Source organism: Sphingobium vermicomposti, assembly GCF_011762025.1.
Lineage (GTDB): Bacteria > Pseudomonadota > Alphaproteobacteria > Sphingomonadales > Sphingomonadaceae > Sphingobium > Sphingobium vermicomposti.
This window is the reverse complement of sequence record NZ_JAASQR010000002.1, coordinates 57,672-113,574: the sequence shown is the minus strand read 5'-3', so window position 1 is coordinate 113,574 and position 55,903 is coordinate 57,672. Positions and strand designations below refer to the sequence as shown.

Sequence of the window (55,903 nt, the reverse complement as noted above, 5' to 3'; positions counted from 1 at the left end):
GACGGTATATTTCTTGTCGAGCTGCATGCGGGGCAGCAGCACGATGAAGAACTGGCTGTTGGCGCTATTTTCTTCCTGCGCGCGGGCCATGGAAACGGTGCCGCGCAGATGGGGCATCGGATTAAATTCCGCCGCGATGTCGGGCAGCGTCGATCCGCCGGTGCCGTCGCCCTTGGGATCGCCGCCCTGCGCCATGAAGCCGGGAATGACGCGGTGGAACTTCAGGCCGTTATAAAAGCCCTGGCGCGTGAGCTGCTTGATTCGCTCCACATGGTTGGGCGCGATGTCGGGACGCAGTTGGATGCGCACGCGCCCGCCGCTGGACAGGTCCAGATCCCAGATATTCTCAGGATCGGCGGGAACGGTTGCTGGCGGCAGTTTGACGGCGACGTCCTGACCCATGGTCTTGGCGTTCTGCTCAGCGCGCGCGGCGGCCTCGGCCTTCTTGGTCGCGTCGGCACCCTGTCCCGCCTGCGCCAAAGCTGCGCCGCTGGAAGCATAGAAAGCGAAACCGATCGCCACGGTCTTGATCGCCGACGTGAACCGCATGGATAAGCATTCCCTGATATGTGCCCGATAAGGCGATGTGGCCCTGATAACGCGCTCTTCGCGATTGGCAACTGAACGAAGCCTGAGCGGCGTCCTTACTTGCCGTCCTTGCGCCCGATATGGGCGACCCGCGCGACGACTTCCTCACCAACACGCGGACTGACGAATTTGTGGATCGGCCCGCCGTAGAGCGCGATTTCCTTGACCAGACGCGACGCGATCGGTTGCAGCGATACGTCCGCCATCAGGAACACGGTTTCGACGCGGGAATTGATCTGCTGATTCATGCCCGCCATCTGATATTCATATTCGAAATCCGCCACGGCGCGCAGGCCACGGATGATGACGTTGGCACCCTGCGATTCGGCAAAGTCCATCAGCAGCGAGTTAAAGCCGGTAACGACGATCTGCGCATCGACGTCGGCACATTCGCGCCGCACCATTTCCAACCGTTCCTCGTCGGAGAACATGGGCGATTTGGCGATGTTCGTGGTGACGCCGATCACCAGCTTATCGACCAGTTTCGCCCCGCGCCGGATGATGTCCATATGGCCCAGCGTGATCGGATCGAACGTGCCGGGGTAGACCCCCACCCTTTGCCTGCTCATCCTAGCGATCCCTTTCCACGATATAGTCGGCGATGGCGCGCAGCAGGTCGGCTTGCGTCCCATGCGCGTGGAGATGCGCCTTTGCCTGCTGGACCAGTATCCGTGCCTGTTCGCGCGCCCGTTCGACGCCCAGCAGGGATACAAAGGTTTCCTTGCCTGCCGCCTGATCCTTGCCCAATGCCTTGCCCGCGACCGCTACGTCGCCTTCGACATCGAGCAGGTCGTCCGCGATCTGGAACGCCAACCCGATATCGCGGGCATAGCCGTGCAGGCTGGTGCGCCCTTCGGACGGGATCCGGGCCATGATCGCGGCGGCATCGACGCAAAAGGCGATGAGCGCGCCGGTTTTGAGCTGTTGCAGCCGGGTGACGGTGGCCAGGTCGAAGCTCGCCCCCTCCGCTTCCAGGTCCATCATCTGCCCGCCCGCCATGCCCGCAGGCCCGCTGGCGGCGGCAAGCGCTTTCACCAGTTCGATGCGGACGAACGGGTCGGGATGGGTTTCCTCGTCAGCGAGCAGCTGAAACGCCAGGTCGTGCAGGCAGTCCCCGGCCAGGATCGCAGTCGCTTCGTCGAATGCCTTGTGGATGGTCGGCTTGCCCCGGCGCAGGTCGTCATCGTCCATCGCCGGCAAATCGTCATGGATCAGCGAATAGACATGGATGCATTCGACCGCCAGGCCGACCCGCAGCGCCGATTCGCGCGATATGTTGAACAGGTCGCTGGCGGCCCGCACCAGCAGGGGGCGCAGCCTTTTGCCGCCGCCGATAGCCGCATGCCGCATGGCTTCATACAGGCGCGCGCGCGGATCGTCGGGGACTGTCAGCAGAGCGTCGAATGCCCGATCCACCTCCGCTGCGACGGCGGCGGAGCGGCTGGCGACCAACGCCGTACCCGAAATGACGCCCTCCATGCCCAGCGCGCTCAGTCCGCGCCGAACGGCTGGGCGCCCGTCACGACCCCGTTGGGATCGACGGTCAGCTTCTGGATTCGCGCCTCAGCCGCCTGCAGCCTTTCCAGGCACCGTTTCCGCAATTCTTCACCCTGCGCATAGAGCGAGATGGATTCGTCCAGCGGGACGTCGCCGCTTTCCAACCGGCGGACAATCGATTCAAGGGCGCGCAGAGCATCCTCGAAAGACAATTGAGACGTGTCGCCCGCCTGGGTCATGCTCTCTTCGGCCATAGGTCCTGCATTGGCGACCGTCGCCCGCGCGGTCAAGCCCGCTGCGCCCGCACCCGCCCATTAGTTCGCCTGCGTCACGAAAATGTCATGACTCCTGGCCACGGCGCTGGCGGAATTTTGCCAGTTTTGCGTTGACGCCCGCTGTGGCAGATGCACATAGAAGGACCGCTATGAAATATTATCTCCCCCTGATCACCGTCGCCGCGCTCAGCCTGCTGTCCGCCTGCAACCAGAATGATGAACCCGAAGTCGTGGGCGGCCCCGCCGATCCCATGGCGCAGCAGCTTGCCAATGCCGCACCGGTTGAGCTGCCCCCTTCGGTGAAGGAAAGCCACCAATATCGCTGCAAGGACAACAGCCTGATTTTCGTCGACTTCATGAGCGACGACAAGACCGCGAACCTGCGCCTGAAAAGGGATAGCGCGCCCACGAAGCTGGTCGCTGCCAACCCCGGCGAACCCTTCACCGCAGAAGGCTATTCGGTCGAAGGCGCCGGCAAGCAGATCACCGTCACCGTTCCGGGCAAGGACGCGCTTAGCTGCAAGGCGTAAGTCCGGCCAATCCGGTTTTTCCAGGCCGGGTCTCCCCAGTGGAGGCCCGGCCTTTTTCAATTCAGCTTTTCACTAATTCGGGTTCGCCCACCTCGACCGGGTCCGGCCCGAAGCGATTGGGGCCGCGCGTCCCGCTCATGATGAAGAAAACGAGCAGGACCAGGCTGCCGATAATCGGGAAAAAGAGGATCAGCAGCCAGAAACCGCTCCTGTCGGTGTCGTGCAAGCGCCGCACCGCCACGGCGATCCAGGGAATCAGGACCGCCAGGCCGAACAACCCGGTCAACGGCCCGCCTTTGGTGCGATAGCCGGTATCGAACCACCAATCGCCGCGGCGCGCCCAATGTTCAGTGGTGCCAAGGCCCAGCATCCCTTCGACGATGCCAACCGCGATGAAACACAGAATCAGGAACAGGATGAACATCCAATATTCCTTTGGCCGGGACCGCCCGGAAAATTTCGCGTAGCGGCGTAGTGGCAACAGCATCCATTCCATCCTGCACTCTCCCCGGCCTAATTGAACCTGCATTTCCTACCATGTTTTGTCCGGCACGCGCGCGCAAGGATTGTCTATCTGCCGCGCCCCGGCTAAAGGCGCGCTCATGTCGACAGCAGCCACCCAGATCACCCCGGAAATCGTCGCCGAGCATGGCCTTTCGCCGGAAGAATATGACCGCGTTCTGAACGCCCTCGGTCGCGAGCCGAACCTGACGGAACTGGGCATTTTTTCGGTCATGTGGTCGGAACATTGTTCCTACAAGTCGAGCCGCATTCATTTGAAGAAGCTGCCGACCGAAGGACCGCAGGTCATTTGCGGCCCCGGCGAAAATGCGGGCGTCGTCGATATCGGCGATGGCCAGGCGGCGATTTTCAAGATGGAGAGCCACAACCACCCGTCCTATATCGAACCCTATCAGGGTGCGGCGACGGGCGTGGGCGGCATCCTGCGCGACGTGTTCACCATGGGCGCGCGCCCGGTGGCGAACATGAACGCGCTGCGCTTTGGCCGGCCCGACCATCCCAAGATGAAGCATCTGATCAGCGGCGTGGTGCACGGCATCGGCGGCTACGGCAATTGCGTCGGCGTGCCGACCGTGGGTGGGGAAGTGAACTTCCACCCGGCCTATGACGGCAATATCCTGGTCAATGCGATGACCGTCGGCGTCGCGGACACGGACAAGATTTTCTATTCGGCGGCGTCCGGCATCGGCAATCCGATCGTCTATGTCGGTTCCAAGACCGGCCGCGACGGCATCCATGGCGCGACCATGGCGTCGGCGGACTTTGGCGACGACGCCGACGCCAAGCGCCCGACCGTGCAGGTCGGCGACCCCTTCACCGAAAAGCTGCTGATCGAAGCCTGCCTTGAACTCATGGCATCGGACGCGATCGTCGCGATCCAGGACATGGGCGCGGCTGGCCTCACCTCCTCCTCGGTCGAAATGGCGTCCAAGGGCGGCGTCGGCATCCAGCTCAACATGGACATGGTGCCGCAGCGCGAAACCGGCATGACAGCTTATGAAATGATGCTGTCGGAAAGCCAGGAGCGCATGCTCATGGTCCTCCAGCCAGGCAAGGAAGCCTTTGCCGAAGCCATTTTCCGCAAATGGGAACTGGACTTTGCGGTGATCGGCGAAGTGACCGACACGGGCCGCATGGTGCTGGTGCATAAGGGTGAGGTCGTGTGCGACATCCCGCTCGCGCCGCTGGCCGACGACGCCCCGCTCTATGACCGTCCGTCGATGCCGAAGGACGAATATAAGGTCTGGTCCGGCGTCGAACCGCTGGGCGACATCACCGAAAGCAGCGACATCGGCGCGGATCTGGTGAAGCTGATGGGGTCGCCGGACATCGCCAGCCGCCGCTGGATCTGGGAACAATATGACCATATGGTCGGCGCCGACACGGTGCAGCGACCGGGTGGCGACGCAGCGGTGGTGCGGGTCCATGGTTCGCAAAAGGGTATCGCAATCAGCACCGATTGCACCCCGCGCTATTGCTATGCCGACCCCTATGAAGGCGGGAAGCAGGCCATCGCCGAATGCTATCGCAACATCAGTGCCGTTGGCGCGACGCCGCTGGCCGTTACCAACTGCCTCAACTTCGCCAATCCGCAGCGGCCAGAGATCATGGCGCAGTTCACCGGCTGCCTTGATGGCATGGGCGACGCCTGCCGTGCGCTCGACTTCCCGATCGTGTCGGGCAATGTCAGCCTGTACAATGAATCCAAGGCGACCGGTGGCGGCTCCGCGATCCTGCCGACGCCCGCGATTGGCGGCATCGGCCTGTTGAAGGACGTCGATGTCATGGCGACCGTGGCCTTCAAGAATGAAGGCGACGCCATCTGGCTGATCGGCAGCACCGAGGGATCTTTGGGTTCGCATCTGGGCCAGTCGATCTGGCTGCGGGAAATTGCGGGCCGGGAAGCGGGCGACGCGCCAAAGGTCGACCTGGCCGCCGAGCGCGCCAATGCGGACGTCGTTCGCGGCCTGATCGCGGACGGCAAGGTGAACGCCGTGCATGATATTGCCGACGGCGGCCTGCTGGTCACGATTGCGGAAATGGCGCTGGCGGGCGGGATCGGCGCGGAACTGACCGTTGCACTCACCACCGCCGCCGCTTTTGGCGAGGATCAGGGCCGTTACGTCGTCACCGCTCCACAGGGTGTGGACATAGTAGGCGGGCTTCGGATCGGCACGACCGGCGGCAACACCGTGGATGGCGTGGCGCTCAGCGACCTGCGCAACGCGCATGAAGGCTTTTTCCCGAACCTGATGGACGCTGAACTTTAAGCGTCCATCAGCGAACGAGCCCCAATGCGAGCCCGTCAGTTTTTCGGACGAGTGACCCGACCGAACAGCAGTTGATAGGCGTCATCGCCGCCGTGTTGGTCGAACGCTGCCATCACCCGGCGCAACTGTCCGGGCGGCAGCGGCTTTCTGCCATCGCCCGGCACCACCGCGCCTATGCCTTTCAAATGCGCGATCAGTCCCCGCGCACCGCCACAGGACAGCGCATAATCCTCGTCAAAGGCGAACGCATCGTCATAGGCGCTCAACATCGCGCGCAGGTCATCCAGGCCGGGATAGGCGGGGACGCCGGGGACCAGATCGCACGCCGCATGCGCGGCTCGCCATTGCGCGAAGCTGCCCGCGCCCATCGTCGAAAAGATCAGGCTCCCCCCCGGTCGCAGCAGACCCGTCAGGCGGGCGATGGCGTCTTCCAGCTGCTCGAACCACTGAAAGGCCAGGCTGGACAGGATGAGGTCGAACCATTCCCCCTCAAACGCCGGCGCTTCTCCATCCATGGTCAGGAACGTGCCGGCGACCAGCCCGCCCTTCGCCGCTCTGGCCAGCATATCGGGGGACAGGTCCGTAACCACCAGTTCGGCAGAGGGCCAGCGCCGCTGAATGTCACGGGTCAGCAGGCCGGTCCCGCAACCGATTTCCAGGATGCGTTCCACCGGCCCCGGCATCTGCCGCTGGGCCAGATCGGCGACCAGCGCTGCCGCAGCGCGTTGCGGCCCCGCATGATCGTCATAGCGGGCGGCGGCAGCGCCGAATGCTTCGCTTATCCGTTGCTTGCGACGGCTGTTCATGGCTAGTGGTCCGATCCTGACATTTGGCATATCTATCGGCTAGGTGGTGAGCAAATGTCAGAATCTCTCAGGACCACTAGCAACTATATGAATCTAGTGGATTTTGCGATTTTGACATTTGCGACCTTCCTATCCGGCCAGCGGGATGCAAATGTCAAAATCAATCCACTAGTCGCATGGCAGAGCAAAGCCCGCTTTGCCAGTGTCTTCAAGGAACGCCCGTCGCATGAGCGCCCCATCCTTTCGCATTCCCGCCATGGACGTGCTGCGCGGCTGCGCGGTCATGGGCATATTGTGGATGAATATCACCGCCTTCGCCCTGCCGCAGGCGGTCTATTTCAATCCCCGCGCGGGGGGGGCGCTGTCCGCCGGGGATGCGCTGTTCTGGCTGATCAGCTTTCTATTGTTCGACGGCAAGATGCGGGCGCTTTTCTCCATCCTTTTCGGGGCATCGATGCTGCTGCTGATCGACCGGGAGGAACTGGCCGGGCGCGACGGGCGCAAGGTGCAGGTGATCCGCGCCGCCTGGCTGTTCCTGATCGGCCTCGCCCATTATCTGCTGCTCTGGTGGGGCGACATATTGATGATCTATGCGCTGGTGGGGATTGCCGCCCTCCCCTTCGTCGGGAAAGAGCCGCTTTCGCTCATGAAATGGGCCTTCCTCTTCTTTCTCGCGCATTTCCTTATCTGCACGCTTTCCATCGTCAGCCTTTATGGATGGGCCGACGCGGCGGCGAGTCCGGGCGCGGCCCAATCGGTGCGCGAAGGCTATGCCAGCTTCGCCGCATCATTCACCGACCTGCGCCACCCCGCGATCCAGTCGGACATACAGACCTATCGCAGCGGTTTCGGTGTCATCCTGCGCCATCACCTGGCTCTTTTTGCGGACGAATGGCCCCGTGGCCTGTTGTTCAACGGGCTCGACACATTGGGCTTCATGCTGATGGGCATGGCCATGATGAAAGGCGGATTTTTGACCGGCCGTTGGGATCCTGATCACTATAAGCGGACCGCCATCCACTGTTTCCTCATCGGACTTGTGCCGATGGCTGGCCTTGCCGCATGGCTGATCCTGAGCGGTTTCCCCGTCCTGTCCTCCTACGGCGCGGCCTTGGCATGGTCCTTCCCGTTCCGCATACCGCTGGCCGTTGGCTGGGCGGCGATGATCCTTTGGCTGTTTGCCCGGCACCGGGATCGCCCCCTTGTCCTGAGGATCGCTGCGGTGGGGAGGATGGCGCTCAGCAACTATATTGGCACCAGCCTTGTCATGTGCGCCATATTCTATGGCTGGGGCCTGGGGTTCTTCGCGCATCTGCGCCCCGTGCAGTTTCCATTGCTGCTGCTTTGCGCATGGCTGGTCATGCTATTGTGGTCAGCGCCTTGGCTGTCGCGATTCGCCATGGGGCCAGCGGAATGGCTGTGGCGCAGCCTGGCACGAGGGAAGCCGCAAAAGATTCGCAAGAGCAGTTAAAAGTCTATTGCGAGCTATTATCATCTACGCTATCTCCGAATCAGGAGAAGTCGATGGTTGTCTGTATCTGCAATGCCATTCGGGAAAAGGATTTGAAGGAAGCCGTGCGCGGCGGTGCCGACACGCCGTGCAGCGCCTATGCCCGCCTCGGTCGCCGTCCCAAATGCGGCCAGTGCGTCCCCTTCGCCCGCACGATCATCGCCACGGAACGCGCTTCTGTCTGACAATTGATAATCATCAGCATCAAATTGCTGATGGCAGGCGCGAACATCTCGCAATATCGACCTGTAAATATGGCGGATTTACAAGGCTTTCCAGTTAACAATCAGGCGTAACCAGCCTATAGTCCCGGCCTGTCCAAAACAGCCGGAGCATGAAGCCATGAAGGGCGATCCCAAGGTCATCGACTATTTGAACGAGGTGCTCAAAAATGAGCTGACCGCGATCAACCAATATTTCCTGCACTATCGGATGCTCAATCATTGGGGCATCGAAAAGCTCGCAAAGTTCGAATATGAGGAATCGATCGACGAGATGAAGCACGCCGACAAGGTGGCGGAGCGCATCCTGTTCCTCGACGGCCTCCCCAATTTCCAGCTGCTGGGGCGATTGAAGATCGGCGAGACGGTCGAAGAAATCCTGAAGTCCGACCTTGAGCTGGAATATGAAGCCCTTCCCGTGCTGAAAGACGCCATTGCCTATAGCGAAACGGTGCGCGATTTCGTCAGCCGCGACCTGTTCCAGTCGATCCTCGAAAGCGAGGAAGAACATGTCGATACGCTGGAAACCCAGTTCGAAATGATCGAACGCATGGGCATCCAGAACTATATCCAGCTGCAGAGCAAGGCAGCGGAGGAATGACGCCGCGGGCGGGGTAGCATATCCGGCACGCTTACCCCGCCCTTGCTTTAGAGCAGCGCGTCGAGCAATCCGATCAGCGGCAGGTCCGCTGGCGGCATTTCCAGCGCATACATCTGGTTGGGCCTAACCCATTGCAGCGCCGTCGCATGATGCGGATGGGCAATGCCCTGCCATTTACGGCAGACATAGAGCAGCAGTAACAGGTGCCGATCGCCCAGAGCCTCGCTCGCGAAGGTGGCGGGGGCCAGGCAACTGGCGTGGGTCTGGATTCCCAGCTCCTCGTCCAGCTCGCGGATCAACGCGGCCTCGGGCGTTTCGCCGTCTTCCACCTTCCCCCCTGGAAATTCCCATAGTCCGGCCATCGCCCTGCCCGGCGGACGCTGCTGCAACAGCACGCGTCCATCGGCATCGACCAGCGCGGCGGCCACCACCAGAAGGGGTTTGATTGTCGTCATGTCGGTCCAGCGAAAGGGGTTATTAACTCGCCCCTATTACAAAGCCGTCCGGTGCTGTCTGCAATAATCGGGAAGTGGCATGGGCGGACTGATCGAAATCATATCGAAAATGTCCCTGCTGCGTTGCGAACGCGGCGCGACGGCAATCGAATATGGCCTGATCCTGGCACTCATCACACTGGCGATTATCTCCGCAGTAACGAACGTCGCCGACAAGACCATCAACATGTGGGGCAATGTGGCGACAGAAGTTATCAATAATTAACCATTGCACCGAAACAAACGGTCGATGTCGTTAAATCTTTATCAACCTACAGAAAGTAAACCATCCATAGCTGACCTAATTCATCGGGGCGGCGGGGACAGTTGAACCGGAATTTTGTCAAGGAGATTTGCAATGCAGTTCATCCGTAAAATGCTGAAGAATGAAAAGGGCGCGACCGCCATCGAGTATGGCCTGATCGCCGCTTTGATCGCCGTTGCTGCTATCACTGCCATGTCCAACATCGGCACGAAGCTGACCAACACCTTCAACAAGGTTTCGAACAACCTCAACTAAGTTTGGGCAAGTTCGAAAAGAAAGGGCGACGGAAGAAATTCCGCCGCCCTTTTCTGTTGAGCGCTCAATGAGATGATTGGCGCTATTCGTCGCCGGACCATATCGACAATTGCACTCAGAACTCTGGCATCCAGCCGCCAGCTCCAAAGGCAAAAGATCAGGCCCCGATCGCCAGAAACTTGTCCGCGCGGTCCGTCCGAAGGTCCGGCCCGCTCATGCTGGCCAGTGAATCCAGCTCCTCACCGATCGCCGCGCCCAGCCGAGCGATGGCCTGCATCGGCTCGCGATGCGCGCCCCCAGCCGGTTCCGGCACGATCCGATCGATGACGCCGAGCGCTTTCAGATGCTGCGCGGTAACCTGCATCGCGGTCGCCGCATCGCTCGCTCGGTTCGCCGTGCGCCAAAGGATGGACGCGCACCCTTCGGGCGAGATCACCGAATAGACCGCATGTTCGAACATCAACACGCGGTTGGCAGCCGCCAGAGCGACAGCGCCGCCCGAACCGCCTTCCCCCACCACGGCAGCCACCATCGGGACGCCCAGGGCCAGGCATTGCTCGGTCGAACGGGCAATTGCTTCCGCCTGACCGCGTTCTTCCGCCTGCACGCCCGGAAAAGCGCCCGACGTATCCACCAGCGTCACCACGGGCAATCCGAAGCGGTCAGCCAGTTGCATCAGGCGGATCGCCTTGCGATAGCCTTCCGGTTTGGCCATGCCGAAATTGTGGCGCACACGGCTGGCGGTGTCGTCGCCCTTTTCATGGCCGATGACCATGACGCGCCGGTCGCCCAGCGTTGCAAAGCCGCCCAGGATCGCCTGATCGTCGGAAAAGGCCCGATCCCCGGCCAGCGGCATATAATTGTCGAACATCCCCGCCACATAATCCTTGAAGTGGGGACGGTCCGGGTGGCGGGCGACCTGCGTCTTCTGCCACGGCGTGAGCTTGGCATAGGTGTCGACCAGCAGCCTGGCCGCGCGATGTTCGAGCTTCTCGATCTCGCCGCCAATGTCGATATCACCGGCGCTGGCGGTCGCACGCAATTCAATCACGCGCGCCTCAAGTTCGGCGATAGGCTTTTCAAATTCCAGAAAGCTAACCATGGCCGACGGCGTTAGGGCGCAGAAGTGCCGTCGTCAACGAGGCGATGGCCCATCGTTGCAAGTGGATGGCGGCTATTGACCAATTCGACCAGTCTACGGCTGTCGACATGGGTGTAAATCTGGGTCGTGCCGATGTCCGCATGACCCAGCATCGACTGGAGCGCACGCAGGTCGGCACCGCCTTCCAGCAGATGCGTTGCGAAGGCGTGACGCAGCACATGCGGGCTGACCCGGTCGGGCGCGATGCCAGCGGCAGCGGCCAAGGCCTTGACCATCTGGTAAAGGCGGATGCGGCTGACATGGCTCTTGCCCGATGGGAAAAGCCATGGGCTGTCCTGCGGCACATGGGCGATCCAGGCCGACACCGCTGCTCTTGCGCGGTCGGAAATGGGCACCAGCCTTTCGCGGGCACCCTTGCCCTTCAGGATCAGGAAGGGCCGATCGGCAGCCAGTGCCCGGCGGGGGAGCGAAACCAGCTCGGTCGCCCGTAGACCAGATCCGTAAAGCAGTTCGATCAGGGCCGATAGCCGCAAATCCAGTGGCGCTGGATGCTCTGCGGCCAGCCTTGCGTCGATGACGGCGAACAGGGAATCGACGTCCTGCGCCGATAATATCTTTGGCAGCGGCCTGCGTGTCACCGGGCGCGGCAAGGCAATGGCGGGATTGTCGGCGCGCAGCCCTTCTTCTTCGAGGAATGCGTAGAAGGCGCGCAAGGCAGACGCCTTTCGCGCGACGGAGGACGCCGCTAGTTGCGCCCAGGCCCCGGCCAACTCACCCACGGCGACCTTGGTCGCGTGGGAAAGACCGCCCATAATCTGCGCCGCACCCGTCAGGTCCGTCCTGTAAGCAAGCAGCGTATTGCGCGATGCCCCCCGCTCCGCCGCTATCATCTCCAGAAAGCGATCGATGAGGGCCGCGTCGTCACTCATGCATCAGGCTCGCGTGATCGCCTCCGCCGCGATCATCCGCGCTTCGGGGTCGAGTCCGACACGATGCAGGGCGGCGACGATGTGATAGAGATGGGCAGGCGGCAAGCGGCCCCATTGGGACGATTGCATGCCGACCGCCGCCAGCAAGGCGACGCTTGCCTTCTCACCGCGCGCGGCGGCCTGTGCGATCGCCCTTGCCCAGCGGCTGGCGGGGGCAAGCTGGAAGCCATTGTCCTGCGCCAACGCAGCGGCTTTCCCCGCATCGACACGCGCCAGCCCCGCCAGCGCCGCGATCAACAACCGTCCCTTCACCGCGCCCGCATCTTCAAAGAAGCCCGACACGCGGCTGTCGCTGATCTCGACCGTCACGGTGGGCGCACCGACCGCCATCAATGCCCACAGGCTGCTGGCACCGTCGCCTTCGGCCTGCCTGGCAGCGGAGGTCCAGCGCAATGTGCTGCGGTCATAGCCCGCCGTCAGCATCGCGGCGACCAGATTGGCCGCGTCGCGCGCATCGATCTGCTGTACCGGCAGAGCAGCCGCCGCCCTGGCCGTAGCGATCAGCCCGACATAATCCGGCTGGCCATTGTCCCGCCACAGGCTGCGCATCGCCTGAAGGCGATCTTCAACATTATCGCCGACATGCGCGGTCCGCAGCGCTTCGATACGATCCGCCGCCTCCGTGGGCGCTTCGCCCTCAGCGTCCAACTGGCTATAGAAGCCGACGAGCGCCTTATTGGAAAAGACGCCCAGCCGTGCCGCCACTTCGGCCCCAGGCAGGCGTTTCGCGGCGCTCAATGCCGGAGCCCGCGCCTCCCAGGCGCGCACATGCTGGCCCGCCGTCGCGTAGAGGGCATCGGGTATTTCGACGTTGAGAGCGGTGGCCAGGCCGAATCGCCAGGCGGTCAGGCGATCGACCGCGTCCCATTCGATCTTTACCGAACGGCGGGCGTTGAAGCCTGTCCCCACCACCTTTTCAGCAAGGCGATAATCGATCCCGCGCACCACGCCACGTCGCTGCGCCTGGTTGAGCGCGCCACTCGCCGAACCCTGATCGCCGGACAGCGCAGGGCAGATGGCGCGGGTCATGTCCCAGCCCGGCTTCTTGCTGGTCCGAAGCGCGCCAGCGGACAGCGGGCACAGCCCCGCCGGGTCCGCGGTCGCCAGATAGGTCTGCATCGCGACGGCGTAGAGCCGAGGCGTGAAATGGTCCGAATCGACGCTTTGCACCAGCAGGCGCGCGCTATCCGCCTCGCCCATGCGCAGCAGCAGCCAGGCGCGCTCCGCCACCCAGTCCGCGCCGTTGATGTCGCGTGGCGTATCGGTGGCCGACAACAGCGTGCGGCGAAGCAGGATCGACGCCCAGCGCGACGTGATCGGCGCGCGCGTCTCCGTCATCAGGGTCGCGAGGAATTGCCCGGATTGGCCGCCAAAGTCATCTGACGCGAAGCCAAGCCGTTGCGGGGTCAGCACCCCGACCCGGTCCAACGACCGCTGGGCACCGGGCGGCAAGTCATATTTGGCCTTTTGCGCGGCCAGTTCTTCTTCGGAAAGCGCATCGTCGACCGCGTTGGTCGCCGCGTCATCGCCCGGCAGCGCCGCTGTGGGCGGCAGCGGTTGCACCATGGGCACCGGCGCGGTCGGGCCTGCTGGCCGTCCCGGCTGGGGAACGGCCGGGGCAGGGGCAGCGGGCGGATCGCCGAAACCGGGCGGCAGCAGGGACTCAGGCGCTTCCTGCGCCACCACTGGCAGCGCCAGCGCGATCGCAAGCGTTCCCAGCGTCCATCTGGCATTCCCCCGGCGTTGGCGCATGCCCGTTATTGGCCCAGCTTTTCGGCGGGAATCACCTTTTCCACCTGTCGCTGGGGCTGTTCACCACCGCGCGACCACATGAGCAGGATCAACGCGACCAGCGCGGCAATCAGGACGATGGGGATTATCGGCAGACGCTTGCCGCGACGGCGCGAGCTGCTTTCGAAGTTGCTGAAAGAACGATTGCTTCTCATGGGTCCTTGTGCGGCCAAGCCGGTAGATGAGGAAAGTTGCGATTTGCCTCTGTGACGGGGGGATGTATAGCCCCGGTCGGCATGCAGCGAAACAGCAAATCCGCCTCTACCGGCCTGAAGCGCGGTCCAATCGTCCTGATCGGCATGATGGGCGTTGGCAAGTCGACCGTCGGTCGCCGCCTGGCCGCGCGCCTGGGCGTCGCTTTCGTGGACGCCGATGAAGAGATTGAAAAGGCGGCGGGCATGACCATCACGGAAATGTTCGAACGCTATGGCGAATCCTATTTCCGTGATGGCGAACGGCGGGTCATCGCGCGGTTGATGGACGGTGGACCCAAGGTCATCGCCACGGGCGGCGGCGCTTTCATGCAGGATGAAACGCGCCGATTGATCCTGGAACATGCGACCGCCATCTGGCTGGACGCCGACATCGACATATTGGTCGACCGCGTGTCGCGCCGGGAAGGTCGTCCCCTGCTGAAAGGCAAGGACCCGCGCGCGGTGCTGACCGAACTCGCCGCGACGCGCAATCCGGTCTACGCGCTCGCCCCGATTCATATAAAAAGCATCGCCGCCCCCCACGAAGTCACGGTGGACAGCATATTGGAGCAGTTGGTCGCATGGCATTAGTCCGCGTCGCGCTGGGTGCGCGCAGCTATGACATCATCATAGAAGAAGGCTCGCTCGATCGGGCCGACGCGCATCTGGCAGGATATGCGCGCAAGGGGCGGCTGGTCGTCGTGACCGACGCCAATGTGGCAAAGGCACAGCTGCCACGGCTGACAGCCAGCCTGAACCGGGCCGGGATAGCCGTGGCCCCCATCATCCTGCCCGCCGGGGAGCAGACCAAGAGCTGGCGGCATCTGGAACAGCTGCTGGACCAGTTGCTGGCGCTGGAGATCGAGCGCGGCGACCATGTAGTGGCGCTGGGCGGCGGCGTGATTGGCGATCTGGTCGGATTCGCCGCATCCATCCTGAAACGCGGCTGCCATTTCATCCAGGTTCCCACGACCCTGCTGGCCCAGGTCGATAGCTCCGTCGGCGGCAAGACCGCGATCAACGCGAAGGCGGGCAAGAATCTGATCGGCAGCTTTTATCAGCCGGGCTTGGTGCTGATCGATCCTTCGACTCTGGACAGCCTGCCCCCCCGCGAAACCCGCGCGGGCTATGCAGAGGTCGTCAAATATGGCCTGATCGACGACCCCGACTTTTTCGCCTGGTGCGAAACGGATGGACAGCGGCTGTTGGACGGCGACGGCGATGCGCGCGAATATGCGATCGAACGCAGCGTGCAGGCAAAGGCGGCCATCGTCGCGGATGATGAGCGGGAGACGTCCGGGCGGCGCGCGCTGCTGAACCTGGGCCATACTTTCGGCCATGCGCTGGAGGCTGACACGGGCTTTTCCGATCTGCTCCTGCATGGCGAAGGCGTCGCGGCGGGCATGGCGCTCGCCTTCCGCTATTCGGCGCGGCTGGGGCTATGCCCGGCGGCGGAGGCGGAACGGGTGACGGAGCATCTGAAGAAAGTGGGCCTGCCCCATGACCTTGCCAGCGCCCATGTAAAGGCTGACGGAGCCGCCCTGATCGCGCATATGCTGCATGACAAGAAGATGGCGGCGGGCACTCTCCCCTTCCTGCTGGCGCGCGGCATTGGCCGGACCTTCCTGTCGAAGGATGTCGTACTGGATGATGTCGCGGCGTTTCTGGACGAAGATCGGGCAGCGGCAACTTAAGCCTCAAGCCGCAACGGCCGACGTGGGTGGGGGGCGGACGGGCTTATTTGGATCAACTGGCACCTGTGTGGTCGTGCGGCGCTGCCTGATTTGCGCTATAGGCTCGATCACTCAGCAGCTACAGGAGGTATTTGTGCAAGTCGCGATTTTGACGTTTGATGGATTCAATGAACTGGATTCATTTATTGCGTCAGCGATTCTAAACCGAATGAAAGGCCATGGTTGGGCCGCGCATATCACATCACCAACCGCAGAAGTGACTTCCATGAACGGCGTGATTGTTCAGCGCCAGAAGCCATTGGATTTCACCGCCGAAGCAGATGCAGTGCTAATCGGCAGCGGCGTCAAAACACGCGAGATAGCGGCTGACATCGGCCTTCTTTCACGTATCAATCTGGAACCGTCACGCCAACTAATCGGCGCTCAATGTTCCGGGACTCTTCTTCTGGCGAAGCTAGGCTTAATCAGTGAACTTCCTGCCTGCACTGATCTCACAACCAAGCCATGGGTCATCGAAGCGGGCGTTAGCGTGATCGATGCCCCCTTTGTCGCACACGGAAATGTCGCAACGGCGGGCGGATGCCTGGCATCGCAATATCTCGCCGCATGGATGATTGCGCGTGGCGCTTCAATGCGGGATGCCAAAGAGGCGATGCATTATGTCGCCCCTGTAGGCGAGAAAGATTTATACGTCCGAAGGGCAGTCTCGGTCGTTGAGCCATTCATCCACCAACGGCAAGCCGCCGCTAGTTGAAGGCGGGAATAGCAGGATGCGGGCGCTCTTCAGCGCCCCTGCAATGGCAGCAAGTGATCGTAGACCACCGTCCCGCCAAACAAAAAAGGGCGCCTCGCAGGGCGCCCTTCTCATCTGCTCGACTGACGGAGCGATTATTTCTTCAGCGTGAGGCCGCCGAAACGCTTGTTGAAGCGCGCCACCTGGCCGCCCTGCTCCAGCTGACGCTGGCCGCCGGTCCACGCCGGATGCGACTTGGGATCGATGTCGAGCGCCATCGTGTCGCCTTCCTTACCCCAGGTCGAACGGGTACGAAAAGTCGTGCCGTCGGTCATCTGGATGGTGATGAAGTGGTAGTCGGGATGCGTATCGGCCTTCATGGGTCTGCTCCGTCAATGGGCCGGTTTCCGACCGGCCATGGATGCGATAAATTGCGAAGGCGCGCGGTTACATGGCTTTGCGCGCGAAAGCAAGGGGTGACCAGGGGCCACCCCTTTGCATCAGTCCACAGGCGGGTCAGCGATCATCGCGACGAAATTGGCTTCGGCGCAAAGCTTGCCATCCACCGTCGCTTTTCCGACGAATTTGCATACCCGGCCGCGAATCTGGAGAAGTTCGACATGCAAGTCGAGCAGGCAACCCGGCTCCACCGGACTGCGGAACTTCGCCCCTTCGATGCTCATGAAGTAGACGAGCTTGCCCGAACCGCGCAGTTCCAGCGTTTCCACCGTAAGCACCCCGGCGGCCTGCGCCATCGCTTCGATGATCAGCACGCCCGGCATGATCGGACGACCAGGGAAATGCCCCTGGAAGAAGGATTCGTTGATCGTCACGGCCTTGACCGCATGGATCGCGCCGTGCGGCACGAGCGAAACCACGCGGTCAACGAGCAGCATCGGATATCGGTGCGGCAGTGCCGCCATGATCCCGCGAATATCGATGGGACCCATGGCGGCGGGCGCCGCGTCGGCTTCAACCGTCATCGGCGGATCAGCGCGAGGTCGGCTGCTGCGACGGATTGGCCGGAGCGGCTGCCGCCGGAACCGGAGCCTGGCCACGAGCGCCACCGGGCTGCCAGCCAGCCGGCGGCGTGATGCCGACGCTGGGCACCAGGGCGTTGAGTTCGGTCACGACCTGCTGCGTGACATCGACGCCCGGCTGGTAGGACACGGTAGCGTCGGGTGCCAGGATCAGGTCGACCTTCGCCTTGCTCATGGCGGCCTTGAGCGCGTCGGACAGCTTGGCCGAAATCTGCTCTTCGACATAGGCGTTGGCGAGCGCGATCGGCTGACCCAGACGCTGCAGTTCGGCCTGGCCTGCCTGGCCAGCCTGCTGATAGGCTTCATACTGGGTCTGAATTGCCGGGGTCGGCTTGTTGCCAGCGGCCTTCATCGCGGCTTCCAGGGCAGAACCCTTCGAGCGCAAGTCCGTATCAATCGCATTCTTGCGCGCGTTGAAGCTGTCGATCTGCGCCTTGTAAGTCGTCTGAATCTGTGAGCGGGCGGTCGTATAGGCCGCGCTCTGGGCGACAGCGCGCTGGACATCAACGACGGCAATGCCGGTCTTCGACTGGGCAACGGCAGGCGTGCTGGCCAGCGCGATGGCGGTCATGGGCGCAAAGGCAAAGGCCGCGGCCTTGAGGATCATGTTCATTAGAATTGAGTCCCTACGTTAAAGCTGATGAGCTGAGTGTCGTCCCCTGGTTCCTTGAGCAGGGCCTTGGCGATATCAATGCGGAACGGTCCGAAAGGCGAGTTCCAGTTGACGCCAAAGCCCACCGACACGCGCGGCTTGAGCGTGTCGCCGAGATAAACTTCTTCGAAACCAGTTCCGTCGAGATAGTCGGTCGTATAACCAGGCACCGACACATTCGAACAATCGCCCAAGCCCGCCGCTCGTTCGGGCGATCGGCCAGGGTTATTCGATCCCGTGACCGGCGTCAGCGAACAGAAACCGGGGAAATTGGTTGGAACAGGATCACGCAATCCCGCAACCGCGCCAGCATCTACGAAGATTGACGGACGAAGGCCCATTTCACGAGCGCCCGATCCCAGCGGAATTTCGACCTCAGCACGGGCAAGATAGTAAATCTTGCCACCAAGCGCATCGTCCCGGGTGTTGTTGTCGCCAGATCTACGAGAGAAGCCGGTCGGGCTATCGGGATCTTGGACAAGCGAGAACCGCTTAATGCGGGGACCGATGCCGCGAATGTCGAAGCCGCGCATCTGAGGATTGCCCAGGAAGAAGCGGTCGGTCAGACGCACCTTGTCCACCAGCGCACCGGTAGCATCCCGGCGTTCGCCTTCCAGCGAGTGGATGTAGCCACCTTCAGCCGACAGCGAGAAGATGAAGCCTCCGCCCAGCGACCAATATTTGTTACCGTTAAGCCGCGTGCGGACATATTTGACGCTGCCGCCCAAACCGGCGAAATCCTGGCTCAGCACGACATTATGGCCGCGCGTTGCCCGGATACGGTTGTCGCGATTGTCGTAGATCAACGAATAGCCCAGCGACGAAGTCGTCCGCTTGCCGATGGCGTCGCACAGATAACGGCCAGCCAGAATGGGGTCGCAGACGCCGTTGGTGTAATAAGTGTCTTCGTCCAGGCTCACATCGTCCAGGTTAAGGCTGTAGCGCAGCGCCAGCGACATGAATTCGGTGATCGGCACGCCCGCCCGGAGCTGGAAGCCGGTGGTCGTCTGCTTGTACGTCGTATCGCGATCGTTGGAATTGCCAAGATAACGGAAGCTGTTGAGATCACGGCGATAGATGTCGCCGCCCAGCGCGATATTCTTGTCCATGAAATAAGGCTCGGTAAAGCCCAGTTCGATGGATTTGGAATAGCTGGAATAGTTCACACTGGTGCGCAGTTCCTGGCCCTTGCCCCGGAAGTTGCGCTGGGTGATCGACGCCGCGACGATAAACCGCTCCAGCGAGGAGAAGCCAGCCGACAGCGACAATTCGCCCGTCGATTTTTCCTGCACGTTGGTTTCCAGCACGATGCGGTCGGGCGCGGAGCCGGGCTTTTGTTCGATTTCCAGCTTTTCCTGGAAGAAACCGAGCGAGTTGATGCGATCGCGCGAACGCTTGACCAGGAAGCTGTTGAAAGCATCCCCTTCGGCCAGGCGGAATTCGCGGCGCACCACCTTGTCCTGGGTCAACGTGTTGCCGTTGACATCGACGCGTTCGACATAGACGCGCGGCGCGTTGCCGATGCGGAAATCGATCCCCATCGTCAGGCTGTCCTTGTCGCGGTTGAAGTCCGGCTGGACCTCCGCAAAGGCGTAACCGAACAGGCCGGCGGTCTCGCTCAGCGTGTCGACGGTGTCTTCCACCTGCTTGGCATTGTACCAGTCGCCCTTCTTCATCGGCAGCGTCTTGGTCAGCGTCGCGCCCGACAGGTCGCGGATATCGCTTTCCACCTTCACGTCGCCGAATTTGTAGCGCTGTCCTTCTTCCACCACATAGGTGATGATGAAGTCCTGCTTGTCCGGGGTCAGTTCCGCCACCGCCGAAATGACGCGGAAATCGGCATAGCCCTGCGTCAGATAATATTGCCGCAGCTTTTGCTGGTCATAGGCCAGCCGGTCGGGATCATAGCTGGTGCCCGACGAAAAGAGGCGGAACCAGCGCGACTGCTTCGTCACCATCTGGCTACGCAGTTCGCCATCGTCAAACTTGTCGTTGCCGATGATGTTGATCTGCCGAACCTTGGACTTGGGGCCTTCGGAAATTTCGAAGACGATGTCGACGCGGTTCTGGTCCAACTGAACCATCTTCGGTTCGACCGTAGCGGCAAAGCGGCCCTGACGGCGATAAAGCTCGATGATGCGCGCAACGTCGGCGCGCACCTTGGACCGGGTATAGATCTGGCGTGGCGCAAGTTTGATTTCAGGACGAATCTTGTCATCCTTCAACCGCTTGTTACCTTCCAGCACGATGCGGTTGATAACCGGATTTTCCCGGATTTCGATGGTCAGCGCACCATTGTCATTGCGGATCTGGACGTCGGCGAACAGTTCCGTTTCGTAAAGGTCGCGCAGGGCCTGATCGAGCGATTCCTGGGTATAGGGCTGGCCGACGCGCAGCTTGGTGTAGGACAGCACCGTGCTGGGCTCCAGCCGCTGCTGGCCGGTGACGGCGATGCTGCTGATGGTGCCGGTCGGGGCGACGGCGGCGGGGATGGGCGCAGCAGCGGCGGGTTGCGCGCTATCCTGGGCCAGAGCGGGGCTTACACAGACGCCGCCGATCATCGTCGTCGCCAGAAGGGCCGCGACAATCGGGCGCTGCCTCTTGCTGCTCATTATCGCTGTCACCCGCTTCACCCTTTTACAAATAAGCAATGCTCGTTCACGTCTGGAAAGACGCTGCGAGCCGCGCCTCCCTGCCCGATACGGTTCAACCGATCAAGCCGGACAGGCGCTCCCAGAGACCGAAAGACGTTAGATCGTTGAATGTCACCAGCATCATCATGGCCAGAAGCATCGCCAGGCCCGACCGATAGGCCCATTCCTGCACCTTCGCACTGACCGGTTTGCGCTGAACCGCTTCCAATCCATAAAATAGTAGATGCCCGCCATCCAGCATCGGAATTGGCAAGAGATTGATGAACCCCAAGTTAATCGAGATGAGCGCCATGAAGAAGATGAAGCTCTCCACGCCCAGCGTCGCAGCTTGCCCCGACACTTCCGCAATCTTGAGCGGACCGCCCAGTTCCTTCACCGACCGACCGCCGCCCAATATCTGGCCCAGCGTTTCGACCATCGTGCGGATGATCTGTCCCGTGCGTTCAATCGCCACTACCGGCGCGCGCCACAGGCTGACCGGTTCGATCACCGGATCGCCCGGCGCGATGCCCAGCCGACCGATTTTGAAACTATTGCCGAAGCCGTCGCTTTCCTCGACCGCGCCGATCCGTCCTTGTCGCTCCAGCCGCTCGCCACCGCGTTTCACCTGGATCGACACCGGCTCGCCGGGGCGGATCTGCGCATAGAGGCGGATGTCGTCAAAAGTCGCCATGTCCCGCCCGTTGATCGCGACGATGCGGTCGCCCGCAACGATACCGGCCGCCGCAGCCGCGCTGCCCGCCTGCACCTGTCCCGCGACGGCAGGCGTCCGGCTTTCGCCATGGATGAAGGCGAAGCTGCCCAGGATGACGATGGCGAACAGGAAATTGATGAGCGGACCAGCGGCGACAATTGCCGCACGCTGCCACAAGGGCTTGGCGGGAAAGCTTTCCGCCCGATCCGCCGCGGACATTTCCAGCCAGGCCGGGTCGGTCTGGCTGGCCGCGTTCATGTCGCCCTTGAACCGCACATAACCGCCCAACGGCAGCGCGCCGATGCGCCAGCGCGTACCGCGCCTGTCCACCCATGCGGCGATTTCCGGGCCAAAGCCGATCGAAAAAGCCTCCGCCTTCACCCCGCACCAGCGTCCAACCAGATAGTGGCCCAGCTCATGCACGAAGACGAGCGGGCCGATGACTGCGACAAAGGCAAGGACGGTCAGCAGGAAGCCCGGATTCTGGATCAAGCAGTCAATCTTTCCATCACTTGGCCCGCCATGGTTCGTGCGCGCGCATCAACTTCCAGCACGTCTTCGATCCGGCAGGGCGCAGGCGCGCTATAGCGGTTCAGGACATCCTCCACAATCATGGCGATATCAAGGAACCCGATATCGCCTTTCAGGAAGGCGGCGACTGCGACTTCGTTGGCGGCGTTCAATATGGCGGGTGCCGCGCCGCCCTCCCCAGCCACCTGCCGGGCCAGGCGAAGCGCCGGGAATCGCTCTTCGTCCGGTGCCTCGAAATCCAGCCGTCCCGCACGTGCCAGGTCCAGCGGCTTGCATGGCGTCGTCATCCGTTCCGGCCAGGCCAGCGCGCTGGCGATCGGAATGCGCATGTCGGGCGATCCCAGCTGTGCCAAGGTCGAACGGTCGCGATATTCGACCATCGAATGGATGATCGATTGCGGATGCACCAATATCTCGATCCGGTCGAGCCCGATGGGAAACAGGTGGGCCGCCTCGATCAGTTCCAGGCCCTTGTTCATCATCGTGGCGCTATCAACGCTGATCTTCGCGCCCATCGACCAGTTGGGATGCGCCACCGCCTGCGCCGGGGTGATGCCGCGCATCTCTTCCCGCGTGAATGTGCGGAAAGGGCCACCGCTGGCGGTCAGTGTGATCCTTGCGACATCTTCCAAACGACTGCCAGCAAGGCATTGGAATATGGCGTTATGTTCACTGTCCACCGGCAACAGGGTCGCGCCTGACCGAGCCGCCTGATCCATCATCAGCGCACCCGCCGACACCAGCGATTCCTTGTTGGCGAGCGCCACGGTCCCACCCGCCTGCAGCGCCGCCATGGTCGGTCGCAAGCCAGCGCAGCCGACAATCGCCGCCATGCTCCAGTCCGCGCCAGCCTGCGCCGCGTCAACCAGCGCATCTTCGCCGGCGGCAGCGTCGACCCCTGACCCTTGCAACGCATCCTTGAGCGCCGAATAAAGCCGTTCGTCGCCGATCACAGCGATCCGCGCGCCACATTCACGGGCAGCGGCGGCAAGGCCATCCACATCGCTAAATGCGGTCAGCGCTACCACTTCAAAGGATTCAGGTTCGCGCCTGACCAGATCGAGGGTCGATGTGCCTACCGAACCCGTGGCACCGAAGATCGAAATCCTGCGCATCACGGCATCACCAACAGCAGATAGAGGAGCGCGGCCAGCGGAGCCACTGCCACCACGCCATCCAGCCGATCCAGAACCCCGCCATGTCCGGGCAGCAGAGTGCCGCTATCCTTCACCCCTGCCCTGCGCTTCATCGCGCTTTCCAACAGGTCGCCCAATTGCGCGGCGACCGCCAGCAGACCACTCGCCGCAGCAAGCTGGATCGGCAAATTGCCAAAGCGGTGCAGCAGGAACCCAACGACCAGCGCCGCCAGCACGCCGCCGCCCAGCCCCGCCCAGGTCTTGGACGGGCTGATCCGGGGGGCCAGCCTCGGCCCGCCGATTGCCCGCCCGGCGAAATAAGCACCGATGTCGGTCGCCCACACCAGCGCGAGCGCCCAGAATGCCAGCATCAGGCCATAGATGTCAGGCGTCTGTTCACGCAGATACAGCAGCGCCATCACCGGCAGGCAGACATAGATGATACCAAGCGCCAAACGGGCCGATCGCGTCACCAGCATCACGAAGAAGAAGGCCGCGGCCATTGACGTGAAAGCGATCCACGAAACACCCGCCGCAATCGGACATAGCAGCGCCAGCGGCACCGAAACGGCGAACATCGCCAGTTTGCGATGCTCTGCCGAAGCGCCGGTCAACCCGCCCCATTCGCCCTGCATCAGCACGCCCGCCACGACCAGTAACAGCCAGAATGGCAGCCCGCCCAGATAGAGGCCGCCTGACGCCAGCAGAATGAGCAGGATGCCGACGATGGTGCGGAGGCGAAGCTCGTTCGACATGACGTTCACAAGCCGCCGAACCGGCGGTCCCTCATGCGAAACGCGTCGAGCGCCTCCGCCAGCGCGCGCCCGTCGAAATCAGGCCACAGCGTGTCGGTGAAATAAAGTTCGGCATAGGCGGCCTGCCAAAGCATGAAATTGCTCAGCCGCTGCTCACCCGATGTGCGGATGAGCAGGTCAAGCGGTGGCAGCGTTGCCGTGTCGAGATGCGCGTCAATGTCGTCGGCACCGATCTGCGCCGCGCTCATCTCACCCGCGCTCACCCGGCTGGCCAGGCTTTGCACGGCGCGGACCAGTTCATCCTGAGCGCCATAATTCAGCGCAATGGCAACAATCGGGCCGCTATTTCCCGCCGTCCGGGCAACCGCCCCTTCGATCAGGTCGACCAGCGACGGGTCGAGCGCCTTGTAATTGCCGATGATCCGCAACCGGATGCCATTAGCGTCAAATTCGTCCAGGTCGGATTGAATGAAATGCCGCAACAGCCCCATCAGGTCCGCAACTTCTGGGGCGGGCCGTTTCCAGTTTTCCGACGAAAAGGCGTAGAGCGTCAGGCATTCCAGCTTAAGGTCCAGCGCCGCGCGCGCAACCCGGCGCACCGCCTCTACCCCGGCCCGGTGTCCGGCGATCCGGGGCAGGAACCGCTTCTTCGCCCACCGGCCATTGCCGTCCATGATGATGGCAACGTGGCGCGCGCCATGGGTCGGCGCGCTATGTCGAATATCGGGCTTGGCTTGGCTGGCCATCAGGGGTGCGGATGCGCAATGGGCACAGGCGGAAGGACCCCGGCTCAGTGGCCGAGAATTTCCTTTTCCTTGACGGCCACAGTGGAATCGATGTCGGCGATGGCGCTGTCCGTCAGCTTCTGCACCTCGGTTTCCAGGCGCTTGCGCTCGTCCTCGCTGATTTCGCCCTTCTTTTCATCAGTCTTCAGGCCGTCCATCCCGTCGCGGCGGACATTGCGGACGGCGACCCGCGCGCCTTCGGCATATTTGCTGGCAAGCTTGGCCAGTTCCTTGCGGCGTTCCTCGGTCAGGTCGGGGATGGGCAGGCGCAGCGTCTGCCCATCGACGATCGGGTTCAGGCCCAGACCTGCGGAACGGATGGCCTTATCAGCGGGGCCGACATTGCTCTTGTCCCAAACCTGCACCGACAACATGCGCGGCTCAGGCGCGGAAACGGTCGCGATCTGGGTGAGGGGCATGTGCGCACCATATACTTCGACCGTCACCGGGTCGAGCAGCTGGATATTGGCGCGGCCAGTGCGCAGGCCAGCCAGATCGCCCTTCAGCGATTCGAGGGCGCCGTGCATGCGGCGTTCGAGATCGGCTTTGTCATATTGGGCCATGTTTTCAGCGCTCCTGATTTTGCACGATCGTCGCGACCCCGTCACCGGCCAGCACCTTTGCCAGGTTACCGGTTTCGCGGATGTTGAACACGACGATGGGAATATTATTTTCACGGCAGAGCGCAATGGCGCTCGCGTCCATGACCTTCAGATTATCGTTCAGCACCCTGTCAAAGCTGATCTGTTCATAACGCGCCGCGTCCGGCACCTTCTTGGGGTCGGCATTATAGATGCCGTCCACGCTGGTGCCCTTGAACAGGGCGTCGCAATTCATTTCCGCCGCGCGCAACGCCGCGGTCGTGTCCGTCGTGAAGAAGGGGCTGCCCGTGCCAGCCGCGAAGATGACGATGCGGCCCTTTTCCATGTGTCGCGTGGCCTTGCGCCGGATATAGGGTTCGCACACCGACGCCATCGGAATCGCCGACTGGACCCGCGTGTCATAGCCGATCTTTTCCAGCGCATTCTGCACGGCCAGCGCATTCATGACGGTGGCCAGCATGCCCATATAATCGGCGCTCGCCCGGTCGAACCCCTTGGCCGCGCCCGCCAGCCCACGGAAAATATTGCCGCCGCCCACGACCACGCAAATTTCGAATCCCGCATCCTTGGCCGCCGCGATTTCGGACGCGACGCGGTTCACGGTTTCCGGTTCGATGCCGTACTGCCCCTGCCCCATCAGCACTTCGCCCGAGAGTTTCAGCAATATGCGCTTGAAGGGCGGACGAGTCATGCGGCGGAATTATCCATTATATTTGGGCAAGGAAATGGCGCGCACCTTAGGCAGCACGCGCCATGATGTGAAGCGGGGTTTTTGAGGCCCTGCACTTCCTTAGCGTCTGGCCCGGACTTGTCGAGAAGCGCAAGCCTCCCGACATCGTCCGAACCAACCGCCCTGTCAGATAGAGCGTCGGCTGCGGCGGGCGATCAAACGCCCGCTGCGGCAGCGACTTCGGCGGCGAAGTCGCTCGTTTCCTTCTCGATGCCTTCCCCGAGCTGGAAACGGACATAGTTTTTCAGCGTGATCGACGCGCCAGCTTCCTTCGCTGCCTTGGCAACGACGTCGGCAACCGGGGTCTTGTTGTCCATCACGAACAGCTGCGAAAGCAGGGCCTGCTCCTTGGCGAACTTCGCCACGGCGCCGTCAACCATCTTGGCGACGATCTCAGCGGGCTTGCCCGATTCGGCGGCCTTTTCCGCGGCGATGGCGCGCTCACGCTCCAGCAGCGCCGGGTCGATGTCAGCAGCCGAAAGCGCCAGCGGGAACGCAGCGGCGATGTGCATCGCAATCTGCTTGCCCAGCGGTTCCAGCACGTCGGCAGGCGCGTCGCCTTCCAGCGCGACCAGAACGCCGATCTTGCCCAGGCCCGGAGCAGCAGCATTGTGGACGTAGGGAACGACCACGCCCTGGCTCACTTCGACCTGGCCGACGCGACGCAGGGCCTGGTTCTCACCGATGGTGGCGATGTTCGACACCAGCTTTTCGGACACGGTGCCGCCAGCCGGATGTGCCTGCGCCGACAGCGCTTCGGCATCGTTGACGCCGCTGTCCAGCGCCACCTGTGCGACGGTGCGGACGAAATCCTGGAACTGGTCGTTCTTGGCAACGAAGTCGGTTTCGCTGTTCACTTCAACGGCAACGCCCTTGGTGCCGGCGACGGCGACGCCGACCAGGCCTTCAGCCGCGGTGCGGCTCGACTTCTTTTGAGCAGCGGCCAGCCCCTTGGCGCGCAGCCAATCGACTGCTGCTTCCATGTCGCCATTGGCTTCGGCGAGCGCCTTCTTGCAGTCCATCATGCCCGCGCCCGAACGGTCGCGCAGTTCCTTGACGGCGGCAGCGGTAATTTCAGCCATGCTTCGGCTCCTAATGTTCGATGTTTCAAATAAACGGCAGGGCGCGTCTCCGAAGAGCGCGCCCTGGCCTGTCATTCCTGCAGTCGTGCGACGCCCTCAGGCTTCGGCGACGACTTCTTCAGCCAGCGGTTCGTCGAGCGCGCCCAGGTCGACACCTGAAGCCTGCTGCGCACCACGGTTGCCCTTGGTGGCTGCGGCGGCGATGGCGTCGCAATAGAGGCGGATGGCGCGACTGGCGTCATCGTTCGCCGGAACCGGGAAGGCGATGCCATCAGGCGACACGTTCGAATCGAGGATCGCAACGACTGGAATACCCAGCGTGTTGGCTTCCTTGATCGCCAGTTCTTCCTTATTGGCGTCGATCACGAACATGACATCGGGGATGCCGTTCATGTCGCGAATGCCGCCCAGCGAAAGCTCCAGCTTCTCGCGCTCGCGGGTCATCTGAAGGACTTCCTTCTTGGTGAAGCCGTGGGTATCGCCCGACAGCTTTTCCTCAAGGGTCTTCAGACGCTTGATCGAACCCGAAATGGTCTTCCAGTTGGTGAGCATGCCGCCCAGCCAGCGATGGTTGACGAAATGCTGGCCCGACTTGCGAGCGGCTTCAGCGATCGGGTCCTGCGCCTGGCGCTTGGTGCCGACGAACAGCACCTTGCCACCGGCAGCGACGGTTGCCGACACGAAGTCGAGCGCGCGACCGAACAGCGGCACGGTCTGCGAAAGGTCAAGGATGTGGATGCCGTTGCGATCGCCGAAGATATACGGCTTCATGCGCGGGTTCCAGCGGTGGGTCTGGTGGCCGAAATGGGCGCCAGCCTCGATCAATTGGTGCATGGTGACGACAGGAGCCGCCATAATATTTCTCCTTCCGGTTGTGCCTCTGGGAATCAGGAACTGGGGCGTCACGCCGTCAGCACCGGATATGTGCGATTCCCATGTGGAATGGCGCGGCCCATAGCGCGCGGTGTTGGTCGATGCAAGGGGTTGACTTGCGGCAACAACGTGAACATATAGAGAACATTCGGAACCAAGCGCGCTTCAGGCCCGTTTGCACCGGCAATTCGGAACACTCGTTCTGTCGCAAATGGAAAGTGAGCGCATCATGTTCACCGTTATTGCAGCCACCGTTTTCCTCGCAGCTTTCCTGCTGGCCGCAGGCACCATCGTCAGCATGTTCGCACTGTATCGGGACAAGATGGTGGCCGCGCTGCTGTTCGAACCCATCCCTCAGGAAGCGCCAGTCTACCGTTTGCGGATCAGCCGCCGCCGCGCCGCGCCGCGTGATCGGCTGGTCGTTCGGTCTTCCCCAAAATCCATGCTGGCCGCCTGACCGGCAACTCAGCCGGTTGTTTTTGCCGCCGCCTGCTGCTTGCGCACGCGAGCATAGGATATGACGCCGAACGGGATCGTCGCCACATAAACGACCGACAGGCACAGCAATGTCAGCCAGGGATCAGTGATCAGCAGCGCCGCGAGTAGTCCCGCAACGGCAATAGCCTCCAGCCGGATGCGCTTGCGCAGCCGCAACGCCGACCAGCTATAGGTCGCGATGTTGGAGATCATCAGGAAGGCGGTAAACGCCACCCATGGCGCCACCACATACCAGGCCCGGAATATCTCTTCGCCCGTGACCAGCCACAGATAGAGCGGAACAAAGGCAAGCCCCGCCCCTGCCGGTGCCGGAACGCCGGTCAAATATCCTGCCGACTTATGCGGCTGTTCATCCGCGTCGATATTCGCGTTGAATCGGGCCAGACGCAGCGCGCAGGACAGGGCGTGGGCCAGCGCGAAGATCCAACCGAATTTCGGCATGGCATGCAACGCCCACAGATACAGGATCAACGCTGGCGCAACGCCGAACGCGATCGAATCCGACAATGAATCAAGCTCGGCCCCGAACCGGCTTTCGCCCCGCAGCAGACGGGCGATCCTGCCGTCCAGCCCGTCCAGTATCCCCGCGATGATGATAAGCGTCACCGCCAGTTCCCACCGTCCCGCAATGGCGTAGCGCACGCCGGTCAGGCCGCAGCACAGCGCCATGGCGGTCACCGCGTTGGGCGCAACCATCCGCAGGGTGATGCCACGGCGCAGGCCGCGCGGAATGGGGCGACGCTGCCTCATTGCTGGATTCCCGAAATGACGCGCATGTCGCCAATCTGGCCCAGGATCGTTTCGCCAGCCACCGTCCGCTGCCCCAGCACCACGCGCGGCGCGGTTCCTTCGGGCAGGTAGACATCGACCCGGCTGCCAAAGCGGATGAGGCCGATGCGCTGTCCCGCCGCGATCATGTCGCCCGGCTTCACGAACGGTACGATCCGCCGCGCGACCAGCCCCGCAATCTGGGTAAAGCCAACGCGCACGCCATCATGCCGTTCGACCAATATATGCTGCCGTTCATTATCCTCACTCGCCTTGTCGAGATCGGCATTCACGAACTTGCCCGAAATATAGACGACGGATTTGACTGTCCCGCCGATCGGCGTGCGGTTGATGTGCACGTCGAACACACTCATGAAGATGGACACGCGTATCATCGGGCGGTCGCCCAGCCCGTCCGCTCCGGCCATTTCGCGCGGCGGCGGGACGCGCTGGATCAACGTTATCAGCCCATCGGCAGGTGCGATGATGGCGCGTTCATCCTGCGGCACCGCGCGCACCGGGTCGCGAAAAAATGCAAAGACCCAGATCGTCACCATGACCATCAACCAGCCGGGAATTTCCCAGCCGATCAGGAACAGCGCCAACGTGATCGCCGCGGCAATCAGGCCAAACTTCACGCCTTCGGGGTGAACCGACGGGAAGCGCCACTTCACATTGCCGCCCAGAGCGACGGTGATTTCGTCATTTTCCATGGCAACGTCTTTAGGGACAGTCACTTGCACTGACAACGGTCGATGCCTTTATGGACGCGGGTAAATATGCCGCTCCGCTGACCGCCATTGTCCGGTTGAACATTGCCGCCGCTTTCCGTAGGGCGTGTCGCAATTCCACCTGAACGAAGAAGGCGAAAGAGGCGCATGGCGAAGATCAAGGTCAAGAACCCGGTCGTAGAAATTGATGGCGACGAAATGACGCGGATCATCTGGCAGTGGATCCGTGAGCGCCTCATTCTCCCCTATCTCGACATCGACCTCAAATATTACGACCTCAGCGTCGAAAAGCGCGACGAAACCAACGACCAGATCACCATCGATTGCGCCAATGCGGTCAAGCAATATGGGGTCGGCGTGAAGTGCGCCACCATCACCCCCGACGAAGCGCGCGTCGAAGAATTCAGCCTGAAGGAAATGTGGAAGTCGCCCAACGGCACGATCCGCAACATCCTGGGCGGCGTCGTGTTCCGCGAACCCATCGTCATCAAGAATGTGCCCCGCCTGGTTCCCGGCTGGACCGACCCCATCGTCATCGGCCGTCACGCCTATGGCGATCAGTATCGCGCCACCGACTTCCTGGTCCCCGGCCCCGGCAAGCTGCGCATGGTGTGGGACGGCGCAAATGGTGAGAAGATCGAAAAGGACGTCTTCAACTTCCCCAGCGCCGGCGTCGCCATGGGCATGTACAATCTGGACGATTCGATCCGCGACTTCGCCCGCGCCAGCATGAACTATGCACTCAGCCGCGGCTGGCCGCTGTACCTGTCGACCAAGAACACCATCCTCAAGGCCTATGATGGCCGCTTCAAGGACCTGTTCCAGGAAGTGTTCGACAATGAATTTGCAGACCAGTTCAAGGCAGCAGGCACGGTCTACGAACATCGTCTGATCGACGACATGGTCGCATCCGCCCTCAAGTGGAGCGGCAAGTTCGTGTGGGCATGCAAAAATTATGACGGCGACGTTCAGTCCGACACCGTGGCGCAGGGCTTCGGCTCGCTCGGCCTCATGACCTCCGTGCTGCTTTCACCCGACGGCAAGACCGTCGAAGCCGAAGCGGCGCACGGCACCGTCACCCGCCACTATCGCCAGCACCAGCAGGGCAAGCAGACGTCGACCAACCCGATCGCGTCGATCTTTGCCTGGACCCAGGGCCTGTCCTATCGCGGCAAGTTCGACGGCACGCCGGAGGTCACGCGCTTCGCCGAAACGCTGGAACGGGTCTGCATTGAAACCGTCGAAAATGGCGCGATGACGAAGGATCTGGCGCTGCTGATCGGTCCCGATCAGGCCTGGATGACGACGGAGCAGTTCTTCGAAGCGATCCGATCGAACCTGGAAAAGGCCATGGAACAGTGGAACTGATCCGCTTTTCCTAGGTTCAATACGCTGACGGAACGAGGCGGCACCGCATCCCGGTGCCGCCTTTTTCTTGTTTGGGCATTTTCTTCCGCTCGCTCAAAACGAACGGGGGTCATCATGATCCAGAATGACTGTAGCGGGAGAAGACCGGATGACGACGACAGCCCGAAAACGCCTGGAGGTCCGGGCGGCTGTCCCCAGCGATGTCCGCGCGATCGTGCGGCTGATCGCGCGAGTGTATCCCGGCATGCCCAACTATTCCCCGGCGACGGTCCGGGGCCAGATCAACAATTTCCCCGACGGCTGCTTCATCGCACTCTACGATAATAAGGTCGTGGGCTATTGCGCGACCATGCGTGTCAGCAAGGGCATGGCCTTTTCCTTCCATGATTGGGAAGAGATCACGGCCAATGGCTTTGGCACGCGGCACAGCGCCGCGGGCGAATGGCTCTATGGCTATGAAATGGCGGTGGACCCAAAGCTGCGCGGCCTGCGCATCGGCCAGCGCCTTTATGATGAACGCAAGGAACTGGCTGAACAGTTGGACCTGCACGGCATCGTCATCGCCGGGCGCATGCCGGGCTATGCCCGCGCCCGCCGCCGCGTCGATGGTCCCGCTGACTATCTGGAAAAGGTCGTGCAGGGAAAGATGCGTGACCAGGTCATCAGCTTCCAGCTGAAAAACCAGTTCGAACCGCTGGGCGTGCTGGAAAATTATCTGCCCGAAGACAAACAGTCCGACGGGCATGCGGCCCATCTGGTGTGGCGCAATCCCTATGTCGATCCCGACGAAGCACCCGAAATGCGGGTCCCGCGCGGGGTCGAAAGCGTTCGCCTGGCCACCTGCCAGCTTCAGGCGCGCGCCGTTACGGACTTCGATGAATTTATTAGGAATATCGAATATTTCGTTGATGTTGCAGCAGATTATCGGTCAGACTTCATTGTCTTCCCCGAATTGTTCACCCTGCCCCTGCTGTCCTTCGAAACGAAAAAGCTTTCCCCGCTGGAGGCGATCGACAAGCTGACCGACTATACGCCGCGCCTGACGAAGGAGCTGACGCGGATGGCGCTGGAATATAATATCAACATCATCGGCGGGTCCCATCCAACTCGCGCCGAAGATGGCGACATCCAGAATATCGCCTATGTCGCCCTGCGCGACGGTTCGGTGCACACACAGGAAAAGATCCACCCCACGCCCAACGAAGCCTTTTGGTGGAACATCAAGGGCGGCGATTCGCTGGATGTGATCCAGACCGACTGTGGGCCGATTGGCGTCCTCATCTGTTATGACAGCGAGTTCCCCGAACTCGCCCGCCGCCTGGTCGATCAAGGGGCGCGCATCATCTTCGTCCCCTTCTGCACCGACAGCCGCCTTGGCTATATGCGCGTGCGTTACTGCGCGCAGGCGCGGGCGATCGAAAATCAATGCTATGTCGTCATGTCCGGCAATGTCGGCAACCTTCCCAATGTCGACAATATGGACATTCAATATGCCAAAAGCGCAATCCTGACGCCCTGCGACCTGCCCTTCGCGCGCGACGGCATCGCGGCGGAATCGACCGAAAATGTCGAAACCCTGACCATGGCTGACGTGAACCTGGCCGACCTCAGCTGGGCGCGCGCGGAAGGCACGGTGCGCAACCTGCGCGACCGCCGGTTCGACCTATATCATATCGATTGGGACAGCAGCCCCGACCACGCCCACGCGCCCAGCGGAGGCCCAGTCCCCGCCGGTGGTCACAATTCGCCGGGTGGCGGGTGATCGAGGGCCAGTTTGGATGATTATCCGCCATAGACGGGACTACTCCCGCCCTCCTCGACCGCCCTCATCGCCTCTCGGCGTCTGTGTCTGTTGAGGGCGATTGCGGTCCAGATTGACCCTACTAACAAAGAGTAGAACCACCAGATTGAAACGAGGCCTACCAGAGCCATGAAGGCGGGCCCATCGCCGCCGGTTTTTTCAACGGGCACCCCGACAGACAAATTTCCCAGATATTTGATAATAACTCCGCAGAGCCACCAACTCACGGTTGGCGTTGGAAGGAAGGCAATCACAAAGACAGCGGTCCCTCTAAAGTAGTTGAGCCTGGAACTAACCACCTCAGCCGCACAAAAGGATATCCCGCCGACCACTACCGGCAGAAGTAATGCGACAAGAAGTATCCACGCGAACATTCGCCGATCCTACCTGAACATCAGCCTGTCCGCTATTGATGGTTAGCCAAGGTTAGCCGCCGCATCCACGACCGCTATCGCTTCACTCGACCGTGACGGATTTGGCCAGGTTCCGGGGCTGGTCGACATCAGTCCCTTTCGCCACGGCGACATGGTAGGCGAGCAGTTGGACTGGCACGGCATAGACCATCGGCGCGATCAGCGGATGGACTTTGGGCATGGTGATGGTGGCGATGCACCCCTCGCCCGCTGCTTGCACCCCATCATAATCGGAAATCAGCACCACCTTGCCACCGCGCGCCTGCACTTCCTGCATATTGCTCACGGTCTTTTCAAATAGCGGGCCGCTGGGGGCGAGGACGATCACCGGCACCTTGTCGTCGATCAGCGCAATCGGCCCGTGCTTCATCTCTCCCGCGGCATAGCCTTCGGCATGGATATAGCTGATTTCCTTGAGTTTGAGCGCTCCTTCCAGCGCCAGCGGGTAATCCGGCCCGCGGCCAAGGTAGAGCACGTCCCGCGCCACCGCGATCAGATGCGCCATGGCCTCGATAGATTCGTCATAGGCCAGCGCTGCGTTCAGCGCTGCGGGCGCTTCGGCCAAGTGACGCACCAGTTCCTTTTCCGCCTTGGCATCCAGCCGCCCCTTCGCCCGCGCGAGATTGGCAGCGAAAGCGGCGAGGACGGCAAGCTGGCAAGTGAACGCCTTGGTCGATGCGACGCCAATTTCCGGCCCGGCATGGGTGGGAAGCAGCAGGTCGGCCTCCCGCGCCATGGTGCTGGTGGGGACGTTGACGACCGCGGCGATCTTCTGCCCCTCGCTCCGCGCGTGGCGCAGCGCCGCCAATGTGTCGGCGGTTTCGCCGGACTGGCTGATGACGATCATCAACCCGCCATCCTCCATCACCGGCGCGCGATAGCGAAACTCGCTGGCCACATCGACATCGGCTGGCACGCGGGCGAGCTGTTCGAACCAATATTTCGCGACCATCCCGGCATAATAGCTGGTGCCACAGGCTACAATCGTCACCCTGCGGATCGTGCCCAGGTCGAAATCGGGGACCGGCAGCGACACCTGATCCTCCATACGGCGAAGATAGGATCGCAGCGTCTGGGCGACGACCACAGGCTGCTCGTAAATCTCCTTAAGCATATAGTGGCGGTGATTGCCCTTGGAAATCAGCTCGCCCGTCACCCCGGAAATGGTGATCGGCCGTTCGACGGGAGCGTTATCCTTGTCGAATATCTCGGCACCATCCTTCGTGATGACAACCCAGTCGCCTTCTTCCAGATAGGCGATGCGCTGGGTCAGCGGTGCGAGAGCGAGCGCGTCGGAACCGAGATAGGTTTCCCCATCGCCATATCCCACCACCAGCGGCGACCCCAGGCGCGCGCCGATCAGCATGTCGGGGCTGCCGCGGAACAATATGGCGAGCGCGAAGGCACCATGAAGGCGGGGCAGAACCTGCGCCACCGCGTCGCGTGGGGAAGCGCCCTGCTCTACCAGCTCGCTCACCAGATGGGCGACGACTTCGGTGTCGGTTTCGCTGGCGAATACCCGGCCCCGCGCCGTCAGTTCTTCCCGCAGCGCCTTGAAATTCTCGATAATGCCGTTGTGAACGAGCGCGACTTCCTTTGTCGCATGGGGGTGCGCATTGCTGGTCGTCGGAGCGCCGTGCGTCGCCCAACGCGTATGGGCGATACCCGTCGTGCCGGGCAGCGGGTTGCTTTCCAGCTCCTTCACCAGATTGGCGAGCTTGCCCTCCGCCCGGCGGCGTTCGATCGCGCCGTCATGGATGGCCGCCACGCCCGCGCTGTCATAGCCGCGATATTCCAGCCGCCTCAGACCTTCGACAAGCCGTTCCGCCACGCCGTCCTTGCCGACGATACCGATAATTCCGCACATGGATTTTGATGCCCCAAAAAGCTGCAAAACAAGCGATTAGCAGTCGCCGCGTCCATAGCTATGCCATGATCACACGCCAAGCGACAGGGGCCTATGTCATCGGGCGCGAATTGTGACCAGCCAGATGTCTGGCGGCGCGAGCATGCGGATGGGAAGGCCGCTGGTCCCCACGCCTCCCGACACGATCATGATCTTGCCACCCTCCCGATACACGCCGCAGGCGAAGCGCGTACCCAGGCGTGATGGGACATAGATGATACCCACGAAGGGAAACGCCACCTGGCCGCAATGAGTATGCCCGACCAGCGTTAGCGACGGCTGATCAGGCACGGCAGGAAAAATGTCTGGGCCATGCGAAAGGATCAGCGGCGCTCCGCCCAGCGCCTTCATGGCTGTCAGGGTGCGCGGGAGATCCGGCTTTCCGGTGTAAAAGTCCCGCAACCCGCCAATCGCCAACGGCCCCCGCCGGACGGCTTCATTGTCCAGCAGGCGGATGCCGATCGTGGCGAAGAGGCGCCGCCATTCCTTCCGGCTCACCAGCGAATGGCGGCGGGCGTCATGATTTCCCAGCACCGCCGCCACGCCCAGCGGCGCGCGCAGCCCAGCAAAGGGCGCGATGCTTTCCGCTGCGTCATAAGTCGCACCGCCTTTGTCATCACCGATATAGTCGCCGCCCAGCAGGATGAGATCCGGCCTGAGGCCGTTCACCTCGCCACGATGCGCGCCATCCGTTCGGGGCTATTGTCAGGTCCCGACAAATGCGGGTCAGTGATCAGGGCAACGCGCACCGGCTGGCTCGGCGCATCCGCCGGGAAAGGCAGTGCAATCTCCAGCCGCCGCACGACCGGCATCGCGCGCGCATTATCGATCAGCCAAAGGCCCATGCCGATGGCCAGCAACAGCATGGCCAGCAGCACGGCCAGCCAGCGCGGGGTCCGATATTGGCCCTTCACTTGGCGGCTTTGCGCGCCTGCATCCTGGCCCTGAAGCGTTTGGCCCAACCGGGCTTGCCATCCTGCGCGGGTCGAACGAGACACAGGGCGTCGGCTTCGACCTCCCTGGTCACAACGCTGCCCGCCGCGACGATTGCGCCGTCGCCGATCTTCACCGGAGCGACCAGCGCGCTGTTGGAGCCAATGAACGCTCCCGCCCCGATCTCGGTGCGATATTTGAAGAAGCCGTCATAATTGCAGGTAATGGTGCCCGCGCCGATATTGGCACCCGCGCCGATGACGGCGTCACCGATATAGGACAGGTGATTTATCTTCGCGCCCTCGCCCAGTTCCGCCTTCTTCACTTCAACGAAATTGCCCACCTTTGCCTTCGGCCCGATCTTCGCGCCGGGGCGCAGCCTTGCATAAGGTCCGATCTCCGCTCCCGCGTCGATCGCCGCCCCTTCCAGATGTGAAAAGGCGCGGATGGTGACATTGTCCGCCACGGTCACGCCAGGGCCGAACACGACATTGGGCTCCACCAGAACATCGCGCCCTAGCACCGTGTCGTGAGCGAAGAAGACGGTTTCCGGCGCGACCAGCGTGACGCCGTCGCGCATCGCTTCCATACGGCGACGGTCCTGCCAGTCGGCCTCAACGCCTGCCAGTTCCGCCCGGCTGTTGACGCCCGCGACTTCCCACGATTCCGCCTCGATCACCGCGCTTTGCGCGCCGGGCAGCATGACGATGTCGGGCAGATAATATTCACCCGCTGCATTATGGTTGCCAATCTGGTCCAGCAGCACGAACAGGTCGGTCGAACGAACGGCCATCAGCCCTGAATTGCACAGCGTCACCGCCCGTTCGGTGGCATCGGCGTCCTTATATTCCACCATTTTTTCGATGGCACCCTGCCCATCGGTGATGATCCTGCCATAGGCTGCCGCATCCTGGGGCCGGAAGCCCAGCACCACGGCGCGTGGCTCATCCCCCATGTTCAGCCGGTCGATCATCGCGCGCATGGTTTCGGGGCGAACCAATGGCACGTCACCATAAAGGATCAATATGTCCCCGGCGAACCCGGCCAGCGCATCATGCGCCTGGGCAACAGCGTGTCCCGTGCCCAGCTGCTTTTCCTGCACCGCGATAACCGCGCCTGTGCCCGCTACAGCCGCTTCCACTTGTTCGCGGCCAGATCCGACGACCACGACCTGCCGCTGCGGCTTCAGTTCAGCGACGCTGGCAAGCAGGTGGAGCAGCATGGGACGCCCCGCAACCGGGTGCAGAACCTTATGAGTTGCGGATTTCATGCGCGTTCCTTGCCCGGCGGCAAGGATGATGACGGCGATGGGGCGGCTGGCGGTCACGACGGAACGCTTCCTTCCTGCAAGATAAAGAGGTCAAGAATCTGAAGGCTGTCTGCCACGTTTGGCTTGCCTTTGCCACCGCGCTAGCCGCATGAGCCGCATCATGTCACGGATTCCTTTTGACGTCGTCGGTTTCGATCTGGACGGCACATTGCTCGACACCAGCGGCGACCTGGCCGCTGCAGTCAACTACGCCCTTGCGACGCTGGATCGACCGCCTTTCCCTGTGGACTCCATCCACCCGTTCGTCGGCAAGGGCGCGAAAGTGATGCTGGAACGGGCGCTGGCCGCTTCGGGCGGCTGCGATGAAGGTCTTATCGCTACCGCGCTACCTATCCTGCTTGACTATTATGAACAGAATCTCGCCGTTCATTCCGTCCCCTACCCCGGCGCGATCGCGGCGATAGACGAATTGGGGCAGGCGGGCGTGAAGGTCGCCATCTGCACCAACAAATCGGAACGCTTCACCATCCCGCTGATGCACCAGATCGGCCTGTCTGAACGGTTCGCCAGCATTGTCTGTGGCGACACGCTGCACGTTTCCAAACCCGACCCCGCCCCGATCCATGAGATGATAGCGCGCGCAGGCGGCGGCAGGGCAATATTCCTGGGCGATACTATAAACGACATTGCAGGTGCGCGTAACGCCGCCATCCCCAGCGTTGCAGTCAGCTTCGGCTTTCTGGATGGTCCCGTCGAACTATTACAGGCCGACGCGGTGATTCATCATTTCGATGAATTGATCCCACTTCTGGAAAATTGGCCCGGCTGAACCTGCGCGTCTGTCATTACATCCATATCGGATCAACATTTCATCGAATCTGGAAGTATTTGTTAAGGGCAGGACTATAGGTCCCAGCCGTGGCCGCGCGTGGCATATTTCATGCGCAACCTGCAGAAAGTGAAGGATAAAGGCACTCGGCATGGGAGAAAATTTCGCTTTCTTCCTGCCCGTCATGATGGCCAGTTTCAGCATCGCTTTCCTGATCCTTTACAGCCGGGGCATGCCGGTTGCCGGCTGGTGGAGCGCGGGCTATTTCTGCGTCGCGGGCGGCTTTACGATACCCGCCGCCTATGCAGCCGTTCCAACGCCCTTGTGGAGTCTGCTCGCCGACATACTGTTCGCAACGGGATTTCTATTCTTCGGCGAAGCATTGCTCCAACGATGGCGCCCCTTTTGGCTTCTCCCTGCCCGTATTGCCATCTGGGCATTGTCCTGGCTTCTCTGCGCCGCGGCGATGGCCACCGACAACCTGCCCATGGAACTGACCGCGTCTGACTTTGGCTGTTTCCTCTTGATCGCCCTGCCCCTGATCGCGGCCAGGGGTCGGCTGACCAGCGGCGCAGATCGCACCCTGTTCGCGGCGGCGGTGCTGGTCGCGCTCGACAATCTGGTCCGGGGCAGCACTGTCCAGCTTACCTTGGCGCAGGACGTCAATTATCTGGTCAGCGACTACGCCTTTCTGACCCAGGCGCTCGCTTGCATATTCGGGATGTTCATGGCGCTGGCGGCACTGGCGACGCATGTGCTCGATCTGCTCGCCCGTTATGAGCGTGATGCCATGGTCGATCCGCTGTCGGGCTTGCTCAATCGCCGTGGATTTGACGACGCCGTGGCGCAGCTTGGCACGGATGCCAGATCCGGCAGCCTGATCGTCTGCGATATCGATCATTTCAAGGCGGTGAATGATGAATATGGCCATGCCCTGGGCGACCGCGTCATCGTAGCACTGGCAAGGATGCTGGAAGACGGAACTCCCGATATGGCGGTAACGGCCCGTTTCGGAGGAGAGGAATTCGTGCTCTTCCTGCCGTGTACCGATGCCGCCTGCGCCGCGGCCATCGCCAATGACGTGCGGGAAAGCTTCACGCGCGAAATCGGATCGACCCTGCCGCTCACACGCAGCCTGACCGCCAGCTTTGGCCTGTCCACCGTCCAGCGCGCCGATACGTCCATCCATGACACAATCGCCCGCGCGGACGAGGCGCTGTACCAGGCGAAGTCGCGGGGGCGTAATCGGGTTTGCGTGCGGCGCGCCCTATCCTCCCCCCAGTTTACATCGACCGCCAGCACACCTGCGATCATCGGCACCTGATAGCGAAAAGGGCCGCCCATCATGGGCAGCCCTTTCCTGTCGCGCGGCAATCCTGCCTGATCACATGTGGATCGGTTTGCCCATCACTGCCATCGCTGCTTCCTTGATCGCCTCACTATGCGTCGGGTGCGCGTGGCAGGTATAGGCAATATCCTCGCTCGATGCGCCAAACTCCATGGCCTGCGCCGCCTGCGCAATCATGGTGCCCGCAACCGAAGCGATGATCCACACGCCCAGCACCTTGTCGGTCTCTGCATCGGCGATGATCTTCACGAAGCCATCGGGTTCGTGATTGGTCTTGGCGCGGCTATTTGCCATCATCGGGAACTTGCCGACCTTTATCGCGCCCTTTTCCTTGGCCGCTTCCTCGGTCAGGCCCACGCCCGCGATTTCGGGGCTGGTATAGACGACCGACGGAATCACGTCATGGTTCACGATGCCGGTCAGGCCAGCGATATTCTCCGCGACGGCAATGCCTTCATCCTCTGCCTTGTGCGCCAGCATGGGTCCGGGGATCACGTCACCGATAGCCCAGACGCCGGGAACCTTGGTCGCAAAGTCGTGATCGGTATCGATCTGGCCGCGCCCGTTAAGCTCCAGGCCGATCTTGTCCAGGCCCAGCCCGTCCGTATTGGGGCGGCGGCCAATCGACACCAGCACCACATCGGCCTCGATCGTCTCAGTATCGCCACCGGCAGCCGGTTCAATCGTCAGGGTGACGCCCTTCTTATGCGCCTGTGCGCCCGTGACCTTGGTGCCAAGCTTATAGTCGAAGCCCTGCTTCTTGAAGATCTTGTTCGCTTCCTTGCGGACTTCGCCGTCCATGCCGGGGAGGATCTGATCGAGATATTCGACCACCGTCACCTTCGCACCGACGCGGCGCCACACCGAACCCAGTTCCAGCCCGATGACGCCGCCACCGACGACGACCATATGGCCGGGCACCTTGTCCAGTTCCAGCGCGCCGGTGGAATCGACGATCAGGCCCTTGTCATTGTCCACTTCAACGCCGGGCAGCGGCGTGACCGACGATCCGGTGGCGATGACGATATTCTTCGCCGTCACCGTCTTGCCCGCTATTTCCACGCTGTTCGCGCCCGTGAAACTGGCGCGTCCCTTCAGCCAGTCGACCTTGTTCTTCTTGAACAGAAACTCGATGCCGCCCGTCAGGCCCTTTACCGCGTCCTTGCGCTGACCCTGCATCGCGCCCAGGTCCAGGCTCATCTTGTCGATCTTGACGCCCAGCTTGGCGAGCGCGCCGCTTGATGCTTCCTCGAACAGTTCGGACGCGTGCAGCAGCGCCTTCGAAGGAATGCAACCAACGTTCAGGCAGGTGCCGCCCAGCGTCTCGCGGCTTTCGGCGCAGGCGGTCTTGAGGCCCAGTTGCGCAGCACGGATCGCGGCCACATAGCCACCCGGACCCGCACCGATCACCAGAACGTCATAATCGAAGTCTGCCATAAGAATCTCCGTTCGCCCTGAGCCTGTCGAGGGGCTTCACTTCCTATTTCGTCCCTTGCAAAAGAAGGGACAGGGCTTCGACAGGCTCAGCCCGAACGGGGATGACGGCCGACCTTACAGGTCGATCAGCAGGCGGGTCGGATCTTCGATCGCATTCTTCACGGCAACCAGGAAGGTCACTGCCTCACGACCGTCGACCAGGCGATGATCGTAGCTGAGCGCCAGATACATCATCGGTCGAATGACGATCTCCCCATTGCGGACGACCGGACGGTCCTCGATACGGTGGAGGCCCAGCACAGCCGACTGCGGCGGGTTGATGATCGGGCTGGACAGCAGCGAACCGAAGACGCCGCCATTGGAGATGGTGAAGGTGCCGCCCTTCATATCTTCCATGGTCAGCGTGCCGTCCTTGGCCTTCTTGCCGAAATTGCCGATCGTCTTTTCGATGTCGGCCACGCTCAGGCTTTCCGCATTGCGGATGACCGGCACGACCAGGCCATTGGGTGCCGAAACAGCGACCGAAATGTCGGCGAAATCATTATAGACGATCTCGTCGCCATCGATCTGCGCGTTGACGCCCGGAATGTCGCGCAGCGCCATGCAGACGGCCTTGGTGAAGAAGCCCATGAAGCCCAGACGGACGCCATGCTTCTTTTCGAACAAGTCCTTATACTTGGTGCGCGCTTCGATGACGTTGGTCATGTCCACGTCATTATAGGTGGTCAGCAGCGCCGCAGTGTTCTGCGCTTCCTTGAGCCGCTTGGCGACCGTCTGGCGCAGGCGGGTCATCTTGACGCGTTCCTGCGCGCGGCTGGGGCCGGCGGCTGGCGCAGCGGCAGCAGGCGCGGCAGCCGGGGCCGAAGCTGCAGCCTTGGCAGTGCCTGCGGCGACGGCGGCGGTGACGTCGTCCTTGGTCAGGCGGCCATCCTTGCCCGTCCCCTTGATCTTGCTGGGGTCAAGGCCATGTTCCAGAACCAGGCGACGCACGGCAGGCGACAGCGTCAGATTGCCGCCTTCCTCCTCTTCGACCGGGGCCGAAGCCGCCGGGGCGGGCGCGGCAGCCTCCGCCTTGGCAGCAGGGGCCGGTGCCGGTGCAGCAGCGGCAGCTGGCTTGGCGGCAGCGGCTGCACCATCGTTGATCATCGCCAGCAGCGCGCCGACATTCACGGTGTCGCCTTCCTTGGCGATGATGTCGCCGAGCGTTCCAGCGACAGGCGCGGGCACGTCGACGGCAACCTTGTCGGTTTCCAGGCTGACGATCGGCTCATCGGCCTGCACTGCCTCTCCCGGCTTCTTCAGCCATTGGCCGACGGTCGCTTCGGTAACGGATTCGCCCAGGGTGGGGACTTTGACTTCTGTTGCCATGAGCTTTGTCAGCCTTTCTTCTGGCGGCGGATTTCTTCACGGACGCTGTGACCCAGCGCATCGGCGACGAGGGCACCCTGTTCGGCGACATGGCGCTTGGCAAGGCCCGTTGCGGGCGACGCCGATGCCTTGCGACCGGCATAGCGGGCACGCATGGGGGCTCTGCCCGCCTGCGCCAGCGCTTCCTCGATATAAGGTTCGACAAAGAACCAGGCACCGTTGTTACGCGGTTCCTCCTGGCACCAGATCACTTCCTCCAGGTTCGTCATGCGCTTCAGACGCACGGCAAGGGCCTCAGCCGGGAAGGGATAGAGCTGTTCGATGCGGACGATCTGGGTATTTTTGTCACCCGCCGCGTTGCGGGCTTCCATCAGGTCATAGGCAACCTTGCCGGAGCATAGCACCAACCGCTTCGTTTCCGCGTCCGGTGCCGGATTGATGTCCGACAGGATGCGCATGAAATGGTTCTTGCCCTGGAAGTCCTGAGCCGTGCTGACCGCCAGCTTATGCCGCAGCAGCGACTTTGGCGTCATCATGATCAGCGGCTTGCGGAACGGACGCAGCATTTGCCGACGCAGGATGTGGAAATAGTTGGCCGGCGTCGTGCAATTGGCGACCTGGATATTTCCTTCCGCGCAAAGTTGCAGGAAGCGTTCCAGACGCGCCGAACTATGTTCCGGCCCCTGCCCTTCATAGCCGTGAGGCAAGAGGCAGACGAGACCGTTCGAACGGAGCCACTTGGTTTCCGACGAGCAGATATACTGGTCGAATATGATCTGCGCGCCATTGGCAAAATCGCCGAACTGCGCTTCCCAAAGCACCAGGCTTTTAGGGTCCGCGAGCGCAAAGCCATATTCAAAGCCCAGCACGCCATATTCGGACAGTGGGCTGTCGAGCACCTCGAACCGGCCATGCGGGACGGTGGACAGCGGGATATATTTATTCTCGCTATCCTGATCGACCCAAACCGCGTGGCGCTGGCTGAAGGTGCCGCGACCGGAGTCCTGCCCCGATAGACGAACGCCATAGCCTTCCGACAGCAGCGATCCGAAGGCTAGCGCCTCGCCGGTTGCCCAGTCGAAATTCTCGCCTGTCTTGAACATCTCCGCCTTTGCGTCGATCACCCGGCGCAATGTCTTGTGGACATTATGGCCTTCGGGGACCGTCGTCAGCGTCTTGCCCAGGCTGTCGAACAGCTTTTGGCTGATCGCGCTTTCGACATTCTGCCGCGCCGTTTCCGCATCAGCGGGCTTGTGCAAGCCCGACCAGCGACCGGCAAACCAGTCCGCCTTGTTGGACTTGTAGCTCTTGGCGGCCTCGAACTCCTGCTCCAGATGATTGACGAAGTCACCCGTCACCTGGTTGACGAAGTCGTCGTCGACCACGCCTTCCGCCTTCAGTCGTGCCGAATAAACGTCGCTGACCCGCGCGTGCTGGCGGATCTTTGCGTACATCTGCGGCTGGGTGAAGCTCGGTTCATCGCCTTCATTATGGCCAAAGCGGCGATAGCACCACATGTCGATCACAATGTCGCGGTGGAAGGTCTGACGATATTCGATCGCCAGCTTGCATGCAAAAGTCACCGCTTCGGGATCGTCGCCATTGATGTGCAGGATCGGTGCCTGAACGCCCTTCGCCACGTCGCTCGGATAGGGCGAGCCACGGGAAAATTGGGGCGAGGTCGTGAAACCGATCTGGTTGTTGACGATGAAGTGGATGCAGCCGCCAGTATTATAGCCGCTGACGCCCGAAAAACCGAGGCATTCCCAAACGATGCCCTGTCCCGCGAAAGCCGCGTCACCGTGGATCAGCACCGGCAACACCTGCTCATGCTTGGCCAGATCGTCACGGAAAGTCTGCTGCGCGCGCACCTTGCCCAGCACGACCGGATCGACGGTTTCGAGATGCGACGGGTTGGGAACCAGCGACATATGCACCTTGATCCCGTCAAACTCACGGTCAGTCGAGGTGCCAAGATGATATTTGACGTCGCCCGATCCGCCGACATCTTCCGGGTTGGCGGTGCCGCCGGAAAATTCGTGGAAGATGACGCGGAAACCCTTGGCCATCACATTGGCGAGCACGTTGAGCCGACCGCGATGGGCCATGCCATAGACGATTTCCCGAACGCCCAGCGCACCGCCATATTTGATGATGGCTTCCAGCGCCGGGATCATGGATTCGCCGCCGTCCAGGCCAAAGCGCTTGGTGCCGACATATTTGCGGCCCAGGAACTTTTCATATTGTTCGGCCTGGATGACCTTCGACAGGATCGCCTTCTTGCCTTCGGGCGTGAACTGGATTTCCTTGTCCTTGCCCTCCAGCCGTTCCTGCAGGAAGCGGCGCTCCTCCACATCGGCGATGTGCATATATTCTAGGCCGACATTGCCGCAGTAATTGGCGCGCAGAATAGCGACTATCTCACTCACGGTCGCATATTGCAGGCCGAGCGTTCCACCGAGATAGATCTTCTTCTGAAGATCGTTCAGGCCGTGATATTCCGGCGTAAGGTCAGCCGGCAGGTCGCGCTGGGACAGGCTCAAGGGATCGAGATTGGCGGCAAGGTGGCCGCGCACACGATAAGTGCGGATCAGCATTTGCGCCCGGATAGCGTCGTCAGCAGCACTGACGACATCCGTATCCGACACAGGCTTCCCTGAAGCCTTGGCCGCAGCTTTGACAGCGACCTGCATCTGCGTCGGGTCCATCGCCCCGGTCAGGTCGTCCGTATCGCTCAGCGGCCAATTGCTGCGGGCCCAGCTCGGGCCGTGCTCGACTTCGAAATCCTGGCTCTCGTAACCCATTTTCCTGCGTCCCATGCCACCCGCGTGCAGTCGCGGATCGGGTAACAAGCGGCCGGGGTGCAGCCCGGCCGCCAGGCTTCAGATCAGCCCTTCAGCACTTCCACCAGCGTCGAACCAAGCTCCGAAGGGCTGGCCGCAACCTTGATGCCGGCAGCTTCCATTGCCGCGATCTTGCTTTCAGCATCGCCCTTGCCGCCCGACACGATCGCACCGGCATGACCCATGCGACGGCCCGGAGGCGCCGTACGACCTGCGATGAAGCCCGCCATGGGCTTCCGACGGCCACGCTTGGCCTCGTCGATCAGGAACTGGGCAGCCTGCTCTTCCGCGTCGCCGCCGATTTCACCGATCATGATGATCGATTCGGTGGCGTCGTCCGCCAGGAACAGTTCCAGCACGTCGATGAAGTTGGTGCCATTGACCGGATCGCCGCCAATGCCGACGGCAGTGGTCTGGCCCAGGCCCGCATTCGACGTCTGGAACACGGCTTCATAGGTGAGCGTGCCGGAACGCGAGACCACGCCGACGCTGCCTGCCTTGAAGATGCTGCCGGGCATGATGCCGATCTTGCATTCATTGGGCGTCAGCACGCCGGGGCAGTTCGGCCCGATCAGGCGCGACTTGGACCCCGACAGCGCACGCTTCACGCGCACCATATCGAGCACCGGAATGCCTTCAGTGATGCAGACGATCAGCGGGATTTCCGCATCGATCGCCTCCAGGATCGAATCAGCCGCGAATGGCGGCGGAACGTAAACGACCGAAGCGTCCGCGCCGGTCTTCGCCTTTGCTTCGGCGACAGTGTCATACATAGGCAGGCCAATGTGGCTGGTGCCGCCCTTACCAGGCGTGACGCCAGCAACCATCTGCGTACCGTAAGCCAGCGCCTGTTCCGTATGGAAAGTGCCGGTGGCACCGGTCATACCCTGGGTGATGACCTTGGTGTTCTTGTTCACCAGAATGGACATTATAGCCCCTTCATCTCAATGGAGTGGCATTTGAGCTAGGCGACACGCTTCAGGCTGCACACTTACCTGAAGCGCGTCGGTGCAGGTCGTAGACGCGGGCAATCAGGCCAGCGAAGAATCGATACCCTTGCAGGCGTCGAGCAGTTCCTTGACAGCATCGACGGACACCTGAAGGTTAGCCTTGGCTTCGGCGTCGAGTTCGATCTCGACCACCTGCTCAACGCCGTCCTTGCCGATGATCACGGGCGCGCCGACATACAGATTGTCGACGCCATATTGGCCGGTCAGGTTCGCGGCGCAGGGCAGCAGGCGCTTCTGGTCGAACAGATAGGCTTCAGCCATGGCGATGCCGCTGGTCGCGGGCGCATAAAAGGCCGAGCCGGTCTTGAGCAGGCCGACAATCTCGCCGCCGCCCGAACGGGTGCGCTGCACGATGGCGTCGATGCGCTCCTTGGTGGAGCGGCCCTGCTTGATCAGGTCGGGGATAGGGATGCCGGCCACGGTCGAATATTGCACCACCGGGACCATGGTATCGCCATGGCCGCCAAGCACGAAGCTGTTCACTTCCTTGACCGACACCTGGAATTCTTCGGCCAGGAAATGGCTGAAACGGGCGGAGTCCAGCACGCCAGCCATGCCGACGACCTTGTTATGCGGCAGGCCGGAAAATTCACGCAGCGCCCACACCATCGCGTCGAGCGGGTTGGTGATGCAGATGACGAAAGCGTTCGGAGCGTTATTCTTGATGCCCTCACCCACCGCTTTCATGACCTTGAGGTTGATGCCCAGCAGGTCATCGCGGCTCATGCCCGGCTTACGAGCGACACCGGCGGTGACGATGATGACGTCGGCGTCCTTGATGTCGGCATAGTCGTTCGTGCCGGTGATCTTTGCGTCGAAGCCTTCCACCGGGCCGCACTGCGACAGGTCGAGCGCCTTGCCCTGCGGCACGCCTTCCACGACGTCAAAGAGGACGATGTCGCCCAGACCCTTCAACGCGGCGAGATGCGCCAGTGTACCGCCGATATTGCCAGCGCCAATGAGCGCGATCTTCTTACGGGCCATATGCAATCATCCTCCAAGCACGGAAATTTGGAATTGCCCGCCCGCTTAGGCCGATAATGTTAAGGTTTCAACAGCGGATCAGCGGCATATCCAAATTATCTTTGCAATTCATTCGCAGTTGCATTAGTGACGGTTTGCCCTGTCGTCGCACGTCCCTACCCTGGCGTTCGATCGTCCCGCAGCGGCCACCTGCCGGACGCTTCCCTTCCTCGGGGAAGCGTCCGGGCCATTTTCACAGCGTTGAAAAAAGGGAGCACCCCGTCCTTGGAACGAGAGGCGCGGCTACTTGGGTCCGTGGCCCAATGCCAGATAATCGTCCGACTGCATTTCCATCAGACGGGATACGGTGCGCTCAAATTCAAAGGCACCATCGCCTTCGGGGTAGAGCGAGGCTGGCTCTGCATCAGCAGAGGCAAGCAGCTTCACCTTATATTCGTAGAGAGCGTCGATCAGCGTCACGAAGCGAGCGGCCTCGTTGCGGTTTTCGGGGCCAAGCACCGGAATGCCCACCAGGATCACCGTATGAAAGCGGCGGGCAATCGCCAGATAATCGGGTGCGCCCCGCGCTGCCGCGCAGAGCCGCTTGAACGAGAAGACCGCGACCCCCTTCAGGCTTTTGGGCACATGCAGGGTGCGGCCCCCCTGAACCGGAATATCGTCCGAAGGAACCTTCGCGCGATCTTCGACCGGATAATCGGTCAGGCGGAAAAATGCCTCGGACAGCGCCTTCGTCGCTTCCGGTCCGTTGGGGGAATGCCACAACTGCGCATCGCCCAGACGATCGAGCCGATAATCTGTCGGCCCATTGAGCGTCATGACATCCAGCCGATCCTTGATCAGGTCGATAAAGGGCAGGAAAAGCTGGCGATTGAGGCCGTTTTTGTAAAGTTCGTCGGGTTCCCGGTTCGACGTCGTGACGATCGTGACCTGAGAATCGAGCAGACCCGTGAACAGGCGCGACATGATCGCGGCGTCCGCCATGTTGTTGACGACCATCTCGTCAAAACACAGCAGCCGCGCTTCATCCGCCAGCGATTGCACAACCGGCGGGATGGGATCGCCCTTTTCCGCCTTTCGCGCTTCGGCCAGCCGCGCATGCACGTCCAGCATGAATTCGTGGAAATGCGCCCGCTTCTTGCGCTGGACCTTCACGGTGTCGAAAAACAGGTCCATCAACATCGACTTGCCCCGTCCGACACCGCCCCACATGTAAAGGCCACGGGGCGGTTCGGGTGCCTTGCGCAACAATCTCCACAAGGTAGAGCCGCGCGGCGGCGTGGCTTCAAGTTCCTGCTGCAACAGGTCCAGCCGCTGCGCCGCCCGTTCCTGATCCGGGTCGGAGCGCAACTCACCGGCCGCAACCAGCGCGCGGTAACGCTCGATCACGCTGCTCATTTCGGCGTGGGCACCTTGCGCACTGTCGCGGTTGAAGCGGCGACCAGACCATCGCCCTGGTGGATCGTCGTCCGCATGAACATCAGCCGCCCTGTTTCACGCAGCAATTCCACCTCTGCGCGCAGCGGCGGCCCGACATCGCCTGACCCGCAATATTGCATGGTGAGGTCCACTGTCACGGCAGATGCCTGTTCGGGCCGACCCATCGCGGCCAGTCCTGCAAAATAGGCGTGATCGGCAAATCCAGCGAGAAATCCGCCGTGCAGCGCGCCCATGCGATTGGCATGAGAGGGCCGGGTTTCGAGCATGACAGTGGCGCGGCCCGCCCCATCGCTACGCGAATAGCTGGGACCGATTGACGTATCCAGAAACGTACCCTGCACCGGATCGGTCCAGGCGAGCCAGCCAGCCCAAGTGCCGTCCGGCACCCGGCTTACAGGTCCAGCATCGCCGCTCACCGCATCAAAGCTGCCGTTCGACCATCATCTTCTTGGTCTCCGCGATCGCCTTGGCCGGGCTGAGACCCTTGGGGCAGACATTCGCGCAGTTCATGATGGTGTGGCAACGGTAAAGACGGAACGGATCTTCCAGCTCATCCAGGCGCTCGCCGGTATATTCGTCACGGCTGTCAGCCAGCCAGCGATAGGCCTGCAACAGGATGGCGGGACCCAGGAACTTGTCGCTATTCCACCAATAGCTGGGGCAGCTGGTCGAACAGCAGGCGCACAGGATGCACTCATAAAGCCCGTCCAGCTTTTCGCGGTCGGCGGGCGATTGCAGACGTTCCTTGCCGCTGGGCGCGGGGGTGACGGTTTGCAGCCACGGCTTGATCGAACTGTACTGCGCGTAGAAATGGGTGAAGTCAGGCACAAGGTCCTTGATCACGTCCATATGCGGCAACGGCGTGATGCGGACTTCCTTGCCGGCGCACTCATCAATCGCAGTGGTGCAGGCCAGGCCGTTCTTGCCGTTCATGTTCATCGAACAGGAACCGCAAATGCCTTCGCGGCAGGAACGGCGGAAGGTCAGCGTCGGATCATATTCATTCTTGATCTTCAGCAGCGCGTCCAGAACCATCGGCCCGCACGTGTCGAGGTCGATGTCGAACGTGTCATAGCGCGGATTCTGACCCGAGTCGGGATCGTAGCGATAGACCTTGAAGCTCCTGACGTTGCTCGCGCCGTCAGGCGCCTTGTGGGCCACGCCCTTACCGGAAATCTTGCTGTTCTTGGGCAGAGAGAATTCGGCCATGGGTTTACGATGTCCTCCATCCGCGCCGACAATCGTTCGGCTCACGCAGGCGAAGCCCTTAGCGACTGATTACGCCCTTTGCTACCCATCAAAGGGCAAAAGCGAAACAGCCGGTTCCCCAGCCTTCACGACAATGGGATCAGGGATCAGCCGCCTCTTTCGCTCAATATCCGTTCGATCAGGGTGACATCCTCGACCTTGTCAGCGTCGATGCAGCCTTCGGCCCGCGCCATGGCAACCAGCCGTGCGGTCAGCCCAAAGCGGCGGCCCACCCGTGCGATCCCACCGCGCAGGGGAAGGATACGCAACAGCGCCCCCAGCAGCACGAGAGGGCCAAAGGCGGACAATATCTTCCATCCCTTTTTCCGGTCCTGCTCAACCTCCCGCCATAGCGCGACGACGGGCCGCACCTGAGGACCGCCGAACCAGAAGATGTTGGCACCAGACCACCAGCCGTCGCGAAACTTCAGCCAGGTCCGACGGGATGCGGGATAGCGGGCGAGCAAGGTCGCCCGCTCAACCATGGCGACCGCCAGGTCCGCCCCCTTCGCTTCCGCCACGAACTGATCGAGCATATCGCGATCCAGCAGAACATGGTCCGCCGTCGTGACCAGCAGCGGAAACGTCATGCCGGGCCGATCGAGTAACGTCATCAGGGTAGAGGCGATTCCCGCGCCGCTCCTTTCGAACATCACTTTGGGATGCTCGGCGATCCAGGCCGTTGCGGGATTGGCGGTCAGCAGGTCTGGCGTCTGCGTCAGGATCAGCAGCTTGCCGATGGCCGGATGGGACAGCAGCGCCCGCGCAGGATAATTGATCATCGGATCGCCCGCCACGGGCGCGAGCGGCTTGATCGCAACCCCGGCTGCCTTAGCCAACGGGTCGGTGCCGGGACGGGACCCGGCCAGCAGGATGGCGACGATGTCTGTCATGCGCGCCGCCTAGCGAAGCCGTCGCAGGACGGGAAGCGGTTAATTGGCGCGTGCGACCGGCCCCGAAACCGGCCGGTTGTTCTGGGCCAGCTGCGTCGGCAACCCGACACGCAGGCTTTTCAGCTGAGCGAGCCGTCCACGAAACGCCGCCAGTTCGCGGCCCGCCAATTGGGATGTGGTGGTGAACTTGACCGACAGCGGATTGACCGTGCGGCCATTGCGGTAAAGTTCGTAATGCAGATGCGGTCCTGTCGACAGGCCGCTGGAGCCGACATAGCCGATCACCTGCCCCTGCCGCACCCGCTGACCGGATCGCGCGGCGATGCGGCTCATATGCGCATAGCCGGTGGAGAGGCCGTTGCCATGGTCCAGCCGCACATAATTGCCATGCCCGCCATGACGGCCCGAATAGGATACGACGCCGTCGGTAGCGGCATAGATGGGCGATCCATAGCGCGCGGCGAAGTCAATACCGGCATGCATGCGGGTATAGCCCAGAATCGGGTGGCGGCGCATGCCATAGCCCGACGACATGCGTCCAGACACCGGAGCCGACAGCACGCCGCGCCGTTCGCCGACGCCGGACGCTTCGAACCACTGGCTGCGTCCTTCGCTCGTCCAATTGAGCATGTTGATGCCGCGCCCGCTGGATCGGCTCAGGCCCGCGAACAGCAAGTCACCCACTTCAGCCTCGCCCGTTTCCGCGCGGTTATATTCGGTGATGATGTCATATCGGTCGCCAGCGTGGACCGAGCCCAGATCCACTTGCTGCGCGATGACCCGCAGGAAGGATTGAATCGCCTTGGGAGGCGCGCCCGCCGCCCGCGCGGATTGGTAGATGCTGTCGCCGATCACCCCCTGGATGCGCAAAGGCGTACGGTCGACATGGATCGGAGTTCGCTTGACCTGCAAAACGTCGCCAGCCCGATTGACCTCCAGCGCCAGGTCAAGTCTGGCCCGGAAGGCCAGATGATCCAGTGGTCGGGGCATATTGCGGGTGGCGCGGCGACCAAGGATGATGTCGAGCGGGGTGCCCGGTTTGATGCCTGCCGCTATGTCTCCGCCAACCAGGCTCATGACGGCGGCGGCGTCGCTGCCGCTCACACCAGCGCGAGCCAGGGCGCGGCCCAGCGAATCGCTGCCGCCGATCTGGGCACGCAATTCGATCTGCGGGCGCTCTGGCGTATTGCGCAGCGGCTGCACCGCATCCGTTGGCCCCATGCGCCGTCCGCTGTCCGCCCCCAGCGCCAACGGCGTGATCATCTGGCTGCGCACTTCATCAAATTGGGATTGCGCCAGTAAAGGCTGCGGCTCACCGGGCAGCGCGTGGAAGCCGGGAGAAAGATAGAGGGCCGATGCGCACAGGCCGAAACAGGTCGCCAACCCTCTGAACCAGGTAAAGCTGCCCACCCGTTGGCCAAGGTCGGGGACAAGCTCCACATCTTCCGCCCAATCGCGCAGGCGGATGCGCCAGTCACGCTGATCCTGGGCCGCAGCGCCACCCTTTCCGATGGCGTCCAACAGCCACAAGGACGCCGATGCGCCCCCCTGCTGAGGACCTGACTGGCTGCCATAAAACACGTTTGAAAGGCCCCCCGAGGGCTTGCAACCCGCACGACCCCCGTCGTGCGTTCATGGCTATTGTTGTGAAGGCATAGGGTTAAAGTCAAATAAAGATGCGGTTTTCCTCGCCCATCGCGCGACGAAACGTGCCGCTGGTTCGTTCAACGACAGGCGCATGACAAAAGGACGCAGTGCGCCGCCGGTTCCCCCTTGCCCTTGCCTGCCCCCTCCCCGACATAGAGAGAATCATGGCCCAATTCGCGCGATCGCCTGTCACAGCCGTGCTGGGTCCCACCAATACCGGCAAAACGCATCTGGCGGTCGAGCGCATGTGCGGCCATTCCAGCGGCATGATGGGCTTTCCGCTGCGGCTGCTGGCCCGCGAAGTCTATGATCGGGTCGTCGCGATCAAGGGGCCGCATCAAGTCGCGCTGATCACGGGGGAGGAGAAGATCGTGCCGCAGGGCGCGCTCTATTTCCTTTGCACCGCCGAATCCATGCCGGTGGACGGCGACTTCGCCTTTGTGGCGCTGGATGAGGCGCAGTTGGGCGCAGACCCTGAACGCGGCCATGTCTTCACCGACCGGATGCTGCGCGCGCGAGGCCGCGAGGAAACCATGATCCTGGGGTCGGCCAGCATTAGCCGGGTGGTGCGGTCATTGGTGCCAGAAGCCGAGATCATCAGCCGCCCCCGCTTTTCCACCCTGTCCTATGCCGGCGCGAAAAAACTGTCCCGCCTGCCCCGGCGGTCCGCTGTCGTCGCCTTTTCCGCCGAGGAAGTCTACGCGGTCGCCGAAATGCTGCGCAGGTTTCGCGGCGGCGCGGCTGTGGTCATGGGCGCGCTGTCTCCCCGCACCCGCAACGCCCAGGTCCAGATGTTCCTGAACGGAGAGGTCGACTATCTGGTTGCCACCGACGCGATCGGCATGGGGCTGAACCTGGATGTCGCCCATGTCGCCTTCGCTTCGCTGCGCAAGTTCGATGGACGGCGTACGCGGCGGCTGACGGTATCGGAAATGGCGCAGATCGCCGGGCGCGCAGGCCGCCATCATCAGGACGGCAGCTTTGGCAGCCTGGGCCATGAAGATGGCGACTCCGCCTTTACGCCTGAGGAAATCGAGGCAATAGAGGCGCACCGCTTCCCGCCCGTCGACCGGCTTTACTGGCGCGACGGCCAGCCGGGGATGGATAGCGTCGGCCAGCTGATCGCCGATCTGGAGACGCGGCCCGACCGCCCGGAGCTTTCCGCCGCGCCCGAGGCCGTGGACCTTTCAGTGCTCAAGCGGCTGGCGGACGATCCGCTGGTCGTTGAACGCGCGAAGGGCAAGAAACAGGTCGAACGGCTCTGGGCCGCATGCGGCATTCCCGATTTCCAGAAGCTGGGCGCCGACCATCATGCCCGCAGCGTCAACCGCATCTGGCGTTTCCTGTCCGAAGGCCATGGCCATATTCCGCGCGACTGGTTCGCCCAGCAGGTCGCCCGACTCGATTCGGTTCAGGGCGACATCGACACATTGTCGGGCCGGATCGCGGCGGCGCGTACATGGTCCTATATCGCGCATCGCGCCGATTGGCTGGCCCATCCCGCCGAAATGGCCGAGCGTACCCGCGCGCTGGAGGAAAAGCTGTCCGACGCGCTCCACGCCGCGCTGATGCAACGTTTTGTCGACCGCCGCACCGCCGTCCTGCTGCGCGACATCGGACAAAATGCCAGCAATCTGCCGGTCGAAATCGACCCGGATGGGACAGTGTGCGTCGATGGAGAGACAATCGGGCGACTTGACGGATTTCGTTTCTCGGTCGATCCGGCTACGCGGCATCAGGACAGAAAGATGTTGCTGGCGGCGGCTGAGCGTCGCCTTGGAAGGATATTGCGAGTGAAGGCTGACGAATTGCTGGGCGCGCCCGATACCGATTTCGCGCTCATGGACGAAGCGGGACAAGCCCCAGGCATATCCTGGCAAGGCAACATCGTTGCGACGTTGTTGCCAGGCCCTTCCTTGCTGTCGCCCGAAATGCGGCTTGATCGCGCGCTTCTGACACTGGGTCAGGACGTACAGAAGCAGGTGATCTCGCGCCTTTCCACATGGTTTGACGGCCAGAAGGAAAAACATCTGCTTCCGCTCGTGAAGATGGTGGCGAGTTCGTCGGAGCCGGAGGTTCCTGCGGTTGTCCGGGCGGTCTTTGCCCAACTGGCCGATGCGGCCGGCGTGATTGCGCGCACCGATCTCGATTCGGCTCTGGGACATCTGGACAAGGATCAGCGGCATCTGCTCCGCCGTGCGGGCATCGATATCGGGGTGCTCGACATTTATCATCCCGGCCTGCTGAAGCCCGGCGCGGCGCGCTGGCGCTCGGCTCTGCTGGCCGCCAGACTGGCCAAGCCGTGCCTTCCGCTGCCCCAGCCTGGGCTTACCCTGATCAAGGCAGGCGACAAGTCCGAACAGATGGGCGCGCGCATCGCCGGTTTCCGGGGCTTTGGCGAACAGATGCTGCGCATCGACATGGCCGAACGCATGGCCCGCACGGCGCATGAGGTCATTGCGAAAGGCGAAGCATTTACGGCCCAAAGTCCCCAGATCGTCTCTCTTGGGCTGGATGAACCGTCCTTCCTGCAGTTGATGCGCCTTTCCGGGTTCCGGCCAGTGGAAGCCCCAGCGGAAGGCGGCGCGAACTGGGCTTTCCGTGGGCGGCAGAAGGCGCGCTCAGACCAGCAAAAGCCTCGTGGGGATGGTAAACGCACCGCGCCCGCCAAGCGCGGGTCCGATCGTGCCGCTCCTGCGTCATCGCCTGCCCCGGTGGCCAATCACGCTTTTGCCGGGCTTGCCGACCTGCTCGCCCGCAATGGCTGACGCGCCTGCGCCGGGAGGCCATGGCCCCAGCCTGCGCATCGACAAGTTCCTTTGGTTCGCCCGGCTGGCGCAGAGCCGGTCGGTTGCCCAAAAGCTGGCAGAAGATGGTCATATTCGCCTGAACGGTCGCCGCGTCGAGCGCGCCCACGCCCCGGTTCGCATGGGCGACCTGATCACCTTTCCCCACCCCAGCGGCGTGCGCGTTGTCCGCATTATCCAGTTGCCGGGGCGACGCGGCCCCGCCCCCGAAGCTCAATCCTGTTACGAGGAACTGAAGCTGGGCGATTAGGCGGGCAAAAATATCCTCATTGACCTTCGCGCGCGCCGGGCATAGCAGGGCCGCCGCTGTCCAATCCCTATTGAGTGCTGACCCATGACCTATGTCGTGACCGACAATTGCATCCGCTGCAAATATATGGATTGCGTTGAGGTTTGTCCCGTGGACTGTTTCTACGAGGGCGAGAACATGCTGGTCATCAATCCCAACGAATGCATCGATTGCGGCGTTTGTGAACCGGAATGCCCCGCCGAA

The 55,903-nt window shown here is 62.1% G+C and carries 55 protein-coding genes and 1 pseudogene (2 of these 56 only partly in view); 18 read left to right on the top strand and 38 right to left on the bottom strand.

Going from position 1 to position 55,903, the window contains the following annotated elements; genetic code table 11:
- The 4 genes from FHS54_RS05390 to FHS54_RS05375 all read right to left on the bottom strand — a co-directional run.
- Window positions 1-549, bottom strand: partial view of a peptidylprolyl isomerase gene (locus FHS54_RS05390; RefSeq protein WP_167302816.1) — the 5' portion only. 204 nt of this gene lie to the left of the window's left edge; 549 of the gene's 753 nt are visible here — the first part of the coding sequence; the start codon lies at window positions 547-549; the stop codon falls past the left edge of the window.
- A 95-nt stretch (window positions 550-644) separates the two neighbouring features.
- Entirely contained in the window at window positions 645-1,157 is a 513-nt protein-coding gene (coaD, locus tag FHS54_RS05385) for a pantetheine-phosphate adenylyltransferase (RefSeq protein WP_167302815.1), read from the bottom strand.
- Window position 1,158: 1 nt separating this feature from the next.
- The gene (locus tag FHS54_RS05380; protein WP_167302814.1) at window positions 1,159-2,067 is read right to left on the bottom strand and encodes a polyprenyl synthetase family protein; all 909 of its coding nucleotides are present in this window, start codon (window positions 2,065-2,067) and stop codon (window positions 1,159-1,161) included.
- Between the two features lie 11 nt (window positions 2,068-2,078).
- Window positions 2,079-2,339 (bottom strand): exodeoxyribonuclease VII small subunit, encoded by a 261-nt coding sequence (locus tag FHS54_RS05375; protein ID WP_167302813.1) that lies wholly within the window; start codon window positions 2,337-2,339, stop codon window positions 2,079-2,081.
- A 170-nt stretch (window positions 2,340-2,509) separates the two neighbouring features.
- Between FHS54_RS05375 and FHS54_RS05370 the strand changes: the two genes are divergently transcribed.
- The gene (locus tag FHS54_RS05370; protein ID WP_167302812.1) at window positions 2,510-2,890 is read left to right on the top strand and encodes a hypothetical protein; all 381 of its coding nucleotides are present in this window, start codon (window positions 2,510-2,512) and stop codon (window positions 2,888-2,890) included.
- A gap of 61 nt (window positions 2,891-2,951) precedes the next feature.
- Here FHS54_RS05370 and FHS54_RS05365 read toward each other — a convergent pair whose 3' ends face one another.
- A complete protein-coding gene (locus FHS54_RS05365) occupies window positions 2,952-3,314 on the bottom strand; it encodes a DUF805 domain-containing protein (RefSeq protein WP_425057299.1) in 363 nt (120 codons plus the stop codon).
- 178 nt (window positions 3,315-3,492) lie between these two features.
- Here FHS54_RS05365 and purL point away from each other — a divergent pair, with 178 nt between their 5' ends.
- On the top strand, window positions 3,493-5,682 hold the full coding sequence (purL, locus tag FHS54_RS05360; protein WP_167302810.1) for a phosphoribosylformylglycinamidine synthase subunit PurL: 2,190 nt from the start codon (window positions 3,493-3,495) through the stop codon (window positions 5,680-5,682).
- 35 nt (window positions 5,683-5,717) lie between these two features.
- Here the strand turns inward: purL and FHS54_RS05355 are convergent, their stop codons facing one another.
- Window positions 5,718-6,488: a methyltransferase domain-containing protein gene (locus tag FHS54_RS05355; RefSeq protein ID WP_167302809.1), complete on the bottom strand. Its 771-nt coding sequence runs from the start codon at window positions 6,486-6,488 to the stop codon at window positions 5,718-5,720.
- A 226-nt stretch (window positions 6,489-6,714) separates the two neighbouring features.
- On the opposite strand from FHS54_RS05355, the gene FHS54_RS05350 reads away from it, so the two are divergent.
- From FHS54_RS05350 to bfr, 3 genes are all read left to right on the top strand, one after another.
- Window positions 6,715-7,959: a DUF418 domain-containing protein gene (locus tag FHS54_RS05350; RefSeq protein WP_167302808.1), complete on the top strand. Its 1,245-nt coding sequence runs from the start codon at window positions 6,715-6,717 to the stop codon at window positions 7,957-7,959.
- Window positions 7,960-8,012: 53 nt separating this feature from the next.
- Window positions 8,013-8,183: a (2Fe-2S)-binding protein gene (locus FHS54_RS05345; RefSeq protein WP_167302807.1), complete on the top strand. Its 171-nt coding sequence runs from the start codon at window positions 8,013-8,015 to the stop codon at window positions 8,181-8,183.
- 157 nt (window positions 8,184-8,340) lie between these two features.
- Window positions 8,341-8,820 (top strand): bacterioferritin, encoded by a 480-nt coding sequence (bfr, locus tag FHS54_RS05340; RefSeq protein WP_167302806.1) that lies wholly within the window; start codon window positions 8,341-8,343, stop codon window positions 8,818-8,820.
- A gap of 47 nt (window positions 8,821-8,867) precedes the next feature.
- On the opposite strand, the gene FHS54_RS05335 is transcribed toward bfr, so the two are convergent.
- A complete protein-coding gene (locus tag FHS54_RS05335; protein ID WP_167302805.1) occupies window positions 8,868-9,275 on the bottom strand; it encodes a (deoxy)nucleoside triphosphate pyrophosphohydrolase in 408 nt (135 codons plus the stop codon).
- Between the two features lie 79 nt (window positions 9,276-9,354).
- Between FHS54_RS05335 and FHS54_RS05330 the strand changes: the two genes are divergently transcribed.
- Complete coding sequence (locus FHS54_RS05330) at window positions 9,355-9,540, top strand: Flp family type IVb pilin (protein ID WP_167302804.1); 186 nt, start codon at window positions 9,355-9,357, stop codon at window positions 9,538-9,540.
- Between the two features lie 132 nt (window positions 9,541-9,672).
- Window positions 9,673-9,834 (top strand): Flp family type IVb pilin, encoded by a 162-nt coding sequence (locus FHS54_RS05325; RefSeq protein ID WP_167302803.1) that lies wholly within the window; start codon window positions 9,673-9,675, stop codon window positions 9,832-9,834.
- 157 nt (window positions 9,835-9,991) lie between these two features.
- Here the strand turns inward: FHS54_RS05325 and FHS54_RS05320 are convergent, their stop codons facing one another.
- From FHS54_RS05320 to FHS54_RS05305, 4 genes are read right to left on the bottom strand one after another with little or no spacing between them, the layout of a single operon-like run.
- A complete protein-coding gene (locus tag FHS54_RS05320; RefSeq protein WP_167302802.1) occupies window positions 9,992-10,936 on the bottom strand; it encodes an acetyl-CoA carboxylase carboxyltransferase subunit alpha in 945 nt (314 codons plus the stop codon).
- Window positions 10,937-10,947: 11 nt separating this feature from the next.
- A complete protein-coding gene (locus FHS54_RS05315) occupies window positions 10,948-11,865 on the bottom strand; it encodes a tyrosine recombinase (protein ID WP_167302801.1) in 918 nt (305 codons plus the stop codon).
- A 3-nt stretch (window positions 11,866-11,868) separates the two neighbouring features.
- Window positions 11,869-13,677: a hypothetical protein gene (locus tag FHS54_RS05310; protein ID WP_167302800.1), complete on the bottom strand. Its 1,809-nt coding sequence runs from the start codon at window positions 13,675-13,677 to the stop codon at window positions 11,869-11,871.
- A 5-nt stretch (window positions 13,678-13,682) separates the two neighbouring features.
- Entirely contained in the window at window positions 13,683-13,871 is a 189-nt protein-coding gene (locus tag FHS54_RS05305) for a hypothetical protein (RefSeq protein WP_167302799.1), read from the bottom strand.
- An 81-nt stretch (window positions 13,872-13,952) separates the two neighbouring features.
- Between FHS54_RS05305 and FHS54_RS05300 the strand changes: the two genes are divergently transcribed.
- From FHS54_RS05300 to FHS54_RS05290, 3 genes are all read left to right on the top strand, one after another.
- Entirely contained in the window at window positions 13,953-14,501 is a 549-nt protein-coding gene (locus FHS54_RS05300; protein ID WP_167302798.1) for a shikimate kinase, read from the top strand.
- The gene (gene aroB / locus FHS54_RS05295; protein ID WP_167302797.1) at window positions 14,492-15,604 is read left to right on the top strand and encodes a 3-dehydroquinate synthase; all 1,113 of its coding nucleotides are present in this window, start codon (window positions 14,492-14,494) and stop codon (window positions 15,602-15,604) included. Before FHS54_RS05300 ends, aroB begins: the two co-directional genes overlap by 10 nt.
- Before the next feature lie 133 nt (window positions 15,605-15,737).
- A complete protein-coding gene (locus tag FHS54_RS05290) occupies window positions 15,738-16,358 on the top strand; it encodes a DJ-1/PfpI family protein (RefSeq protein WP_167302796.1) in 621 nt (206 codons plus the stop codon).
- Between the two features lie 134 nt (window positions 16,359-16,492).
- Here FHS54_RS05290 and rpmE read toward each other — a convergent pair whose 3' ends face one another.
- The 12 genes from rpmE to rpsB all read right to left on the bottom strand — a co-directional run bounded on the left by rpmE (window position 16,493) and on the right by rpsB (window position 27,853).
- Complete coding sequence (gene rpmE, locus FHS54_RS05285) at window positions 16,493-16,717, bottom strand: 50S ribosomal protein L31 (protein WP_167302795.1); 225 nt, start codon at window positions 16,715-16,717, stop codon at window positions 16,493-16,495.
- Between the two features lie 120 nt (window positions 16,718-16,837).
- A complete protein-coding gene (gene fabZ / locus FHS54_RS05280; protein WP_167302794.1) occupies window positions 16,838-17,320 on the bottom strand; it encodes a 3-hydroxyacyl-ACP dehydratase FabZ in 483 nt (160 codons plus the stop codon).
- 7 nt (window positions 17,321-17,327) lie between these two features.
- A complete protein-coding gene (locus tag FHS54_RS05275; protein ID WP_167302793.1) occupies window positions 17,328-17,990 on the bottom strand; it encodes an OmpH/Skp family outer membrane protein in 663 nt (220 codons plus the stop codon).
- On the bottom strand, window positions 17,990-20,641 hold the full coding sequence (gene bamA / locus FHS54_RS05270; protein WP_208404794.1) for an outer membrane protein assembly factor BamA: 2,652 nt from the start codon (window positions 20,639-20,641) through the stop codon (window positions 17,990-17,992). The genes FHS54_RS05275 and bamA overlap by 1 nt, the downstream gene beginning before the upstream one ends.
- A gap of 94 nt (window positions 20,642-20,735) precedes the next feature.
- Window positions 20,736-21,869, bottom strand: a complete 1,134-nt coding sequence (gene rseP, locus FHS54_RS05265; protein ID WP_167302792.1) for an RIP metalloprotease RseP — start codon at window positions 21,867-21,869, stop codon at window positions 20,736-20,738.
- On the bottom strand, window positions 21,866-23,023 hold the full coding sequence (locus FHS54_RS05260; RefSeq protein ID WP_167303553.1) for a 1-deoxy-D-xylulose-5-phosphate reductoisomerase: 1,158 nt from the start codon (window positions 23,021-23,023) through the stop codon (window positions 21,866-21,868). Before FHS54_RS05260 ends, rseP begins: the two co-directional genes overlap by 4 nt.
- Window positions 23,023-23,799, bottom strand: coding sequence for a phosphatidate cytidylyltransferase (locus tag FHS54_RS05255; protein ID WP_167302791.1), 777 nt, complete (start codon window positions 23,797-23,799; stop codon window positions 23,023-23,025). Before FHS54_RS05255 ends, FHS54_RS05260 begins: the two co-directional genes overlap by 1 nt.
- Before the next feature lie 5 nt (window positions 23,800-23,804).
- The gene (gene uppS, locus FHS54_RS05250; protein ID WP_167302790.1) at window positions 23,805-24,545 is read right to left on the bottom strand and encodes a polyprenyl diphosphate synthase; all 741 of its coding nucleotides are present in this window, start codon (window positions 24,543-24,545) and stop codon (window positions 23,805-23,807) included.
- 44 nt (window positions 24,546-24,589) lie between these two features.
- Complete coding sequence (frr, locus tag FHS54_RS05245) at window positions 24,590-25,147, bottom strand: ribosome recycling factor (RefSeq protein WP_167302789.1); 558 nt, start codon at window positions 25,145-25,147, stop codon at window positions 24,590-24,592.
- Between the two features lie 4 nt (window positions 25,148-25,151).
- Window positions 25,152-25,877, bottom strand: a complete 726-nt coding sequence (gene pyrH, locus FHS54_RS05240) for a UMP kinase (RefSeq protein ID WP_167302788.1) — start codon at window positions 25,875-25,877, stop codon at window positions 25,152-25,154.
- Window positions 25,878-26,071: 194 nt separating this feature from the next.
- Window positions 26,072-26,998: a translation elongation factor Ts gene (tsf, locus tag FHS54_RS05235; RefSeq protein WP_167302787.1), complete on the bottom strand. Its 927-nt coding sequence runs from the start codon at window positions 26,996-26,998 to the stop codon at window positions 26,072-26,074.
- 96 nt (window positions 26,999-27,094) lie between these two features.
- The gene (gene rpsB, locus FHS54_RS05230; RefSeq protein WP_167302786.1) at window positions 27,095-27,853 is read right to left on the bottom strand and encodes a 30S ribosomal protein S2; all 759 of its coding nucleotides are present in this window, start codon (window positions 27,851-27,853) and stop codon (window positions 27,095-27,097) included.
- A 247-nt stretch (window positions 27,854-28,100) separates the two neighbouring features.
- Here rpsB and FHS54_RS05225 point away from each other — a divergent pair, with 247 nt between their 5' ends.
- Entirely contained in the window at window positions 28,101-28,328 is a 228-nt protein-coding gene (locus tag FHS54_RS05225; RefSeq protein WP_167302785.1) for a hypothetical protein, read from the top strand.
- 8 nt (window positions 28,329-28,336) lie between these two features.
- Here the strand turns inward: FHS54_RS05225 and FHS54_RS05220 are convergent, their stop codons facing one another.
- A complete protein-coding gene (locus FHS54_RS05220) occupies window positions 28,337-29,119 on the bottom strand; it encodes a CDP-alcohol phosphatidyltransferase family protein (RefSeq protein WP_167302784.1) in 783 nt (260 codons plus the stop codon).
- On the bottom strand, window positions 29,116-29,850 hold the full coding sequence (locus FHS54_RS05215) for a phosphatidylserine decarboxylase (RefSeq protein ID WP_167302783.1): 735 nt from the start codon (window positions 29,848-29,850) through the stop codon (window positions 29,116-29,118). The genes FHS54_RS05220 and FHS54_RS05215 overlap by 4 nt, the downstream gene beginning before the upstream one ends.
- A gap of 165 nt (window positions 29,851-30,015) precedes the next feature.
- Here FHS54_RS05215 and FHS54_RS05210 point away from each other — a divergent pair, with 165 nt between their 5' ends.
- Window positions 30,016-31,236: an NADP-dependent isocitrate dehydrogenase gene (locus FHS54_RS05210; protein ID WP_167302782.1), complete on the top strand. Its 1,221-nt coding sequence runs from the start codon at window positions 30,016-30,018 to the stop codon at window positions 31,234-31,236.
- A 148-nt stretch (window positions 31,237-31,384) separates the two neighbouring features.
- Window positions 31,385-32,998 carry a bifunctional GNAT family N-acetyltransferase/carbon-nitrogen hydrolase family protein gene (locus FHS54_RS05205; protein ID WP_167302781.1) on the top strand — a complete coding sequence of 538 codons (1,614 nt, stop codon included), beginning with the start codon at window positions 31,385-31,387 and terminating at the stop codon, window positions 32,996-32,998.
- Window positions 32,999-33,493: 495 nt separating this feature from the next.
- Here FHS54_RS05205 and glmS read toward each other — a convergent pair whose 3' ends face one another.
- The 3 genes and pseudogenes from glmS to glmU all read right to left on the bottom strand — a co-directional run bounded on the left by glmS (window position 33,494) and on the right by glmU (window position 37,559).
- On the bottom strand, window positions 33,494-35,317 hold the full coding sequence (glmS, locus tag FHS54_RS05200; RefSeq protein WP_167302780.1) for a glutamine--fructose-6-phosphate transaminase (isomerizing): 1,824 nt from the start codon (window positions 35,315-35,317) through the stop codon (window positions 33,494-33,496).
- Window positions 35,318-35,413: 96 nt separating this feature from the next.
- A pseudogene (locus tag FHS54_RS05195) lies at window positions 35,414-36,222 on the bottom strand (metallophosphoesterase).
- A gap of 44 nt (window positions 36,223-36,266) precedes the next feature.
- The gene (gene glmU, locus FHS54_RS05190) at window positions 36,267-37,559 is read right to left on the bottom strand and encodes a bifunctional UDP-N-acetylglucosamine diphosphorylase/glucosamine-1-phosphate N-acetyltransferase GlmU (RefSeq protein WP_243855696.1); all 1,293 of its coding nucleotides are present in this window, start codon (window positions 37,557-37,559) and stop codon (window positions 36,267-36,269) included.
- A 160-nt stretch (window positions 37,560-37,719) separates the two neighbouring features.
- On the opposite strand from glmU, the gene FHS54_RS05185 reads away from it, so the two are divergent.
- Window positions 37,720-38,388: an HAD family hydrolase gene (locus FHS54_RS05185; protein WP_167302778.1), complete on the top strand. Its 669-nt coding sequence runs from the start codon at window positions 37,720-37,722 to the stop codon at window positions 38,386-38,388.
- A gap of 151 nt (window positions 38,389-38,539) precedes the next feature.
- Entirely contained in the window at window positions 38,540-39,712 is a 1,173-nt protein-coding gene (locus tag FHS54_RS05180; protein ID WP_167302777.1) for a GGDEF domain-containing protein, read from the top strand.
- Between the two features lie 60 nt (window positions 39,713-39,772).
- On the opposite strand, the gene lpdA is transcribed toward FHS54_RS05180, so the two are convergent.
- The 10 genes from lpdA to FHS54_RS05130 all read right to left on the bottom strand — a co-directional run bounded on the left by lpdA (window position 39,773) and on the right by FHS54_RS05130 (window position 52,537).
- Complete coding sequence (lpdA, locus tag FHS54_RS05175) at window positions 39,773-41,173, bottom strand: dihydrolipoyl dehydrogenase (protein ID WP_167302776.1); 1,401 nt, start codon at window positions 41,171-41,173, stop codon at window positions 39,773-39,775.
- A 114-nt stretch (window positions 41,174-41,287) separates the two neighbouring features.
- Entirely contained in the window at window positions 41,288-42,541 is a 1,254-nt protein-coding gene (gene odhB / locus FHS54_RS05170) for a 2-oxoglutarate dehydrogenase complex dihydrolipoyllysine-residue succinyltransferase (RefSeq protein ID WP_167302775.1), read from the bottom strand.
- 8 nt (window positions 42,542-42,549) lie between these two features.
- Window positions 42,550-45,345, bottom strand: a complete 2,796-nt coding sequence (locus FHS54_RS05165; protein WP_167302774.1) for a 2-oxoglutarate dehydrogenase E1 component — start codon at window positions 45,343-45,345, stop codon at window positions 42,550-42,552.
- Between the two features lie 83 nt (window positions 45,346-45,428).
- Entirely contained in the window at window positions 45,429-46,313 is an 885-nt protein-coding gene (gene sucD, locus FHS54_RS05160; protein WP_167302773.1) for a succinate--CoA ligase subunit alpha, read from the bottom strand.
- Window positions 46,314-46,415: 102 nt separating this feature from the next.
- Entirely contained in the window at window positions 46,416-47,378 is a 963-nt protein-coding gene (gene mdh / locus FHS54_RS05155; RefSeq protein WP_167302772.1) for a malate dehydrogenase, read from the bottom strand.
- 282 nt (window positions 47,379-47,660) lie between these two features.
- Window positions 47,661-48,773 (bottom strand): cell division protein ZapE, encoded by a 1,113-nt coding sequence (gene zapE, locus FHS54_RS05150; RefSeq protein ID WP_167302771.1) that lies wholly within the window; start codon window positions 48,771-48,773, stop codon window positions 47,661-47,663.
- A complete protein-coding gene (locus tag FHS54_RS05145; RefSeq protein WP_167303552.1) occupies window positions 48,770-49,201 on the bottom strand; it encodes a PaaI family thioesterase in 432 nt (143 codons plus the stop codon). The genes zapE and FHS54_RS05145 overlap by 4 nt, the downstream gene beginning before the upstream one ends.
- A 34-nt stretch (window positions 49,202-49,235) precedes the next feature.
- Entirely contained in the window at window positions 49,236-50,024 is a 789-nt protein-coding gene (locus tag FHS54_RS05140) for a succinate dehydrogenase iron-sulfur subunit (protein ID WP_167302770.1), read from the bottom strand.
- Between the two features lie 146 nt (window positions 50,025-50,170).
- A complete protein-coding gene (locus tag FHS54_RS05135) occupies window positions 50,171-50,956 on the bottom strand; it encodes a nucleotidyltransferase family protein (protein WP_167302769.1) in 786 nt (261 codons plus the stop codon).
- A gap of 39 nt (window positions 50,957-50,995) precedes the next feature.
- Complete coding sequence (locus FHS54_RS05130; protein ID WP_167302768.1) at window positions 50,996-52,537, bottom strand: peptidoglycan DD-metalloendopeptidase family protein; 1,542 nt, start codon at window positions 52,535-52,537, stop codon at window positions 50,996-50,998.
- A 230-nt stretch (window positions 52,538-52,767) separates the two neighbouring features.
- Between FHS54_RS05130 and FHS54_RS05125 the strand changes: the two genes are divergently transcribed.
- The 3 genes from FHS54_RS05125 to fdxA form a co-directional block, all read left to right on the top strand.
- A complete protein-coding gene (locus FHS54_RS05125) occupies window positions 52,768-55,371 on the top strand; it encodes a helicase-related protein (RefSeq protein ID WP_167302767.1) in 2,604 nt (867 codons plus the stop codon).
- Entirely contained in the window at window positions 55,364-55,660 is a 297-nt protein-coding gene (locus tag FHS54_RS05120; protein ID WP_167302766.1) for an RNA-binding S4 domain-containing protein, read from the top strand. Before FHS54_RS05125 ends, FHS54_RS05120 begins: the two co-directional genes overlap by 8 nt.
- Window positions 55,661-55,744: 84 nt before the next feature.
- On the top strand, window positions 55,745-55,903 hold the start of the coding sequence (gene fdxA / locus FHS54_RS05115; RefSeq protein WP_167302765.1) for a ferredoxin FdxA. 180 nt of this gene lie beyond the right edge of the window; only the first 159 of its 339 coding nucleotides appear in the window; it begins with the start codon at window positions 55,745-55,747; its stop codon lies beyond the right edge, outside the window.

Excerpts from the sequence above, each read along its gene's own strand:
- uppS (WP_167302790.1), bottom strand. The coding sequence starts at position 24,545 with ATGGCCAGCCAAGCCAAGCCCGATATTCGACATAGCGCGCCGACCCAT.
- FHS54_RS05165 (WP_167302774.1), bottom strand. The coding sequence starts at position 45,345 with ATGGGTTACGAGAGCCAGGATTTCGAAGTCGAGCACGGCCCGAGCTGG.
- glmU (WP_243855696.1), bottom strand. The coding sequence starts at position 37,559 with ATGAAATCCGCAACTCATAAGGTTCTGCACCCGGTTGCGGGGCGTCCC.
- FHS54_RS05335 (WP_167302805.1), bottom strand. The coding sequence starts at position 9,275 with ATGACGACAATCAAACCCCTTCTGGTGGTGGCCGCCGCGCTGGTCGAT.
- FHS54_RS05125 (WP_167302767.1), top strand. The coding sequence starts at position 52,768 with ATGGCCCAATTCGCGCGATCGCCTGTCACAGCCGTGCTGGGTCCCACC.
- FHS54_RS05380 (WP_167302814.1), bottom strand. The coding sequence starts at position 2,067 with ATGGAGGGCGTCATTTCGGGTACGGCGTTGGTCGCCAGCCGCTCCGCC.
- glmS (WP_167302780.1), bottom strand. The coding sequence starts at position 35,317 with ATGTGCGGAATTATCGGTATCGTCGGCAAGGACGGCGTGGCGGAACGG.
- FHS54_RS05355 (WP_167302809.1), bottom strand. The coding sequence starts at position 6,488 with ATGAACAGCCGTCGCAAGCAACGGATAAGCGAAGCATTCGGCGCTGCC.
- rpmE (WP_167302795.1), bottom strand. The coding sequence starts at position 16,717 with ATGAAGGCCGATACGCATCCCGACTACCACTTCATCACCATCCAGATG.
- FHS54_RS05320 (WP_167302802.1), bottom strand. The coding sequence starts at position 10,936 with ATGGTTAGCTTTCTGGAATTTGAAAAGCCTATCGCCGAACTTGAGGCG.
- FHS54_RS05220 (WP_167302784.1), bottom strand. The coding sequence starts at position 29,119 with ATGAGGCAGCGTCGCCCCATTCCGCGCGGCCTGCGCCGTGGCATCACC.
- purL (WP_167302810.1), top strand. The coding sequence starts at position 3,493 with ATGTCGACAGCAGCCACCCAGATCACCCCGGAAATCGTCGCCGAGCAT.
- pyrH (WP_167302788.1), bottom strand. The coding sequence starts at position 25,877 with ATGACTCGTCCGCCCTTCAAGCGCATATTGCTGAAACTCTCGGGCGAA.
- FHS54_RS05185 (WP_167302778.1), top strand. The coding sequence starts at position 37,720 with ATGTCACGGATTCCTTTTGACGTCGTCGGTTTCGATCTGGACGGCACA.
- FHS54_RS05120 (WP_167302766.1), top strand. The coding sequence starts at position 55,364 with ATGGCTGACGCGCCTGCGCCGGGAGGCCATGGCCCCAGCCTGCGCATC.
- FHS54_RS05260 (WP_167303553.1), bottom strand. The coding sequence starts at position 23,023 with ATGCGCAGGATTTCGATCTTCGGTGCCACGGGTTCGGTAGGCACATCG.
- bfr (WP_167302806.1), top strand. The coding sequence starts at position 8,341 with ATGAAGGGCGATCCCAAGGTCATCGACTATTTGAACGAGGTGCTCAAA.
- FHS54_RS05350 (WP_167302808.1), top strand. The coding sequence starts at position 6,715 with ATGAGCGCCCCATCCTTTCGCATTCCCGCCATGGACGTGCTGCGCGGC.
- odhB (WP_167302775.1), bottom strand. The coding sequence starts at position 42,541 with ATGGCAACAGAAGTCAAAGTCCCCACCCTGGGCGAATCCGTTACCGAA.
- FHS54_RS05215 (WP_167302783.1), bottom strand. The coding sequence starts at position 29,850 with ATGGAAAATGACGAAATCACCGTCGCTCTGGGCGGCAATGTGAAGTGG.
- FHS54_RS05365 (WP_425057299.1), bottom strand. The coding sequence starts at position 3,314 with ATGTTCATCCTGTTCCTGATTCTGTGTTTCATCGCGGTTGGCATCGTC.
- FHS54_RS05210 (WP_167302782.1), top strand. The coding sequence starts at position 30,016 with ATGGCGAAGATCAAGGTCAAGAACCCGGTCGTAGAAATTGATGGCGAC.
- rpsB (WP_167302786.1), bottom strand. The coding sequence starts at position 27,853 with ATGGCGGCTCCTGTCGTCACCATGCACCAATTGATCGAGGCTGGCGCC.
- FHS54_RS05370 (WP_167302812.1), top strand. The coding sequence starts at position 2,510 with ATGAAATATTATCTCCCCCTGATCACCGTCGCCGCGCTCAGCCTGCTG.
- FHS54_RS05330 (WP_167302804.1), top strand. The coding sequence starts at position 9,355 with ATGGGCGGACTGATCGAAATCATATCGAAAATGTCCCTGCTGCGTTGC.
- coaD (WP_167302815.1), bottom strand. The coding sequence starts at position 1,157 with ATGAGCAGGCAAAGGGTGGGGGTCTACCCCGGCACGTTCGATCCGATC.
- mdh (WP_167302772.1), bottom strand. The coding sequence starts at position 47,378 with ATGGCCCGTAAGAAGATCGCGCTCATTGGCGCTGGCAATATCGGCGGT.
- lpdA (WP_167302776.1), bottom strand. The coding sequence starts at position 41,173 with ATGGCAGACTTCGATTATGACGTTCTGGTGATCGGTGCGGGTCCGGGT.
- bamA (WP_208404794.1), bottom strand. The coding sequence starts at position 20,641 with ATGAGCAGCAAGAGGCAGCGCCCGATTGTCGCGGCCCTTCTGGCGACG.
- FHS54_RS05315 (WP_167302801.1), bottom strand. The coding sequence starts at position 11,865 with ATGAGTGACGACGCGGCCCTCATCGATCGCTTTCTGGAGATGATAGCG.
- fabZ (WP_167302794.1), bottom strand. The coding sequence starts at position 17,320 with ATGACGGTTGAAGCCGACGCGGCGCCCGCCGCCATGGGTCCCATCGAT.
- FHS54_RS05345 (WP_167302807.1), top strand. The coding sequence starts at position 8,013 with ATGGTTGTCTGTATCTGCAATGCCATTCGGGAAAAGGATTTGAAGGAA.
- FHS54_RS05140 (WP_167302770.1), bottom strand. The coding sequence starts at position 50,024 with ATGGCCGAATTCTCTCTGCCCAAGAACAGCAAGATTTCCGGTAAGGGC.
- FHS54_RS05375 (WP_167302813.1), bottom strand. The coding sequence starts at position 2,339 with ATGGCCGAAGAGAGCATGACCCAGGCGGGCGACACGTCTCAATTGTCT.
- frr (WP_167302789.1), bottom strand. The coding sequence starts at position 25,147 with ATGGCCCAATATGACAAAGCCGATCTCGAACGCCGCATGCACGGCGCC.
- FHS54_RS05180 (WP_167302777.1), top strand. The coding sequence starts at position 38,540 with ATGGGAGAAAATTTCGCTTTCTTCCTGCCCGTCATGATGGCCAGTTTC.
- FHS54_RS05325 (WP_167302803.1), top strand. The coding sequence starts at position 9,673 with ATGCAGTTCATCCGTAAAATGCTGAAGAATGAAAAGGGCGCGACCGCC.
- FHS54_RS05225 (WP_167302785.1), top strand. The coding sequence starts at position 28,101 with ATGTTCACCGTTATTGCAGCCACCGTTTTCCTCGCAGCTTTCCTGCTG.
- FHS54_RS05310 (WP_167302800.1), bottom strand. The coding sequence starts at position 13,677 with ATGCGCCAACGCCGGGGGAATGCCAGATGGACGCTGGGAACGCTTGCG.
- sucD (WP_167302773.1), bottom strand. The coding sequence starts at position 46,313 with ATGTCCATTCTGGTGAACAAGAACACCAAGGTCATCACCCAGGGTATG.
- aroB (WP_167302797.1), top strand. The coding sequence starts at position 14,492 with ATGGCATTAGTCCGCGTCGCGCTGGGTGCGCGCAGCTATGACATCATC.
- FHS54_RS05205 (WP_167302781.1), top strand. The coding sequence starts at position 31,385 with ATGACGACGACAGCCCGAAAACGCCTGGAGGTCCGGGCGGCTGTCCCC.
- FHS54_RS05135 (WP_167302769.1), bottom strand. The coding sequence starts at position 50,956 with ATGACAGACATCGTCGCCATCCTGCTGGCCGGGTCCCGTCCCGGCACC.
- FHS54_RS05275 (WP_167302793.1), bottom strand. The coding sequence starts at position 17,990 with ATGAACATGATCCTCAAGGCCGCGGCCTTTGCCTTTGCGCCCATGACC.
- FHS54_RS05300 (WP_167302798.1), top strand. The coding sequence starts at position 13,953 with ATGCAGCGAAACAGCAAATCCGCCTCTACCGGCCTGAAGCGCGGTCCA.
- FHS54_RS05255 (WP_167302791.1), bottom strand. The coding sequence starts at position 23,799 with ATGTCGAACGAGCTTCGCCTCCGCACCATCGTCGGCATCCTGCTCATT.
- FHS54_RS05305 (WP_167302799.1), bottom strand. The coding sequence starts at position 13,871 with ATGAGAAGCAATCGTTCTTTCAGCAACTTCGAAAGCAGCTCGCGCCGT.
- zapE (WP_167302771.1), bottom strand. The coding sequence starts at position 48,773 with ATGAGCAGCGTGATCGAGCGTTACCGCGCGCTGGTTGCGGCCGGTGAG.
- tsf (WP_167302787.1), bottom strand. The coding sequence starts at position 26,998 with ATGGCTGAAATTACCGCTGCCGCCGTCAAGGAACTGCGCGACCGTTCG.